This is a genomic window from Paenibacillus sp. AN1007 (genome assembly GCF_040702995.1).
In the GTDB taxonomy this organism is placed as follows: Bacteria; Bacillota; Bacilli; order Paenibacillales; family Paenibacillaceae; genus Paenibacillus.
In genome coordinates, this window is the sequence record NZ_CP159992.1 from 5,852,672 (window position 1) to 5,910,342 (window position 57,671).

The 57,671-nt window shown below is 44.2% G+C and carries 46 protein-coding genes and 3 pseudogenes (1 of these 49 cut by a window edge); 40 read left to right on the forward strand and 9 right to left on the reverse strand.

All coding sequences use genetic code 11. The features are described 5' to 3' along the window. The 6 genes from ABXS70_RS26365 to ABXS70_RS26390 all read left to right on the forward strand — a co-directional run. Positions 1 to 1,075, forward strand: partial view of a peptidoglycan DD-metalloendopeptidase family protein gene (locus ABXS70_RS26365; protein WP_366292071.1) — the 3' portion only. 458 nt of this gene lie to the left of the window's left edge; only the last 1,075 of its 1,533 coding nucleotides appear in the window; the start codon falls outside the window, past its left edge; its stop codon occupies positions 1,073 to 1,075. A 259-nt stretch (positions 1,076 to 1,334) separates the two neighbouring features. Next, positions 1,335 to 2,057, forward strand: coding sequence for a response regulator YycF (gene yycF / locus ABXS70_RS26370; RefSeq protein ID WP_342553537.1), 723 nt, complete (start codon positions 1,335 to 1,337; stop codon positions 2,055 to 2,057). Further along, entirely contained in the window at positions 2,057 to 3,907 is a 1,851-nt protein-coding gene (gene walK / locus ABXS70_RS26375) for a cell wall metabolism sensor histidine kinase WalK (protein WP_342553536.1), read from the forward strand. The genes yycF and walK overlap by 1 nt, the downstream gene beginning before the upstream one ends. Next, entirely contained in the window at positions 3,882 to 5,171 is a 1,290-nt protein-coding gene (gene yycH, locus ABXS70_RS26380; RefSeq protein ID WP_366292075.1) for a two-component system activity regulator YycH, read from the forward strand. Before walK ends, yycH begins: the two co-directional genes overlap by 26 nt. A gap of 319 nt (positions 5,172 to 5,490) precedes the next feature. Then, positions 5,491 to 6,234 (forward strand): two-component system regulatory protein YycI, encoded by a 744-nt coding sequence (yycI, locus tag ABXS70_RS26385; RefSeq protein ID WP_342556487.1) that lies wholly within the window; start codon positions 5,491 to 5,493, stop codon positions 6,232 to 6,234. Positions 6,235 to 6,240: 6 nt separating this feature from the next. Continuing rightward, positions 6,241 to 7,047, forward strand: a complete 807-nt coding sequence (locus tag ABXS70_RS26390; protein WP_090923565.1) for an MBL fold metallo-hydrolase — start codon at positions 6,241 to 6,243, stop codon at positions 7,045 to 7,047. On the opposite strand, the gene ABXS70_RS26395 is transcribed toward ABXS70_RS26390, so the two are convergent. Next, positions 7,016 to 7,228: a hypothetical protein gene (locus tag ABXS70_RS26395; RefSeq protein ID WP_090923564.1), complete on the reverse strand. Its 213-nt coding sequence runs from the start codon at positions 7,226 to 7,228 to the stop codon at positions 7,016 to 7,018. The two genes, ABXS70_RS26390 and ABXS70_RS26395, sit on opposite strands and share 32 nt — an antisense overlap. 599 nt (positions 7,229 to 7,827) lie before the next feature. Between ABXS70_RS26395 and ABXS70_RS26400 the strand changes: the two genes are divergently transcribed. The 7 genes and pseudogenes from ABXS70_RS26400 to ABXS70_RS26430 form a co-directional block, all read left to right on the forward strand. After that, a complete protein-coding gene (locus ABXS70_RS26400; RefSeq protein WP_342556486.1) occupies positions 7,828 to 9,105 on the forward strand; it encodes a trypsin-like peptidase domain-containing protein in 1,278 nt (425 codons plus the stop codon). Positions 9,106 to 9,663: 558 nt separating this feature from the next. Next, positions 9,664 to 10,185 (forward strand): hypothetical protein, encoded by a 522-nt coding sequence (locus tag ABXS70_RS26405; RefSeq protein WP_342553534.1) that lies wholly within the window; start codon positions 9,664 to 9,666, stop codon positions 10,183 to 10,185. A 334-nt stretch (positions 10,186 to 10,519) separates the two neighbouring features. Further along, complete coding sequence (locus tag ABXS70_RS26410; protein WP_090923561.1) at positions 10,520 to 10,687, forward strand: CxxH/CxxC protein; 168 nt, start codon at positions 10,520 to 10,522, stop codon at positions 10,685 to 10,687. Between the two features lie 35 nt (positions 10,688 to 10,722). Continuing rightward, positions 10,723 to 10,923, forward strand: coding sequence for a hypothetical protein (locus ABXS70_RS26415; RefSeq protein ID WP_342553533.1), 201 nt, complete (start codon positions 10,723 to 10,725; stop codon positions 10,921 to 10,923). A 318-nt stretch (positions 10,924 to 11,241) separates the two neighbouring features. Further along, on the forward strand, positions 11,242 to 11,721 hold the full coding sequence (rlmH, locus tag ABXS70_RS26420; protein ID WP_123067026.1) for a 23S rRNA (pseudouridine(1915)-N(3))-methyltransferase RlmH: 480 nt from the start codon (positions 11,242 to 11,244) through the stop codon (positions 11,719 to 11,721). A gap of 518 nt (positions 11,722 to 12,239) precedes the next feature. Continuing rightward, entirely contained in the window at positions 12,240 to 13,373 is a 1,134-nt protein-coding gene (locus ABXS70_RS26425; RefSeq protein ID WP_366292080.1) for a hypothetical protein, read from the forward strand. A gap of 84 nt (positions 13,374 to 13,457) precedes the next feature. Next, positions 13,458 to 13,664: pseudogene (locus ABXS70_RS26430) on the forward strand (23S rRNA (pseudouridine(1915)-N(3))-methyltransferase RlmH); the annotation flags it as partial. A gap of 356 nt (positions 13,665 to 14,020) precedes the next feature. Here ABXS70_RS26430 and ABXS70_RS26435 read toward each other — a convergent pair. The 3 genes from ABXS70_RS26435 to ABXS70_RS26445 form a co-directional block, all read right to left on the reverse strand. Continuing rightward, on the reverse strand, positions 14,021 to 14,986 hold the full coding sequence (locus tag ABXS70_RS26435; RefSeq protein ID WP_342553532.1) for an ADP-ribosylglycohydrolase family protein: 966 nt from the start codon (positions 14,984 to 14,986) through the stop codon (positions 14,021 to 14,023). A 425-nt stretch (positions 14,987 to 15,411) separates the two neighbouring features. Further along, positions 15,412 to 16,578, reverse strand: coding sequence for a macrolide family glycosyltransferase (locus ABXS70_RS26440; protein ID WP_366292082.1), 1,167 nt, complete (start codon positions 16,576 to 16,578; stop codon positions 15,412 to 15,414). A 25-nt stretch (positions 16,579 to 16,603) separates the two neighbouring features. After that, the gene (locus ABXS70_RS26445) at positions 16,604 to 17,065 is read right to left on the reverse strand and encodes a MarR family transcriptional regulator (protein WP_366292085.1); all 462 of its coding nucleotides are present in this window, start codon (positions 17,063 to 17,065) and stop codon (positions 16,604 to 16,606) included. 394 nt (positions 17,066 to 17,459) lie between these two features. Between ABXS70_RS26445 and ABXS70_RS26450 the strand changes: the two genes are divergently transcribed. Both ABXS70_RS26450 and ABXS70_RS26455 read left to right on the forward strand, forming a co-directional pair. Further along, positions 17,460 to 18,254 carry a helix-turn-helix transcriptional regulator gene (locus ABXS70_RS26450; protein ID WP_366296782.1) on the forward strand — a complete coding sequence of 265 codons (795 nt, stop codon included), beginning with the start codon at positions 17,460 to 17,462 and terminating at the stop codon, positions 18,252 to 18,254. 118 nt (positions 18,255 to 18,372) lie between these two features. Further along, complete coding sequence (locus ABXS70_RS26455) at positions 18,373 to 19,452, forward strand: phosphotransferase (RefSeq protein ID WP_342553529.1); 1,080 nt, start codon at positions 18,373 to 18,375, stop codon at positions 19,450 to 19,452. Positions 19,453 to 19,476: 24 nt separating this feature from the next. On the opposite strand, the gene ABXS70_RS26460 is transcribed toward ABXS70_RS26455, so the two are convergent. Beyond that, positions 19,477 to 21,507 (reverse strand): right-handed parallel beta-helix repeat-containing protein, encoded by a 2,031-nt coding sequence (locus tag ABXS70_RS26460; RefSeq protein ID WP_366292089.1) that lies wholly within the window; start codon positions 21,505 to 21,507, stop codon positions 19,477 to 19,479. Positions 21,508 to 21,795: 288 nt separating this feature from the next. Here ABXS70_RS26460 and ABXS70_RS26465 point away from each other — a divergent pair, with 288 nt between their 5' ends. Next, positions 21,796 to 22,770: a phosphotransferase gene (locus ABXS70_RS26465; RefSeq protein ID WP_342553527.1), complete on the forward strand. Its 975-nt coding sequence runs from the start codon at positions 21,796 to 21,798 to the stop codon at positions 22,768 to 22,770. A 223-nt stretch (positions 22,771 to 22,993) separates the two neighbouring features. Next, positions 22,994 to 24,733: an ATP-binding cassette domain-containing protein gene (locus ABXS70_RS26470; protein WP_342553526.1), complete on the forward strand. Its 1,740-nt coding sequence runs from the start codon at positions 22,994 to 22,996 to the stop codon at positions 24,731 to 24,733. Between the two features lie 141 nt (positions 24,734 to 24,874). Here the strand turns inward: ABXS70_RS26470 and ABXS70_RS26475 are convergent, their stop codons facing one another. Then, complete coding sequence (locus tag ABXS70_RS26475) at positions 24,875 to 25,834, reverse strand: YndJ family transporter (protein ID WP_342553525.1); 960 nt, start codon at positions 25,832 to 25,834, stop codon at positions 24,875 to 24,877. A gap of 286 nt (positions 25,835 to 26,120) precedes the next feature. Here ABXS70_RS26475 and ABXS70_RS26480 point away from each other — a divergent pair, with 286 nt between their 5' ends. The 17 genes and pseudogenes from ABXS70_RS26480 to ABXS70_RS26560 all read left to right on the forward strand — a co-directional run bounded on the left by ABXS70_RS26480 (position 26,121) and on the right by ABXS70_RS26560 (position 47,678). Further along, positions 26,121 to 26,630, forward strand: coding sequence for an endonuclease V (locus ABXS70_RS26480; protein ID WP_366292094.1), 510 nt, complete (start codon positions 26,121 to 26,123; stop codon positions 26,628 to 26,630). Between the two features lie 19 nt (positions 26,631 to 26,649). Continuing rightward, positions 26,650 to 26,946 carry a hypothetical protein gene (locus ABXS70_RS26485; RefSeq protein WP_366292097.1) on the forward strand — a complete coding sequence of 99 codons (297 nt, stop codon included), beginning with the start codon at positions 26,650 to 26,652 and terminating at the stop codon, positions 26,944 to 26,946. A gap of 18 nt (positions 26,947 to 26,964) precedes the next feature. Continuing rightward, the gene (locus ABXS70_RS26490; protein ID WP_366292100.1) at positions 26,965 to 27,981 is read left to right on the forward strand and encodes an SMI1/KNR4 family protein; all 1,017 of its coding nucleotides are present in this window, start codon (positions 26,965 to 26,967) and stop codon (positions 27,979 to 27,981) included. Between the two features lie 215 nt (positions 27,982 to 28,196). After that, the gene (locus ABXS70_RS26495; protein WP_366292103.1) at positions 28,197 to 29,282 is read left to right on the forward strand and encodes a 5-methyltetrahydropteroyltriglutamate--homocysteine S-methyltransferase; all 1,086 of its coding nucleotides are present in this window, start codon (positions 28,197 to 28,199) and stop codon (positions 29,280 to 29,282) included. Positions 29,283 to 29,297: 15 nt separating this feature from the next. Continuing rightward, positions 29,298 to 30,788 (forward strand): aldehyde dehydrogenase family protein, encoded by a 1,491-nt coding sequence (locus tag ABXS70_RS26500; RefSeq protein WP_366292106.1) that lies wholly within the window; start codon positions 29,298 to 29,300, stop codon positions 30,786 to 30,788. Between the two features lie 330 nt (positions 30,789 to 31,118). Then, complete coding sequence (locus tag ABXS70_RS26505) at positions 31,119 to 37,235, forward strand: SpaA isopeptide-forming pilin-related protein (protein WP_366292108.1); 6,117 nt, start codon at positions 31,119 to 31,121, stop codon at positions 37,233 to 37,235. A 22-nt stretch (positions 37,236 to 37,257) separates the two neighbouring features. After that, positions 37,258 to 38,034 (forward strand): class B sortase, encoded by a 777-nt coding sequence (gene srtB, locus ABXS70_RS26510; RefSeq protein WP_366292111.1) that lies wholly within the window; start codon positions 37,258 to 37,260, stop codon positions 38,032 to 38,034. A gap of 208 nt (positions 38,035 to 38,242) precedes the next feature. After that, positions 38,243 to 38,881, forward strand: coding sequence for a hypothetical protein (locus tag ABXS70_RS26515; RefSeq protein ID WP_366292114.1), 639 nt, complete (start codon positions 38,243 to 38,245; stop codon positions 38,879 to 38,881). 244 nt (positions 38,882 to 39,125) lie between these two features. After that, on the forward strand, positions 39,126 to 39,851 hold the full coding sequence (locus tag ABXS70_RS26520; protein WP_366292117.1) for a hypothetical protein: 726 nt from the start codon (positions 39,126 to 39,128) through the stop codon (positions 39,849 to 39,851). A gap of 11 nt (positions 39,852 to 39,862) precedes the next feature. Then, positions 39,863 to 40,120: pseudogene (locus tag ABXS70_RS26525) on the forward strand (CD3324 family protein); the annotation flags it as partial. Positions 40,121 to 40,938: 818 nt separating this feature from the next. After that, positions 40,939 to 42,435 carry a serine hydrolase domain-containing protein gene (locus tag ABXS70_RS26530; protein WP_366292120.1) on the forward strand — a complete coding sequence of 499 codons (1,497 nt, stop codon included), beginning with the start codon at positions 40,939 to 40,941 and terminating at the stop codon, positions 42,433 to 42,435. Positions 42,436 to 42,626: 191 nt separating this feature from the next. Continuing rightward, positions 42,627 to 44,240: a sigma-70 family RNA polymerase sigma factor gene (locus tag ABXS70_RS26535; protein ID WP_366292123.1), complete on the forward strand. Its 1,614-nt coding sequence runs from the start codon at positions 42,627 to 42,629 to the stop codon at positions 44,238 to 44,240. Between the two features lie 172 nt (positions 44,241 to 44,412). Then, positions 44,413 to 44,820 (forward strand): VOC family protein, encoded by a 408-nt coding sequence (locus ABXS70_RS26540; protein ID WP_366296784.1) that lies wholly within the window; start codon positions 44,413 to 44,415, stop codon positions 44,818 to 44,820. 136 nt (positions 44,821 to 44,956) lie between these two features. Continuing rightward, positions 44,957 to 45,271 (forward strand): hypothetical protein, encoded by a 315-nt coding sequence (locus ABXS70_RS26545; RefSeq protein WP_366292126.1) that lies wholly within the window; start codon positions 44,957 to 44,959, stop codon positions 45,269 to 45,271. Next, a pseudogene (locus ABXS70_RS26550) lies at positions 45,268 to 45,567 on the forward strand (hypothetical protein); the annotation flags it as partial. The gene ABXS70_RS26545 and the pseudogene ABXS70_RS26550, both read left to right, overlap by 4 nt. A gap of 386 nt (positions 45,568 to 45,953) precedes the next feature. After that, entirely contained in the window at positions 45,954 to 46,289 is a 336-nt protein-coding gene (locus ABXS70_RS26555; RefSeq protein WP_366292129.1) for an S-layer homology domain-containing protein, read from the forward strand. Positions 46,290 to 46,622: 333 nt separating this feature from the next. Then, positions 46,623 to 47,678, forward strand: a complete 1,056-nt coding sequence (locus ABXS70_RS26560; RefSeq protein ID WP_366292132.1) for a hypothetical protein — start codon at positions 46,623 to 46,625, stop codon at positions 47,676 to 47,678. A gap of 160 nt (positions 47,679 to 47,838) precedes the next feature. On the opposite strand, the gene ABXS70_RS26565 is transcribed toward ABXS70_RS26560, so the two are convergent. Beyond that, positions 47,839 to 48,465 (reverse strand): hypothetical protein, encoded by a 627-nt coding sequence (locus tag ABXS70_RS26565; protein ID WP_342553516.1) that lies wholly within the window; start codon positions 48,463 to 48,465, stop codon positions 47,839 to 47,841. A gap of 545 nt (positions 48,466 to 49,010) precedes the next feature. On the opposite strand from ABXS70_RS26565, the gene ABXS70_RS26570 reads away from it, so the two are divergent. From ABXS70_RS26570 to ABXS70_RS26595, 6 genes are all read left to right on the forward strand, one after another. Next, complete coding sequence (locus ABXS70_RS26570) at positions 49,011 to 51,140, forward strand: 5'-nucleotidase C-terminal domain-containing protein (RefSeq protein ID WP_366292136.1); 2,130 nt, start codon at positions 49,011 to 49,013, stop codon at positions 51,138 to 51,140. Between the two features lie 255 nt (positions 51,141 to 51,395). Next, positions 51,396 to 51,983, forward strand: a complete 588-nt coding sequence (locus ABXS70_RS26575; protein WP_342553514.1) for a sigma-70 family RNA polymerase sigma factor — start codon at positions 51,396 to 51,398, stop codon at positions 51,981 to 51,983. Further along, positions 51,958 to 53,019: a hypothetical protein gene (locus ABXS70_RS26580; RefSeq protein ID WP_366292139.1), complete on the forward strand. Its 1,062-nt coding sequence runs from the start codon at positions 51,958 to 51,960 to the stop codon at positions 53,017 to 53,019. Before ABXS70_RS26575 ends, ABXS70_RS26580 begins: the two co-directional genes overlap by 26 nt. Before the next feature lie 115 nt (positions 53,020 to 53,134). Then, complete coding sequence (locus ABXS70_RS26585; protein WP_366292142.1) at positions 53,135 to 54,208, forward strand: hypothetical protein; 1,074 nt, start codon at positions 53,135 to 53,137, stop codon at positions 54,206 to 54,208. A 79-nt stretch (positions 54,209 to 54,287) separates the two neighbouring features. Next, positions 54,288 to 55,358: a hypothetical protein gene (locus ABXS70_RS26590; RefSeq protein WP_366292145.1), complete on the forward strand. Its 1,071-nt coding sequence runs from the start codon at positions 54,288 to 54,290 to the stop codon at positions 55,356 to 55,358. A gap of 445 nt (positions 55,359 to 55,803) precedes the next feature. Beyond that, positions 55,804 to 56,139: a hypothetical protein gene (locus ABXS70_RS26595; protein ID WP_342553510.1), complete on the forward strand. Its 336-nt coding sequence runs from the start codon at positions 55,804 to 55,806 to the stop codon at positions 56,137 to 56,139. 124 nt (positions 56,140 to 56,263) lie between these two features. On the opposite strand, the gene ABXS70_RS26600 is transcribed toward ABXS70_RS26595, so the two are convergent. Both ABXS70_RS26600 and ABXS70_RS26605 read right to left on the reverse strand, forming a co-directional pair. After that, positions 56,264 to 56,752, reverse strand: coding sequence for a GNAT family N-acetyltransferase (locus ABXS70_RS26600; RefSeq protein ID WP_366292148.1), 489 nt, complete (start codon positions 56,750 to 56,752; stop codon positions 56,264 to 56,266). A 191-nt stretch (positions 56,753 to 56,943) separates the two neighbouring features. Next, a complete protein-coding gene (locus tag ABXS70_RS26605) occupies positions 56,944 to 57,666 on the reverse strand; it encodes a YheC/YheD family protein (RefSeq protein WP_342553508.1) in 723 nt (240 codons plus the stop codon). Positions 57,667 to 57,671 lie beyond the last annotated feature (5 nt).

Consider the following 57,671-nt stretch of genomic DNA (forward strand, 5'->3'; position numbering starts at 1 on the left):
TAAAGGCGTGGAGCTCAAAGTGAATGGTGAGGTTGTCGGCATTGTGAAGGATCAGGAAACAGCAGATAAGATCCTGCAGCAGGTGCAGAGCAAATACATACCGGCATCGGCTTTACGCAGCACACTGAAGACCAAGTCGGTATCGGCTAATTCCTCCAAAAAGGATAAAGGGCCAAGTACAACACTGAAATCCGTAGACATCAAAGAAGATGTGACAACCGATACGGTGAAGGCAGACCCGAATAAAATATGGGACATGACCGAGGCGGTTAAAGCTTTAACCGTTGGTAAAGACGCGCCTGTAACCTATGTGGTGCGAGAAGGAGATACGATTTCTTCCATCGCAGCCAAATATGAAATTACACAAAGTGAGATCCGTAAACATAATCCGGGCATCAAAGAGACATCTCTCCAAATTGGACAGGAGTTGACTTTGACTGTACCCAAACCGGCAATCACTGTTAAATCAGTGGAACAGGTAGTGGAACAGATTGAAGTTAAACCGCAGGTGGAGGTGCGTAAAAGTGCTGAGCTGAAGGCGGGTACGACCAAGGTTGTTCGTCCAGGACAGAGCGGGCTTAAAAATATGCAGTATCGCATTACCAAAGAAAACGGTGAAGTTGTCCGGGAAGAATGGCTGGGCCAGGAGGTCATTAAAACAGCTGTAACTGAAGTTGTACTGAGCGGAACTAAGGTGGTTGGCGAAGGCACAGGCCAATTCGCGTGGCCAGTATCCAATGCCACCATGAGCAGCAGCTTTGGTCAGCGCTGGGGCCGACAGCATAAAGGCGTCGATTTAGTAGGTAATCGTGATGTCAAATCTGCAGATGAAGGCGTGGTTACATTCGCAGGACAGAAGAGTGGATATGGGAATGTTATCATTATTAACCATCGCAACGGATACGAAACACTTTACGGTCATTTGAACAGCATCGGTGTAGATGTTGGTCAAGTGGTGGAAAAGGGAGACAGTATTGGTGTGATGGGTAATACAGGACGTTCTACGGGAACCCATCTGCATTTTGAGATCATAAAAAATGGTTCGGCAGAGAATCCCATGACCTATCTGAATTAATTATAGAGCACAAGGCATCAGGTGATGATGCTGCCGGGAGAACAAGGTTGGCTGTAAAGCTGGCCTTGTTTTTTGATATGAAATAATTTTGATGGAAACCGTTTCCAACGATCGGATCAGGATGTGACGGTGCCTCAGGTATGTTAAACTAAAGAGAGTATAGATCGATGACAGCAGGAACTGCATTTGAGGCAGTTCAAATAGATTAGAGAGACAGCGCCAATGGCGGATTAAGCAGGATATAGGGGTGAATCAGCCGATGCAGGGGAAGATTTTGGTGGTGGACGACGAGCAGCCCATCGCAGACATTCTGAAGTTTAATTTGGAAAAAGAGGGATATGAGGTCATCTGTGCGTTTGATGGTATTCGTGCGGTGGAACTGGCGTTATCCGAAAAGCCGGATCTAATGCTTCTGGATCTGATGCTTCCGGGTAAGGATGGAATGGATGTGTGCCGCGAAGTGCGTGCTCATCTGGAGATGCCGATTATTATGCTGACAGCCAAAGACGGTGAGATCGACAAAGTGCTTGGTCTGGAGCTGGGGGCGGATGATTATGTCACCAAACCTTTTAGCACACGGGAGCTGCTCGCACGGGTTAAAGCACAGATGCGCAGACAGCAGAAACCTGCAGCGATTGTAGAGGCACCCGAGGAAGAAGGGAAGCAGGTTTTGCGGCTGTTTGATCTGGCTTTTGATATGGACATGTATACCGCGTATAAGGGCGGAGAACCACTTGATCTGACACATCGGGAATATGAGCTGCTCTATTATATGGCCAAGCATTCCGGCAAGGTAATGACACGAGAGCATCTGCTGCAGGCTGTATGGGGATACGAGTATTTCGGTGACGTACGTACGGTAGATGTGACCATTCGCAGACTGCGGGAGAAAATTGAAGAAAATCCGAGCAAGCCGGAAACCATTCTGACTCGCCGGGGGCTTGGTTATCTCGTGCGCAGTGCCAAAAGCGTGGGGATATAATGGGCCGATTCTCGCAATTTTCGTTCTTTCGAACGATTCAGGCGAAATTAATTATTATTTATGTACTGCTGATTCTGATTGCAATGCAGTTGATCGGCGTTTATTTTGTGAGTGCAATGAAGAACTCGCTTACGAGCAATTTTACGGAGGATTTACAGGCACGTGCAGAGATGCTTTCCGTGCTGGTGGGCGAGACGCTGGCTGGCGGAGAGGCGGAAGCCGGTGAGGACAAAACGGAGAACCTGCGTGTGCTCGTCAACAACCTGTTTAACATCAACGGTGCCGAGATTCAGGTGCTGGATGCCAGCGGCAAGGTGCTGACCACTTCGCTAAGTTCACATTCCGATTATATCGGGCGAAAAAACACCCAAACCGTTGTCAGCCGTGCGCTGCAGGGCATTCGGGATAATGAGGAATATATCGTCGATGAGGATAATGTTCGCAAAAAGGTCGTAGCCAAACCGGTGTTATCCGGCGGCAAGATTATCGGTGCGGTTTACATCGCCGCTTCAATGAACGAACTGTACGCAACGATGGAGGGCATCAACAAGATTTTCATCTCCGGCATTCTGATTGCCCTCGTGTTAACCGCCGTGCTGGGTGTTATCTTGTCGCATACAATTACCCAGCCTATTAAGGAAGTCACCAGGAGGGCGACAGCGGTCGCGGAAGGGAATTTCGATCAGCAGACACCGGTATTCGGTACGGATGAGATCGGACAGCTCAGCCGGGCATTTAACTATATGACCAGCAGATTGCGGGATGCTCTCTCTCAGAACGAAGAGGAGAAGGAAAAGCTGACCTCCATTTTGACCAATATGAGTGATGGCGTTGTCGCTACAGATGAGTATGGCAAAGTGATTCTGGTCAACCGCCGTGCCAGCAGCATTCTCGGTATGCGTCCTTCCGATATTGAAGGCAGGCATTTTGCTGTCCTACTCGGTATCGATCCGGAGGATGCGGAAGCGCTGGCCAGTGGGTTTACCGGATCAACACTGCTGCAGATTGCCCCCGCAGGCCAGGAGGAGCCGGTGGTGATTCGTATGACTTTCACGCCCGTACATCGGCGCGAGCTGGGAATTACCGGCACCATTGCAGTGCTGCAGGATGTAACAGAGCAGGAGGAGCTTGAAGCCTCCCGGCGTGAATTCGTGGCGAATGTATCGCATGAGCTGCGTACGCCGCTGACGACGATTAAGAGCTACGCTGAAGCGCTGGATGATGGGGCATTGGAAGATCCGCAGCTTGCGGGACGTTTTGTCGGTGTCATTCAGAACGAGACCGAGCGTATGATTCGCCTGGTTACAGATTTACTGCATTTATCGAGGCTGGATTCCAAGGAGGCACTGCTGCGCAAGCAGCCTATTGATGTTTTGGAGATGCTGGAGGAAGTGACAGATCGGTTCTCCTTCCAGATGCATCAGAAAGATATTCAGTCTGTGCTTTCTGTGGAAAACGATATTCCACCTGTGCCGCTGGACCGGGATCAGATTGATCAGGTTCTGGACAATGTGGTGTCCAATGCACTGAAATATACGCTGGAGGGCGGCACTATTACGATTGCTGCCCGGCGCAGCGATGAACATACGTTAGCGATCTCGGTGTCGGATACGGGTATGGGTATTCCACAACGAGATCTGGATCGGATATTTGAACGCTTCTATCGCGTTGACAAAGCACGCTCCCGCAGCATGGGCGGCACAGGGCTGGGATTATCCATTGCCCGGGAAATTGTTAAGGCTCATGATGGAAGCATCTCACTGGAATCTGAGGTAGACGTGGGAACAACGGTAACTTTTACACTTCCAATGCGTGATAAAGGGGGTGAGCACCTTGAAGGAACGGATTAAATCTCTGGTGCTCGCTTCATTGGTTGCTGCCAGCCTGATCCAGAGCTACTTCTTGATCTATCGTTTGCCTGGGGGCGGCGACTCGGTTGTGACTTCCGAAACCAACTATGTAAAGACCGAGAACATGGGTCAGGAGCGTAATATTGAGGAGTTAATTTTTCCGGATCAGATGATTATTCATCTGGGACAGGACAAACATACGGTGTTCTACCCTGGCAATACATTTTATCAGTTGATCTATTCCAGACTAAAAGGCCGAACGTTCGAGGATTTCCAGCGTCGCAATGTACAGTCCGTGAAATGGGATCAGATCCGCAAGGAGAGCCCTGGCTTTGAGTTGTCGTTTAAGGAAGGCATGCCGGTGGCTTTGTTACAGCGGGTGATGCGTTTGGGGACAGATTCTCTTTTTCAGGGAGAAACGATTAACCGCATTGCGATATACACTGCCCCGGATGAGACGAAGGCTCACGCACTCTTCTTCAGTGCGAAGGGAGATGTGGTCTACGAGGCTGCACAGGCAGACCTAACAGTACAGGACGTGAAGCAGCATGTCGATTTTGGTACGAGCTGGACACCCTACACGCTGATGGAAGGCGGATATTATATTCCGGCACAGGCACTGGATACGATTGAGGCGGATGTCCCGACAGGGCAGTTTACGGTGGAGCAGATGCAGCGCAGTCTGTTCTTTGATCCAAGCATGACCCGGAATATTCGGGAAAAGGATGGGTCTGAGATTTACACCGACAGCAAACGCAGTCTGCAGGTGAAACAGGAGCAGCGCTGGATTAGCTACACTGACCCGGCAGCACCGCCAGCAGGACAGAGTGATGCGTCCAAGGACGCGCTGTCTGCAGTTGATTTTGTAAATCAGCATGGGGGCTGGAAAGGGCGTTCGCGCATGATGCTGAGATCAGCTGACAACAAAACGCAGCTCCAGTTCCAGCAGTACTACGGCAGTTTTCCGATTATGGATTCAATGCAGTTCCGCTTCGGCACGATCAATATGGAGATGCAGCAGAAGACGGTGTCGAGCTATGAGCGATCCTTGGAATATCTGAACGAAGGTACAGAGACGAAGAAGTCGATCAAGCTGCCTGGCGGGGACAAGCTTAAAAATCTGATCCGCAAGGTAGCCGGCGAAAACCGAAAAGTTGTTGACGTGTACCCGGCTTATCGTCCATCTGCCATGGAGGATGGGCTTCGGTTGATTCCGGTATGGGTTATCCGATTTGGGAATGGTGAGGAAACGACAGTTTCTTAGCTGTTATGCAGGAAGAGTGGATGAGGCCGCTTCAGACGGTGCAGGCTGTTGAAGTAATCTAGGGTACTCAACGACACTGGGCTAAATTCTAACGAATCACAGAGGACGCTAAATGCTGGATTTGGGGGAGTTGGGCAATCTAACGATTCCTGGTGATGCTATTTCTGTAGAAATGAGCTAAAAATGGTGAAAACGTGTGAGGAATTACGAAATAGGGCTTCTCTGAATCGTTAGAATTAAAACGAGCGGGAAATGGGGTATATAAGGCTCCTACGAATCGTTAGCCTGAAGTGATTAAACGGAAGAGGAGGTGAAAGATCTGGATTGGGGACGGGCAAAAAATGTATTAATCTATGCTTTTCTGCTGCTGAATCTGGTGCTGGGTTATCAGATCTGGATGGATGCACGGGAAACGGCTGGTGCCAATCTGGACTTCACCTCACTTGCGGATAATACGCAGCAGGCCATGGAAGAGAAGAGTATTCAGGTACTTGCACCGATTCCAAATGAGACACCCAAGCTGCCGAAGCTGTCCTATGAGTTCATTGAAGAGGACAAGTCGGGTATTGAAGTTGAGCTGGAGGAGCCTGTGGACAGCAAGCTGATCTTCTCGCCAAGCGAGCTGACAGACGCGCTGCAGGGAGAGATTCCTCAAATCAGCACGTACCGGCTGGATCAGCTGATGGCGGAAGATGGGGCTTTTGTGCTCCACCCGCTGGTGGACGGCAAATGGCCGCTTTTTAACGTGAGTCTGGAGCTGTTCTACAGCGATCAGAAAATCACGGGTTATCATCAGACTCCCGTGCGGATTACAACCGCCGAGGAGAGCGAGCAGCAGGTACTTCCGGCGTCAAAGGCGCTGGGAACGCTGATCGAAAACTTTTTGCCAAATGATGCAATTGTGAAAGATATTCAGCTGGGCTACTACGGCCAGTTGTTTAACTCAGATATACAGGTAGCGATGCCGGCATGGCGGTTTGTGCTGGAAAGTGGCGAAGTGCTGTACGTGCAGGGCATCAGTGGGGATGTATTCAGTCCCAAGTCAGATAAACCAGGGGAGTAATGCGTTATGGGGATATATTTTACGGTGTTATCCAGTGGTTCGACAGGTAATGCCACAGTCATTCAGCATGGGGGTACTTCACTCATGATTGACGCGGGTCTCAGCGCGAAGCGGCTGGAGGCATTGTTTCTGGAACGGGAGATTTCAGGGACGGAACTGGACGGTATTCTGGTCACACATGAACATTCGGATCATATTAAAGGACTAGGCGCGATGTCTCGGAAATATAATTTACCGATCTATGCAAATACGAATACATGGGCGGCTTTGGAGAAATCGGTCGGAGCGATCCCGGAAGAGAACCGGCGGATATTCGAAACGGGTGAAAAGCATGATTTTGGCTCGCTGCGTGTAGAGTCGTTCGGTATTTCACATGATGCGGCTGAACCGGTAGGTTACACGTTCGACGATGGCAGCGAGAAGCTGTCCGTTGCGACAGACCTTGGTTATATGAGCGACAAGGTTCGCGATGCGATCTCGGACTCGGATGTGCTCGTACTGGAGGCGAATCATGATGTCGAATTATTGCGCATGGGGCGTTATCCGTGGAACACCAAGCGCCGGATTTTGAGTGACATCGGGCATTTGTCGAACGAAGCCGCAGGTGCGGCGCTTAGTGAACTGATGAACGGACGCATCAAGCGTACGTATCTGGCACATCTCAGCCGGGATCATAATATGATGGATTTGGCTAAAATGTCGGTGCGTGACGCGATGGAGAGCCGTGGTTGTTTTTATCGGGATCATGAGTTCAAGCTCTGTGATACGTATTATGATCGCCCTACACCATGGGATAGGGTGGGTGAGCCATAAAGCTGTCCAGTTCGGCGGCTTTGCGCTCCACTTCCTCGCGTGTGAGGATGCCTTTATCGATAAGCAGTTCAATGATGGTGCTGAGTGCTAGTGTGTTGCGGTAATGCTCTTCTTTGAGATCGGCCAGCTTGGCCGCCATGTGAACTTCGTCCATAGCTGTGAGTGTTCGTGTGCGTTCCATTGTGGAATCCTCCTTCTTTTCTATGAAGCTTTGAATTGTTCTTTTACTATTATTGTAGTCAGGCTGGGTAGAAAACATTCCTCTTTTTGCCGCTAACATTTAACGGGCAGGATGTGTATGCTGAAATGGCAGCTGTACTGCTTTGAACTTGGCATGAAACAGGATGGAAAAAGTTTAATGAATTCAAAAGAATAGCGCTTAGCACATCCCATTTTGTGGTGATAAATAGTATGAACCTTTATTGTTGAGCGAGTTATCGTGAAAATTTACGTTTATTTACGTAATTATGCAACTTTTTGGGATATAAAGTGTTTAGTATATAAGGAGTATTATGATTTTGGCTGTTTTTGCGTATGAAATGGAATCTCGAATCTCGCAGCATGCGAGAGCATGATTGATAGAGCATACAGGATGGAGAGCCATTCTGTTGTATATAAAGGTTTGCTCCCGGCTTTGTTCCGGGACGCGGCGATGTGCAGGACCATTTTGTGAAAATGCAAAAAAGTCATGGGCGACAGGGAGTTCCACTGGTCATCCATGGAATAAATTGGGCGGCAGTCAGGGTCTTGATGCGTGACAACGAAGGGGAGAGGATCACGATGGGATTGTTTGGAGACGATTTTTATTCAACCAAGGTATCAAGACGCGCCGAACCTGAACAGAAAGGCAAACTTCAGATCATCCGCCCGGGAGGCGGAAGACGCGCACGTGATCGCTGGAGCAATCCACGCAGGTCACGCTCGGAACTCAGTTCTACCGTCAAGGTAGCTGTGATCAGCTCGGTAATTAGCTCGATCGTAACGGTAACGCTGTTCAGCTTCATCAGCCAGCCTGCAGCTCAGCTTCCTCTGGCCAATGCAGCGGGTCAAGGTGGTGGAACTGCGCAGACAGCACAGGTGGTTGATCCATACGATCGCATCATCAATGCAGCAGCAGAGGTACGTCCTTCGGTTGTCAGCATCGTGAATCATAAAACAGGCAGCAGCCTGTCGATGGAAGATTCCGCGCTGGGGTCCGGGGTTATTTTTAAAAAGGAAGACGGCAAAGCCTACATTATGACCAATCACCACGTCGTGGAAGGCGCCAGTGACCTGGAGATTGTGACTGTAGACGGGGAAACACATAAAGCTAAATTGGTGGGCAAGGACCGGGTGAGTGACATCGCGGTACTCTCAACGGATGATAAAGGCCTGGGAGCTGCAGCGGAAATTGGTGATTCCAGCAAGCTGCAGCGCGGCCAAACGGTGCTGGCCATTGGTAACCCGCTGGGTCTCGGTGGTACGCTGACATCAGGCATCGTTAGTTACACGGATCGGATTCTGCCCGTATCGATTAACCAGGACGGTGTGTACGACTGGGAACAGAACGTGATTCAGACGGATGCGGCCATTAACGAAGGCAACAGCGGCGGAGCACTGGTTGATCTGAACGGGAAAGTCGTAGGCATCAATACGATGAAAATATCGGATACAGGCGTTGAAGGTCTCGGCTTCGCCATTCCAATGAACGAAGTGATGAAAACGGTGGATTCCCTGCTGCTGGACGGCAAAGTCTCACGTCCTTATCTCGGCGTGTACACGGTTGATCTGAGTAATCCGTACGCTCCACTGGATGATGATCAGCGCAAAGACCTCAAGCTGCCATCTCATGTCGATAGTGGTGTGGTTGTGCTGGAGGCTTCCGGACCGGCATCCGAGGCAGGCATGAAGCTGAATGATGTCATTACGGAATTCGATGGGCAAAAAATTACCTCCACGCTGGACCTGCGAAAATTCCTATACGATAAGAAAAAGATCGGTGATACACTGGAGGTCTCGTTCTATCGGGATGGCAAAGCGGAGAAAGTATCTGTGAAGCTGACAGATAAGCCGGAGTAAGGCTTGTGGGGCTGTAAGTGGTGAAGGCGGTAACGCTGCCGCTGCTCCTTGATGAAATGATGATTCGTGCTGTGGAATCTGCTCGTGACCGAAGCGGTGACGCATGTTATGGAAGCTGGTTGTTCGTGCAGAGATGACATATTGCAGAGTGAAAAGCGATGATATTTTATGTTTAATGGTCATAATGATAAAGATGATCATTGGAGTAGGCTGCAGTAGAGAGAGTGGTCAGAACTTCTGACCACTCTTTTTATGTTCATTTTTATCGGGGGAGAGGTATGGAATGTAGTAAAAAGAAGGTCACTGCTCGACGTTGGAGTACATAACGTTTAATGCTGAGGTGTAGGGCATCGCAAACAGGAATAGATGACGATAGGGTAATTATGGATCAGCGCATACTGCATCTACTCGGGAAAGACATTGGAGCTAAAGGCGCAGATACATTTGTTTGCCTGTATGGTAAACTAATGTCAATGTGTTTACATAGGTCGTTGATGCAAATAACAGCTGTTTAACGTGTGAGCAGGCCGGCTAATCTGAAAATGGAGGGATTCGGAGATGAATCTATTGAAGAAAAAGGTACTTGGAGGAACAAGCTTGGCATTATCAATGATGCTGCTGTCTGCTTGTGGATCGGAGAGCACACCAGCTGCTTCCGTAGATACGAGTGCACTGCAGGAAAAGATCGCTGGGCTGGAGAAAAAGCTGACCGAACAGGGAATTAAAAGTGATGAGCAGGCACAGAAAATTGCTGCACTTGAGAAAAAGCTGAATGAATTCGAGACAGCTGGCGCTGCTGGACAAGGGACTGGTGGTCAGATGCCTGTCGCTGGAGGAAACAACGGATCCGCTGGAAAAGGAGACGGGGTGCTGATTACATTTGCCCAGTATGAGAAGCTGGAGGTTGGCATGACCGTGGAAGAGGTTATCAACATTCTAGGCGGTGAAGGTGAAGCGCTAAGTGAAGCGGAGAACATGGTCGTGTACAACTATAAGGGCACGGCGGGCAACGGCGGCAACGCAGTGATTGCATTTCAAAGCGGGAAACTGCTCACGAAGGCGCAGTCGGGATTGGAGTAGGACGGAAGCGAAGGGTAAGGATAAATATACGGACAAGATTAGGGATAGAGCAAAAAGTGTGAACGTACGCTTGAGGTTAAAATAGGGCATTCCCGCAATTGGTACCTGATGGGGTATCGTTGAGGGGTGCCTTTTTTATCTTATGAGAAAGATATATGTGTACATCTCGAGGAAGAGGCCTTTTTGGTATAAGAGCGTCAAGTTTTTGCACAGAACTGTGATGTGGGGGTTTCTTTTCCGCGGCAGGTGTGATAGAACTGAGAAGTGGCTATCCTGTAGGATAAGCGGCCTGTGAATCGGGAACATAGCTGGTGACAGAAAGGATGCTTGACGGATGTACGTTGTATGCAAAGAACACGTGGACATTGCCATCGACATGTTTGTGGATGAATATGAGGACGCTCCAGATATCGTGGATTTGAAGGAGACGGAATTTGCCGACTGGGACCCGCCTGCCAAATGCGCTGAATGCGATCAGCACGCGGAATTCCTTGTCGTTTAGCGTACTGTAGAGCAGGCTGCCAGGGGTGCTGACCAATGCTGTGGGATGTTGTTGTCATGGCGCAGCAGAGCGGTACTGCCTCTGGCTATAGACTTGGTTCGATCCGGTATGAACATCACAGCAAGAAGCAGAGAGAGCGTGTTGAGCGCTCTTTTTGCATTTGTAGGGAGCGAGCGGCTGAGGGAGTCTGTGCTGACGAGCGGTCAAGGCAGAACGGGCAGGACATCGGGCGGTAATTAAGGACGTGGTTGGCAGGTGAAATTGTAACGATCATGAGAAGCCTTATTTGGGGGAAATGAGCTTGGTTGAAATTCTAACGATCCGTAGAGAGCTTATTTTGATAAAATTGCTTCAAACAGGGCGAAAAATGCATGGTTTGGGGGAAATAGCGTCTGCTGTAATCGTTAGATCCTAAAATTGGGCAATTCGGACTGAATAAGGTTTGTGGTGATCGCTAGAGTTTTGAATGAATTATGTCTGGAAACGATGCGCTGGACGCATCTGGTTTTTAGATAGGTTTTAAGCAGTGACGACGATTCAGGAGGAATGATCAGATGTTGATTCAAATTATAGGCGTAGGCAAATTGAAGGAAAAATATTTAACACTGGGCATTCAGGAATATGCCAAGCGGCTCGCCCCGTACATCAAGTTTCAGATGATCGAGGTCGCAGACGAGAAAGCGCCCGATACCCTGAGCGAAGCTGAGGTTCGGGCGGTAAAAGAGCGCGAGGGCGAACGCATTCTCGCGCATGTGAAGAGCGAGGCGCATGTCGTTGCGCTCGCACTGGATGGTCAGCTCTGGAGTTCCGAGGAGCTGGCTGTGGAGATCGACAAGCTCGGCACGTATGGGACGAGCCATGTCGTGTTTGTCATCGGAGGAAGCCATGGGCTCTCCGATGAGGTGCTGCGCCGTGCTAAGCAGCGCTTGAGCTTCGGGCGCATGACCCTGCCGCATCAGCTAATGCGGCTGGTGTTGGTAGAGCAGATTTATCGCGCGGTGAAGATCAATCGAGGAGAACCGTATCACAAGTAACGGCGAAAATTTTTAGTGTGGATGTTATTAGAGACTTTGATCAGTAACTACTTTTGGTTGGAGAGCGCTATTGAATTTGTTGTCGATAGGTGACCTAAACCTGTATCAACTGATACGGGTTTTTTCTATTGAGCAGAACTAGTAAGGAGAGACTACTGGCCTCCAGGTCAGGAAATAATAAATCGCCATACATTCACCCTGTTCCTAATTAGAGAGTTCCGCGATAATGTATATATTAGTTTTTTCACTTGGCTCCAGACATCAGCAGAAATCATGATTTTTTGATTGTTTCTTTGTAGGTTAGTCGAAAAGACACCGGCAGTATCCGAAGAAGTGAAAATAACATCTGTGTAAAGGAGGATTTGTTTCGGTTTAACAGATTATAAAAGACGATGTGCTTAACCGATAAAAATTACAAATTCGACCTTTTTCCTATTGATTTCTTTAAGGATTAGGGGCATTGAACACTCTGTCATCATCTTAAAGAAAAATTAAATTAACTGAAAGAAGTGATTGTTATGTTTAAATTCAGTGAAAAAAAATCAAAGAAAATAGAAAATACACATAAATATTATTCAGTTGAAAACTTTCAATTGAACAAGGAAGTCCTTAACAAAGTTAGTGAAAAAGTTTCACAGTACCGAAGCGAATTTGAAGTTGATGCTAAACAAGATAAAATTGCTTCTGATTTAGGAATAGAACTTTATTTAGTGCCACTTATAGATGAGTTAAAGTATTATTATAATAATGATTTATGTGTATCAGTAGCTCAATCAGTAGTACATTTGGAAACTAGTTCTATTGATCGTCGAGTTAATTCTTTTTTTCTTGAGAGTGCTATATTAAGAATGAGCTCTATATGGGAGTACTTGTTTATAATTGTGAATGAGTTACTCCAAACTGAGTTAATTGTCGGGAATGATGTTCGAGAACAATTAATAGAAAATGGTTGTCATCAAATTCAATTTGTTCCAAGTGGGAAAGGGTATAAGGTTGTCGCAAAGCCAATAGATATGGAATTAAAAAAAGATGTCGAGGTTGAGTTGAAGAGGAGATATAAACTTTTCAATATTTCTACAAAAAACAAAAGCAATAGTTTGTTAAAGTCAGTAAAAAAGAAATATTCAAAGAAGGAAAACATTCAAAAATTATTTGATATCTATAATTCTGAAGAGATTAAAACTGTCGTACAAATAAGAAATGAAATTGTACATAGACGCCCACTGACTGCCAAGTTCTCACTTGCTCCAAATGAGTTGTTCCCTGGTAATGCAGTAAGTGTCAATCCCAATGGTTGGTTTGATTTTGATGGAATTAACATAATAATGGAAAAAAATATTTATGCAATAAAAGATGCGATTAATACATTAATTGAAATTGTTTTTTATAATGACATTCCTAATCTTAAGGAAAATGAAAACAAAATATTCATTGCTTATGAAATAAAATGTAATAAATGTTTGAGAGAGTTGTTAATTAATGAGGTGAGTGCAGACTTCTTTATTAATAACAACATAAATATAGTTTGTCCTCAATGTAAATCTGAAGATACTTCAGTAATAGGTAAAAGAGAAGTAAATGATAGTTATTACTATTCGAATTTCAAAAATTATAGTGATTTCTTACTCGAATATTGGAAAGAGAATTCGTGACTGCATTGATTGCATTATCGAATCATGGAGGTTGGACGGGGCGAATGTTGTTGCGTTTTTTGCATTGGATGTTCAGTTCTGTAGATCAACAAGCTCGGTACGTATGGGACGAGCCATGTCGTGTTTGTCATCGGAGGAAGCCATGGGCTCTCCGATGAGGTGCTGCGCCGTGCTAAGCAGCGCTTGAGCTTCGGGCGCATGACCCTGCCGCATCAGCTAATGCGGCTGGTGTTGGTAGAGCAGATTTATCGCGCGGTGAAGATCAATCGAGGAGAGCCGTACCACAAGTAACAGCGAAAGTTTTTACCGAATTTCCTTGCAGGACATGGATTTGTATATATGAGTTGTCTCCCGCTTTGAGAACGAAGATTCAGTCGTGGCTGCCCAAGCAAAACTCCGCTCCTATCTTTATCCTCTAGTTCGTTACTAAGTTGTTGAAAGCAGCCCTCGATATGATCGAGGAACACGGCTGGAAGTGCTCGGAACCGGCGTAAAACTTTAAAGTCCAGTCCTGATGTTTCTTAACGATTCTCATTCTTACACTCCTGAAAATCAAAATGGACCCCTGTTTTTACAGGGGTCCGTCGTATAAGCTGATAAATAATATAAAATTGAAGAAACTGTAAATGCGGTTCTTAGAAAAAAAATTATAAACGAAGTTGAGCAATCTTTGGTGCTAATTGAAGAAGTTCATTACCATTGACTTGAACTACTGCTTGATACCATCTTTCATTTACAGTTTGTGGCGAAAGAGCTCCTGCAATTGCAGCTCCCATTGAAGCTACTGAATCTGTATCACCACCAAGATTCGCAGCTAGTAAAGTTGTTTTCTCGGCTGACTGAGTGAGAACTGCGAAAGTTATTGCTAAAGCAACGATGTTTGGAGTTTTCCAAGGCATGTATTTTTCTTTTATATACTCTAATGATAAGGTCTCTAGGCTTGATAGATCTTCATATACACGTAAAATCAGGTCAGCGATGTTTTCTTCTGTAGTTTCAGGACGATATTTTTCGGCTATTCTAGCTGCTTGAACAGCGTGTTGTACTATCTCAGACGGAAGCTTTTCGTCAATTGCAGCCGAAACCGCTGCAGCTACTGCACTAGCACCACAAATTGCAATTCTTCCTCCGTGAGTAGGAATACTTGCTTCAAAAACACTTGAAACGAGATCATTCAACCTCTGGGTAGAGAATAAGGCACCAATTGGTGCTGAACGCATTGCTGCTCCACATCCATCACCTTCAAATGCCACTCTTGATGGATTTCCGATTTTTTGAAATTTACCCAGGAGCAGAGTGGGACGATTTGATTTTTTGCAGAGCATAAGTTCTTTTCCTACAGAGGAGTGCGTGATTTTGCCATCTAGAGCTATTACTCTTGCAATGGAGAGAGTCTGTTCGGTGTCATCTGTCGTCTCACCAAATTTCCAGAAGTAATGTTTTCCCTCATATCTGGGCATAATGCTGCCTATTTCACCATGAAAATCGCTAATTCCTTCTGGGAACCATTGCTTGATATCCTCGAAGTTCAATGATTCAGTTTGTTTACCTATCGCATCTCCTGTTGATACACCCTTTAAACAAGCAATAACTCGATTCAAAGTACCTTTCAAGTTATGAATCACTCCTTCTATTAGCATTTCTGTCAGTTAGATCCTTCTATAGAAATACATAATATTCCTGCTATTGAAGAAAACTTGCTGTTACCGACAGCGCGAAGAACCGTACCATAAATGAAGGCGAAGTAATTAGATATGAGGTTTGAATTGGGTGACACCGACTTGTCAGCCTGTTGTGCAGATATGAACCTGTTAATTTATAAATCCTATAAAGAGTGCTTTGGCGTGTTACATACGGTTGTTTATTTGCCAAAGAAGTTAAGTCTTGTCATCGGTGTGTGAGGAAATGGGAGGACCTATCATGCTTTCCAGACAAAAAACACTTCCCGCAGCATTGTGGGCAACCTTTGTTATTGGGGAACATGTTCGAACGTCTCGGAGATGAAGCTTCAAACCTGCTCATGCAGACGGCTCGGTAGTTAGCGCTTCTTTGTCATTGCCATAATAAGATCTGCAGCTCTCTTATATCCGCCCGCATTTCGGAGTGTCTCCCCAACAATAGAACAATTTCTTTTATACGCGTTGTTCGAGATAACGCGATTAACGGTACTTCGCAAGGCTTCTGGGGTTGCTTGCTGGCGACTCATCTTAATGCCGCAGCCCAATTCTTCCAACCTGGAGGCGACGATTGGCTGGTCGGCTGATTGCGGAATCACTATGAGCGGAACATCATGGTACAATGCCTCGCTTACACTATTCATTCCTCCATGAGTGATAAAGAGATCGGCCCTTTTTAAAATCTCCAGTTGGGAAGTGTAAGGTTGGAGGATAAAATTTGACGGTATACCGGTTAGAGTGGATTCGCTGATTTTATTTCCTATTGACATAACAAATCGATACGGCATCTCTGCAAATGCCTTGAAACAATCCTCGTAGAAGCTCCTGTCGTCATTAGAGATCGTGCCTAAAGAAATATAAATGCTCTTAGCTCCTTCCAGCTGTGACCATGTAAAATCGGGGGCATCCTCACGATCGGCGATGGAAGGACCTACGAAATGATACGTTTCATCAAATAAGTGTCTGTGGGGCTGAAAATATTCGCTAGTATATACAAGATTCATGATGCCTTTGTTGAACATGATGTCTTGAATCCTGGATACAGAAAAACCATAACGACTTGAAAGCTTAAGCATCTCCTGCTTGATCTCCTCAAGCTGTGCTGTAGAACTTTTGTCTTTTCCCGTCATGCTGCTGTTGATTACGGGAGCGAAGGTAGAAATGGAGCTGATGGATGTCGCTTTGAGCAGGTGAGCGATGAGCGCCCCCCAACCGAAAAATGCATCATGCACAACATAATCATAACGTTCTGTAGTGGTTAGCTCCATTGCCTGATGAATCACTTTGTCAGCCGATCGAAGCAAAAAACGCATCATTCCGAGAAATCCGGGAAGATCCCCCGGGTCCGGTTTCCCGTAGAAGCTATTAAACTCCCTGAACTCAGCTCCCGTAAGCTCGATTTTGCGACGAAATGGCGTAGGCGCGAGATAAACTACTTCCTCTCCTCGATGGATTAACTCGTGAACCAATCCCAATGTTGGATTGATATGACCTTCAGCGGGACCGTTGATAAACAGAACTTTGGACATCAATCATGTTCCTTTCTCTATGGAACTATCTTTCCTTATCTTCCGGGTATAGACTCACTCGCCATCTCTTCAAAGCTTCGGAATACCGCGATAGCATAGCCGCAAATACCTTCAATTCTTCATCGCTCCAGTTCTCCAGGAGCCTATCGTTCGCGTCGACGCTTCTAACAAAGTAGCTCTCTAATGCTTTTTCTCCAGTCAGAGTGAGGGTAATTAAGCTCGAACGCTGATCGGACGGATCGTTTTCAGCCGAAACAAGTCCCTCCTGGAGGAGCAACTGCATCCTTCTAGTAATGGAAGAAGGGTTTAATTGCAAAGCGGCAGCGATATCGGACGGGCGCATTCGCTTTTGGCTCGCTATAAGGATAAGGATGTCAAAGCTTGTTCGGTCGTAATCCTTTCGTAATTCCTGAACTTTGCGAAATTCTTGAGCCAGACTAAATGTGCTGTAAGTTACTTTTCGAAGCTCTTCTTTTCTTGAGGTCAATGAGTTGTCTCCTTTTTTTTCCATATTACAAATATAACTTATTTGTTTGCTTAAAGCAAATAAATATATACTGTGGAAAATCAGTGTTATCCGTTGTAACAGTGCCTGAATTTCTAGAAAAAGTGTGGGGGAAACCATACTGCTTGGGATACAAGGAACTAATATTAGAAGTTAGTTCTATGCAAAGAATCATTCCATGTAGTTTTTAATATTTACTCCCTGTGGTATAGTTTTACTAGTAGAAAATATGTCAAATTTAGAATTTTAGGAACAAAGGTATATTAGGAGAGTGACATAAGCTATAGAACCATACATACTCCTTTCTGAGCTTCTATCTCGAATAGAAAAAAACGTTTCTAGTGCAAGCGAGACAGATTATCTAAACGATCTCCCGATTTCCAATGTACATTTGCGTCGACTTTTCAAGTTCGCTTTTGGCGTACCACTGAAAAGTTATATCCGCTCCAGGAAGCTGGCTGTCAGCTTGGAGAATTTGATGCAAACTAAGAAGCGGGTCCTCGACATTGCCATTGAGTGTGGTTATGAACATGAGCAAACTTACATACGTGCGTTTAAACGTGAGTATGGGCTTACACCTGGTGAATGTAGAGATTCTGGTCAATATATTCACGTAACAACTCCTCTTCATTTGTTTCCTAAGAACAATGTTAGTGGGAATTTGGTATACGGGCCGGATATGGTCATGATTCCATCCTTTCATTTAATGGGGCAAATATATCAGATTGAGATTGCTGAAGCTCCAACTAAAGCACCTGAAGCTGCCAAACAGTTTTGGTGGAACCGGAGGCATATTATTCCTAATCCGGCAGAACCCAATATTTATTATGGTCTAACGAGAACTCCTGATCCATCGCTTAGTTGGACGTACTATCTACCGTCTATGCGTGTCATGGATCTGAACGGGATACCTGAGGGCTTTACAGGGGATACAGTTCGGGCGTCTATGTGTGTCGGCTTTCGTTATATTGGGAACCATCATTACGAGGAGATTAGTGAACTGCGCGCAGAGGAGCTGTATACTGCTATTGATAGGCTTGTCAAGGAGCACAGCGGAAGATACGAACTTCTGGATAGCGAATTCTTCTTCGAAAAAATTGATATGGATGCATATGATGGGGAGTACTGCCAAATGGAATGGTTTGCACCCATCAAAGTATATAACACTTAAAATGATCAAAAAAGTTCATTGAGCTTGCCGCTATTGAGGTATGCTCTTTTTGTATTCATAAATAAATGTTTATACGCGAAAAGGAGAGATAGTTATAAATTATAACGAAGTTGTATCAATGGGAGATACCTGCATACTTACAGCGGTATCAGAGTTGTTCGAATTAGAAGGATATGAAATCCAGCTGATTCCACCACATGATGGAGGGCGGAATGTCGTATATACCTGCGAGAAAGCGGGGAGTGATGCTAAAATACTTCGAATCGCTTTCCTACCTGACAGGAATCGAGAGGATTTCCAAGGCGAATTGGAATTTGTCCGGTATCTACATGAGCATGGAGGAAGCGTCTCAAATGTAATCAGCTCCCGGAATGGGAATCTGCTGGAGGAGATCACCTACAATAACCACAGCTTTTTTGTCTGCCTGTTTGAAAAAGCTAAGGGGAAAATGCTTGTAGAAAATAATTATCAGTATCGTGATGGAGTTCCAATTACCGAATATTATTTTAACTGTGGCAAGACCTTGGGGAAACTGCACCAAATATCAAAAGGATACCATCCTATCCATTGTCGATACAGTTTTTTTGATAAATTCAATGGTGAATATATCGATAAAATGATACCCAGCTCCCTATCTCTGCTTAAGGAGAAGATGGTAGAGCTTCTTGATACCTTAAACAAATTTGACAGGAACCAAGAGACTTACGGTATGATTCATTTTGATTTCAACGATGGCAATTATTCGATAGATTTTGATACAGGACAAATAACTGTATATGACTTCGATAATTCATGCTTCGGTTGGTATATGTATGACTTGGCGGGTCTTTGGACACATGGCGTAGGCTGGATACAATTTGAACCAGATGTCATTAAACGCAAAGAGTTCATGGATAATTATTTTGAGACAATCCTTTCAGGTTATAAATCAGAGACCAAGATCGATGATTCAGTTCTGGATCAGCTGCCCTTATTCATAAAAGTAACGCTGATGGAAAATATTATTGATTCATTCGAAGTGATGCATAATGCTGGTGAAGAACTGGTATGTGATGAGGAACTATCGTATCTTATAAAATGTTTTGAAGACGATATCCCGTTTAAAGGTTTTTTTCATGAAATGTATTCATGTGAAGAGCCGTTTGAGTATAAACAGCAGAATATAGGCTTTACACAGAATAAAGGTCCAGTCACCTAAAGTGACTGGACCCTCAATCACAAATTAAATCTCAAACTCAACCTTACCATCTTCGGTTAACTCAAAGGGACCTGGTGTGATATCTGCATCGAGTCTCTTTGTTCCGAAAAAGTCGGAGTCAAACTGATATGGAGTGCTGTCTGGTTCCTCGTACTTCGTATCGGCGTGATACGTTTTTCCAAGCAGGTCAGTGGTAATCACCATCGCAGAATTGCCCTGAAGCAGCTCGGGATTATTAATCTGAATCTGCACCTTACCCAGCACAGGATCAATCTCAACGTTTATGCCCTTCTGTGTATGGATTACCGCATTCGATTCGTGACGACTTGGAACCGCATGGTTGAGATATATATTGCCACCCATAGCTACCGGTAGAACGGCATTGCCTATAAAGAAATCTTTGGCAGCATCGCCAAGCTCCTTAAGCTCCTCTTTGGTGTATTCCCACCACCTCTTATCTTTCACATTCGGATGTTTGTCATAGCCGCCAAGTCCTACAGCATGCAGATAACAAATGGAATTGTCCGGCACACCATCCATGACCGTCTTCCCGTCCTCCCCAACTTCATCCCTTGGTTTAAGGGGAAGATGCTCAAAGAAGGTAATAGGAACAGGCTCCTTATCGGCGTCGGCTTCGTTATCACCCACAAAGATATTGTTGTAGTACCTGTCATCACCTCCGGTAATGTTGGAGTATCCGGCCATAGCCGTCTCGTGAGGGAAGTGATACGGCGTAATCCGCGTAATCTCGGAACGAACGACAAATCGGCCTGCAAATAAATTATGAGCAAATGCCCCGCCTTGGGCCATATTTCTGAAATTCATAGGAGAGAGAAATAGATTGTGATCAACCATATACGGACCATGGCACACCTCAACGAAGAGGTCTTCAGACATGTTGTCAAAGAATACATTGCGGCTGATCCGAGTGCCCTGTGCCTGCCAGTCAAGCCAAAGCGCACGGTAACAGCTGTAGACGATATTCTCGTTAATTTGAGTATCTAGTGCAGCATGCAGTTTAATTCCCGCGACTTCGGCACCGTGTCTGAGCCGTTTATGGTGAATATTATAAATCCGGTTCTGATAAATGCGGCTGAATGCAGCTCCCATATGACCGACAATACCTGCCTGTTCACAATCATGAATCACATTACCACGAACGATGTGACTGCCGACGTTATCCTTATGCCAGCCGGAGCGTAATGCTCGTAAAATAACTTCCTGCTCCCGTTGAGTCCCGCCTTTACTCCGCTTTTCCAAAGCGTTGGTGTGACCTGTGCCAATCTCGGTACCTAGACTAATACCAACGCATTTGGATTCACTGATTATATTGTTTTCAATAATCCAGCCCTTGCTCCAGTGAGGCCCAATCAAACCTTCCTGGTAGTCCGTAGGCGGTGCCCATTGAGGAGAAGCTTGGCGAAGTGTGAATCCGCTTACAGTTATATAGTTAAGTCCTGGTCTCTCAGGCCAGAAGCAGTATGGACGCACATTAATTTCTACATTCTCCTTACGAGGATCTTTCCCGCCAAAATTCGCCCAGATTTTGGTTGTGGTAGAGCCCACTTCGGCATACCACTTTAACAGTGAGTCCTTGGGATATTTGGCTTCAGGCCAGACTTCAGGCTTGTTAACGCTCTCAATACTATCGCATTCATACAAGGACTTACCATCCAAATAGACATCACCCAGATGAATCGGAAAAGGCCCGTCGAACAACCAGTCTCCACTGAGCTCTACCTCAAAGGGGTTACGAACGGAAAAGATGGAATTGAGCACCTCTGTGCTCCAAACATCGTCTCCTTCGGATGCCCAACTGGTAATCCGTTCAGCTCCTGTAATGACGACTTCGCCGTCTCCAGCAGATCGATAGATGATTCTATGCTCTGCCGTTCCTCCGTTCGCCGGGTTAACCCATTCCCTGTATACTCCCGCATGAACGATAACTGTATCACCAGCCATGGCATGAGCCGCAGCGCGTGATATGGTACGAAGGGGTTGATCCGCTGTTCCTTTTTGTTGATCATTTCCATGTACGGATACATGATATTCCATAATAACTCTCCTTCTTCCCACCTTAGATAGCTCGTAAGCGTTCCTTACAAGCTGAAGGCAGGATCATTATAAGATTATTGTTGGTTTAAGCTATTATACTAGAAAATAAATACAATGGGAGAGACAGGAAGAAGGATGTTTTATGAACAAGTACTCAGCAACATGGTTTCAGCAGCCTGTTAAGCGGCTTTCGATCCGACATTTTGCGTAAAACTTGATTATGAATCAAACTCGGTATATTTTCTATCGACATCTGTTGTTACCATAACAGCAAAGAGGAGAGATTGTATGGATAAAAAGATTAAACAACTGTTCACACAAGATATAATGAGACAGTCCGCACAATGTTTTGGGATACGCGAAGATTCCATTATCGAGTTAAACGGGTTTCAGAACTTCGTTTATTCCGGGGTAATCGGAGATCGAGAGGTTATTTTAAGAATCACGCATATCACACATCGGAATGAATCATTAACAAGAGCAGAACTGGATTTTGTCATGTTTCTGGCGGATCATGGGATGAAAGCAGCGAGGCCCATTCAGTCTTTATCAGGGGATTTCATTCATATCATTGACGAGTCCTTTACTGCAGCTGCTTTTGAGAAAGCGCCCGGCAGAAGTGCAGTTATAGCGGAAGAGAGCAGTACATTTTATGAGAATATTGGACAAATGGTTGGAAAGATACATAAGCTTTCACGTAATTATTCGCCTCAGATTCCACGTTTTGAATGGAATGATAATACCCTACTAGCTTCATTTAAGAAGTATTGCCCGCTGGAATTACATCCCAACTTTGATCTTATAATTACTGAAGTCAGCGCTCTACCGAAGGAAAAGGATACGTACGGTCTTATTCATGGGGATATCAGTCCTGGCAATTATCTTAACGATGAAGATGAAGCCTTTATTATTGACTACGACGAAGTCGAGTACAGTTGGTTTGTTTCTGATATTGCTGCACCATTATTTTATGAAATCCCTATTCCGTGGGTTGTGTCAGAAGATGTCAGGAAGGAGATCGCCAAACGCTACTACGGCAGCTTCTTAAACGGCTACACTAAAGAAAATACGATCAGTCAAGATCAGTTGAGCCAAATACCACTTTTTATCAATCTAAGGCAGGCTAGAGTTCTAGCTGCGCTGTATAGAAGCAGAGACTTTAACGCTCCTGATTGGAGCGAATGGTTTGAGCAGGCCCGACGCTTCTACTATGGAAATTTGTTAAATAACGCTCCCTATATTGAAATGGATTTTTTGCGATAATGTATACAAAACTTTAATAAAGACATTGAGTCAGGGTCATCCAACATAGGATGGCCCTGACTTGTTCTGCTCTAAGGAGCCAAACTTCAACGTAAGCTTAGAAATACAAACCAATTGTACTCACCCTCAATCAGTGTTACGCTGAGAATCGACAACCTCAAACTTACAATCTGCAGTACCTCCAACCATAATTACTAATTCAGATACCAAGAAAGGTAACACCATGATCAAAGTTGAACAACTATCCTTCTCGTTTCCGCAAAAAGAACTCTACAAAAATATTTCATTTACGCTTGAAGAAGGCCAACACTGCGCCTTTATCGGAACAAGCGGTAGTGGTAAAAGTACGCTGATCGAAATCCTGATGGACCCGGAAAGACATCTGTTCGAGGGGAAACTGGAGATTGACCCTGAGTATAGAATCGGATATGTGAGTCAGTTCTCGCAGGTAGACCCCACGGCAGAGATGACTGTTTTTGAATATATCGCGGAGGATTTTATCAAGATCCAGGATGAAATCACAGCCATGTATGCGGAGATGGGAACTGCGCCGGATATGGATTCGCTGCTGGAAAAGGTTCAATTAGCGCTGGACACATTAGATGCAATGGGTGGCGATGATTATGAAAGTACGATCCATAAGCAGCTGAATCTGGCCAACCTTCTGAAGCTAAAAGACGTTGGCGTATCTTCCTTGAGCGGCGGGGAATTCAAGCTTATTCAAGTAATGAAGGAAATGCTCCGTAGTCCGGATCTGATGATTATGGACGAACCGGATGTATTTTTAGACTTCGAAAATCTCAATGCGCTTAAACAATTGATTAACTCCCACAAAGGAATGCTGCTGGTCGTTACGCATAATCGCTATCTTTTGAATCATTGTTTCAACAAAATCATTCACCTCGAAAACTTGGAACTTCAGGAGTTTGACGGACGATATATCGAGTACAATTTCTCCTTGCTGCAGACTAAAATAGAGCTGCAGGAGATCGCGGTTGCTGAAGCGGAGGAGATCGAGAGGTACGATGGTGTCATCGAAAATCTCAGAGCGATTGCAACGATTAACTCAGAAGCTTCCAGAGGTAGAGCGTTAAAAGCGAGGGTGAAATTTCAAGAACGATTGGAAGCGCGCAGAATCAAAGCACCGTTTGTCGATATTAAGCAGCCGAATATCCGATTTGATCTGGATCATAAAGTCGAAGACAGCATGGCTGTCAAGGTCAGTGACTATAGTGTTTCCTTTGACGAGCTGCTTTTGAAAGATGTAAGCTTCGAGATCCAATCGACAGATAAAGTGGCCATCATCGGCCCAAATGGTACCGGAAAAACGACACTGCTCCGGGATATCTTTAAAAACAATCAGGATTCCATCGAAATCAATGATAATCTCAAGGCGGCTTATTTATCGCAGCTGCAGGGCGAGACACTCAAAGATACGAATACGATCCTCCATGAATTCATTGATGCCGGGTTTGAAACGTATGATGAGATCAGAGCCTATCTTGTAAACTACGGTTTTGAAGGTGAAATTCTGGATCAGAAGATCGCATCGCTGTCCGGTGGCGAAAAAAATATGCTCCAATTGGCTAAAGCTGCTGCGAGTCATGCCGATCTGCTCCTCCTTGACGAACCGACAAGCCATTTGGACATCTATACGCAGATCGCACTGGAGAAAGCGATTGAGGAATATCCAGGCGCAATCCTCATGATTTCCCATGATTTCTATTCCGTCGTAAACGGTATGGATTATGTACTTATCATTAACGACAAGACGATTAGAAAAATGAGTATGCGCAAATTCAGACAAATGATATATGCCAGACATTTCAGCAAGGATTATTTGGAAAATGAACAAAAGAAAAAAGCGGTTGAAATGCAAATCGAGTTGGCGTTGAAAGATACGGACTTTGAACGCGCAAAAGGCTTGGTCGATGAGTTGGAAGAGATTATCAAGCAGCTTTAATCACAGTAATAGAAAAGTATCCATACCAAAGACACTGAAGAGAAGCATTTCAGTGTCTTTTTGTTTCAATTTGAATTGGATGGGACGGAGCCTTTTGGATTACAGGTAATATTCACAAAGGTCATGCATCTATGCTCGCAACTAAGCTTTTTTCTTAATAGAGTCTACCATGTATACCCAACCAATCAGTCCACATAAGACAAAACCAAATGCATGCAGCGATCCGTATATGGGGATGAAATCGAGTATCGTCATAGAAAACATATTTTTGAGTAACGGATAGAGAATAGAAAGCACGATGACTGTGTAAAAGGCAGTGCAGGAAAGACCCAAAAAGAAGGCTGCCTTACGGTGCAGGGGGTTCCTTCTCAAATAAGCAAAGAGATATGTGGTGTAAATGACAATATTACAGGCGAACAGAGTGACACCAATGTACTCGATCGGCTTCGAGAAAATCATACCGAAAGCAATCAATAGGGGTCCGATAATATCGATGGCCACAACCCAGGGATACCAGCTTTTCTTCGTCATGATTCGTCCCAGTGCACCTATAAAAATCGGAACGATCGCAGATGAAAAATGAAAATGGACTGAGCTCAACGCGTGTGCTGCGGGATTGGCTTGGAACAGATTGACTTGATATTGATATAAGGTAAACCAGATGCCTCCGATAAAAAAATAGACCAGTCCTGCGCCAATGGCTATTTCTGCCGCATTTCTTTCGGAAATTAAAATAATGGTCGTACCATAGGTGCCAAGCAGCAGTGTAAACAGCAGCCATCCAAGAGAGAGAATACCCGGTATCTCCGTGTTTTCTAATCCCCACATCGTACTGCTCATGACGGAAAATAGGGTGAGAAGCGCTGCTGGATACTGAAGCCACTTCATAGCGGCATACAGGATGTGCTGCTGTTTATTTTTTTTATCGTAGTTCAAAAGCAAGATGACAAAAGGTACAATGACGAAAGCTGCAAACAGTAGAAATTTCTCAACAAGTTCAAATGGAAAGTAATCCAAATAAAATATAAGAATAGTCATGATTCCACCGGGAATCACGGGTACTAAAATTGATCTCATCGGCTGCTTCAGAGAACGATTCATGATGGTCCTTTCTCCATATGTATGAGTATATTTTGCCTTCATTCGGTTGTACGGCATCCATTAAGATAGATAGGCCATTCTCGTTTAAGTTTAACACTACGTAGGCAGAACTGGAAGTCGAGTAAATGTAATCTCTATGTTTGGCTGGGTTCATTGTGCTTGAGGTAATTCAACGGAATAAGAGATAGTTACTCTTCAGAAGGTGAGTCTACAGCTGAAAATATACGATATGGTACAATGGAATTAACCGGCAGTTTAAAATATTACAGGGAAGTGACCGACATTTATGATCATTGCTGTCGATGTGTATTATGAGGAAAATCGAGCAAAATCAGTGGGGGTTATTTTTCAAAATTGGGAAGATGCTGAACCACTCGATATCATCACCTCTTACACGGGGAACCCTCACGAATACGAACCCGGCTCTTTCTACAAACGAGAACTTCCGTGCATACGTGAACTCATGAAAAATACCGACATTAATGAAATACATACTATTGTGGTAGATGGCTATGTATATTTAAACAACGAAAAAAGGCCTGGACTTGGACATTTTGTATATAGAGAATTTTCTGAGAGAATTCCAGTGATCGGTGTCGCAAAAAATGCCTTTCACAATAATGAGGCTGTTGTCAAAGAGGTTTACCGGGGGAAAAGCACTAAACCTTTGTATATCACTTCTATCGGCATGGAGCTGGAAACTGCTGCACAGCACATACAGCGTATGTATGGGGAATACCAATTTCCGCATCTGCTGAAATTACTGGATAAGCAGACGAAGGAAGGCCAGCGATAACCAATTGGGGGAATTCATTATGTTGTTTCGGAAGAAAGAAACGCAGCTGGATCGAATCAAATACAAGCTCGAAAAAGCTATGCAGAAGGATACGGCTTTTTTGGTGTTTGGAGCATCTTCACACCAGTATAAGGTCGATCGGAAGCTGACACAAAAAGAGCTAACACAGTGGCAGGTAGAGAATCAGGTTACACTCCCGGAGTCTTATGCGCAGTTTTTAACGAAAGTGGGTAATGGAGGGGCCGGACCCTATTACGGATTATATTCAATAGGGAAGGCAGCTTCCTATACCGCTAGTCATGCACTCCATTCATAATGTGTTCTGTACCCCGAGATGACAAAGGAGGAGTGGAATCATCTTATAGAACCTTTGATTCGGGATGAGGACATCTCCGACCTGGAATATGAAGCAGCCCGTGAACGGGTGCTGGGTGGCATGCTGTGCATTGGCACACAAGGCTGCGAGTACGATATGTATCTCATACTTGAAGGGGCATATAGAGGTAAGGTCGTTTACACTTCAGATTTTCATCCGGATCATCCCTTTTTCTTTGTCTACGAAGAACACTTTCTGGACTGGTATGAGCGCTGGTTGGATGAAATCATTTTGGATTATGATATCAGTTGGTTTGGCAGTCGAATGCCGGGTGATGAACAGGCGCTGATACAGGTTTATCAAAACGCTGCGAATAGAGAAATGGAGATCAAAGCTCTTGAGGGAATGTTTAAGTTTAAGAAAGTGACGCAGCCCACCATTGAATTCTTAATCAGCGCTGCAGAGCAAAGTCAACATGATCGCACGACAGCCATTCAGTTAATCTGCAAAACCTCTATTGACGCAGGAAGAGAACTCCTGCTTGAGCTGATGCATTCAGAAAGAAATGAAGATTTCTTACAAGCTTTAAACATTCTGAACTGGTACGGTAAATCTGCTGAATTAACGGAGTTTATACAAGTGATACTGCAAAGCCTGGACAGAGTTCAAGATCCGGAAACGTTACGTCATGTGGGGTATGTCTTGGAATCTTCGGGCGCAATTACCCTTCAAAACTTTGCACCTTTCTTGTGCCACACTGATCCGAACATACAAACTGCTGCAATCTATGCTGCACGAAATTGTTCTAACAAGTCGGAAGAGTGGGAAATAATGGAACAGATGTTGATGGGCAGCGACCAAAAAGAAGTTTTGAAACATTCAATTTCATATTGGGGCCTTATTCCTCATGAAAAGTTATTGCCTTATTACAAGGCCGTGTGGCCTGAATATAAAAACCAACCTCATTTCAGAGAAAAATTCATAGATTGTTTGAAAGAATTAGATTTGCGAGATGATTATTTTGATGAACAATAATCTGCTTAGAGATGCATTCTGTCGCTGCGAAACGACCACAGCATTTCGCTCCACCTTATATATCCACTACCCTATGAGGTTGTGGATTTTTTGCTTGTTGAGCTCTTTTTGTTATTGCTAAAAGCTATGACCAGTCATGCTTTTTTCATATTACGGGTGATCATTTTGATCATGCTATACTCAGGAAACTAAAAGAGTTAGAAGGAGATTTTACTATGATACCATTTCGTAACGATCACGTTGGAAGCTTCCTACGTCCTGCGAACTTGAGTCAGGCACGTGAACAATATAAAACTGGCACGATTACATATGAGGAACTAAGATCTGTGGAAGATCAAGAGATTATTCGATTAATTGATAAACAAAAAGAAAATGGCGTACTCGCTATTACGGATGGTGAGTTCCGCAGAAGCTGGTGGCACTTTGATTTTCTGGGCGGCTTGGATGGCGTAGAGCTGTATGAGGAAATTGATGGACCTCAGTTCCATAACATGCAGACTCGCAAGGGTGGAATTCGGGTTGTAGGTAAGGTCGATTTTTCTACGCATCCCTTTGTGGAGCACTTTAAATTCGTGAAAAAACATGCAGGTGACGCTGTCGCAAAACAAACCATTCCAAGTCCGAATATGCTTCTTTATCGATTGGAAAACGGCGCCAACAGCTATACGGACCGGGAGCAATTTCTTCAGGATACGATTGCAGCCTATCAAAAAGCCATTCAAGCCTTCTATGATGCGGGCTGTCGTTATCTGCAATTAGATGATACAGCTTGGGCAGATCTCTTCTCAGAGGCTGGCCATGATAAACTGCGCGCTAAAGGTTTGGAGCCGGCGGAAGAGTTGAAAACGATGCAGCACATGATTAATGAAACTTTGGCTCATAAACCGGCAGATTTAGTTGTGACGATGCATATTTGTCGGGGTAACTATAAATCCAACTATTTCTCAACGGGTGGTTACGATTATGCTTCTGAGGTTATATTTGGAGGCTTAAACGTAGATGGCTTATTTTTAGAATTTGACGATGAGCGCTCAGGTAGTTTCGAGCCATTAAAATATGTGAATCGACCGGATTTGAAAATCGTGCTTGGTTTAATCACATCGAAAACCGGCGAGTTAGAAAATAAAGAGCAGATCAAAGCCCGGATTGCAGAAGCGGCAGCCTATGTTCCTCTTGATCAGCTTTGTCTGAGCCCACAATGCGGCTTTTCTTCCACCGAAGAAGGCAATATTTTAACAGAAGAACAACAATGGCGGAAACTGCGTTATGTGAAGGAAATTGCAGAGGAAGTATGGACCTAACGGAGGGAATTTCATATGACGATTCAAGCAGATCAAGAGACAGTTACAGTTGAAGCCTTTATTAACGGTCAGCATGTAAAATCCCTTTCGCAGTTAGCAAAAGAGAATCCGGCCAACCCTGCTGAAATCGTAGGTTATTTTCCTGTCACTACGAAAGAACAAGCGGTCACCGCCATCGAAGCAGCGTCAGCTGCTTTTAAAACATGGAAAAAGACCTCCATTGATGAACGCATTATTCGGATGCGCAAGGCGATAGAGAAAATTAAAGCAGCAGAGAATGAAATTGTGAATTTGCTGTCCAGAGAGCATGGTAAACCGCTGTATGATGCACATGGTGAAATATTTGTTTCGCTGATGTGGATGGAGTTTGCTTGTAATGAAGCTGCTTCCGTTCTGGCGGAAGAGATCCATGAGCATGACCATGGTAAAACCATTGTATCCTATGATCCAATTGGTGTGGTGGCAGCGATTAGTCCATGGAACTATCCTATTGCTCTATCTACGATCAAGATCGCGCCAGCTTTACTTGCGGGCAATACGATTGTGCTTAAACCGAGTCCATATGCACCACTAGCGGCGGCGAAGGTGGCAGAGATCATTGCGAGTGAGTTCCCGGCTGGTGTAATCAATGTTGTATACGGCGATGCCGATGTGGGCGTTGAACTGACGAGTCATCCTCTAGTGACAAAAATCGCCTTTACAGGTGGAACCGCAACAGCGAAGCATATAATCAAAGCCGCTTCCGAAACGATTAAGGATATGACGCTGGAGCTTGGCGGGAATGACGCGGCAATCTTCTTGGAAAGCTTTGAGGTTCATGATGAGCGAGCTATGCGCCGGATTGTCATCTCTAACTTCTTGACGACAGGCCAAATCTGTATGATTGCCAAACGCGTATATGTACACCGTTCGATTTATAATGAATTTCTGGAAAAATATATTGAAGCCGCCAATCGTTGGATTCGAATTGGTGATCCATTTGATCCAAATACGACGGTAGGTCCCGTCAATAACCTGAAGCAGAGAGATTATGTGCAAAGTTTGGTTGAAGATGCGCAAAAGCGCGGGGCCAAGGTCATCCCTCTCGGCCAAATTCTTGATCAGCAGCGGTTTGAACAAGGATACTACCTGCAGCCAACACTTGTTTTGGATTGCGATGTTCATGATCCGATTGTCATGGAGGAACAGTTTGGTCCTACCGTTCCGATTCTGCCCTTTGACGATGAAGAGCAGGTCATTAAACTGCACAATGAAAGTATTTATGGGCTTACGAGTTCTGTATGGGGAAAAGAAGAGGATGCCATCTCTCTGGCCCGTGAGCTCGAAGCTGGAACAACGATGATCAATACAGCTGCTGTGCAGGGGCTTGATGTTCGGTTCCCTTTTGGCGGCTTCAAGCAATCGGGTATTGGCCGTGAATATGGTGCGGAAGGGATCCGCACGTATACGGAAAAGCATGTAATCAACGTTCCGAAGACACTGGATCTTCCGTATATACCTGAATAAATAGTATCTCCATGAATTGCGTTTTGTTTACTGATTGTTAAATCAGTAGGCAGGGCGCTTTTTTCTTTGATATAAGATTCGTAACCAATATTTTAACACTATAATTACGGCACATAGCTGATGGACGCAGCTTAGTACGAATCATGTCTAAAGGGCATATATACCCGTGGTCAGAATTTGGTTAGACCTCTAATTTATAATGGACAGGTATGCCCTACAAATGGGATGTCATTTTTTATCAATTTCCTGTTGTAAGGAGAAGAGCGGGTAGAGGGAGAGCAAAAGTCTCTGGGTTCCGCCAAATATTTTAAAAAGGAGGAGGTTCTCGTATTGAAGCAAAGACGCAATGTAGGTAAACCGTTATTGTCCTTATTTCTGGCAATAATGCTTGTTTTGCAGACAGTGATGTTCTCCACTGCTGCATATGCAGAGAGTGCGCCTAATGATACTGAAGTAGAAGCGGTTAGCGAGCCTGACTCGCCGATTGTGGACGAACCATCCGAGGAAGCGGTTAGCGAGCCTGACTCGCCGATTGTGGACAAACCGTCCTCAGTATCTGAGGAAGCACAGGATGCACCCAATAGATCCCAAATGGTGGCGGCTGTCCCAATGGATAAAACAGCAGTATTTATGGGATCTAATTCATCCTTTCCGCTGGTAGTGATGCAGGGGAATGCTGTTGTTGATCCGAACGGTATTATTAAGGGGCGACAGCCATTTACGCTCAAATCGGAAGGACTCAAGCTGCCTGTCAATGGGGATGATGCCTATCCAACAGATGCAGATCCTGAGAAATACATTCAAAAGGGTGACTGGATTGAGCTGAAAAGAGAAGATTATTTCAAGGAAGTAGTGCTTCCAACAGCTACCAAAACGTTGAATGCACAGACCGACTCAGGCACCAAACAGTTAGGTACTGCCTATTTTAATCCTAATAGCATTCGAGTTGTCTTTGACGGTGAGGATAATTTTTTCAATGGTGTAGGACGAGGTATTACATTCAGTTTCGAAACGACAGCTGATGCAGATGTAACGGGATTGGATTATGGCGAGAAAAAGCCTGTCAACATCTTCGGTAGTACATATCAGCTGGAGAATCCAGATGTTACAGCAGAGTACGGTATCACGTTAACCTCGCCTGGAATGATCAGATGGGATCAGTATAGTTATCGCGGCATTGAACCGGCTCAATTCGTTGAAGGCGCGATTACTTGGCAGTCAACCGTATCCGCGTCTGACCGGTTTGATAAAACGATCAAATTGCCGTTAGACGGAAAGACGTTTTATACGAATCCCTCAGCATATAATTCCAAACCAGGAAATGTTAAAGGAATTTACATGGAGGGTTCATTCAAAGTTAATAATCAAAGTGTAACCCCGGTCATTGGAGCAGATGGCTCGCTGACTTACATTTTTCCATCTGGAACAGGTCCGGAACCAAAAGTGGAATATAAAACCTGGATTCCAAAAGAATCGTATTATTACGAGTATCGGAATCCGCCAAGCAATCTGGGGCGCAGCCACCGGGATATGAATGGTAAGGTAGAACTGAGACAAGAGGATAGCATGTTGGTGCAGGCCGGGCTGGAGATGTCCTTTGCTCCCGACTGGATTCAATCCAGTGCCTCTTACGATCATGCGAGTGATATCATTACCTGGAAGGTCACAGTTAACCAATATAACAAAAATGGCTTGAAGGACTTTACGATTACCAATGTATTACCTGACGGGCTGAATTATGTATCGGCTGAATGGCAAGAGGATGGCGCTGAATCTGGATTATCATCCATTACACCAGATGCAAACGGCGTGTATTCTTTTGGAGATATTAACGGTAAAGTGGATTTATTTATTAAAAGCAAAGTAATAAGTGGTTCCAACTTCAAAATTGTCCCTCGTGCCAACTGGAATTTGGATACACCGGCTGGTATACAGAACAACGATGTGAAGGCGGGGAAATGGCCTGAAGCAGTAACGGACGAGGCCATCGTCAGCATCGGTGCACATGATTTCACCAAATCAGGTGCTGTTTCCATAGAGGATTACAACCAAGGCAGCATTACGTGGACGGTTAACCTTGCTCCACAATATGCTCTGCCGAATGCGGCGGTATACGATGTCCTGGTACATGGCGGTAATATGGAAGTCTTGGACAACGCCGTAGATGTAACTGGTGAAGTGAGTGCAGAAACCATCGCGAAAATCAAAGCAAATGTAACTTCCGCGCAGCTTTGGAAGCAGTATAAGGCAGGAACGCTGAAGACGAGTGCAGACAATCTGACGATGAAGTCAATTCCTTTAACGGTGGACGGTAAAGTGGTGGCCGATTTGATTAAGGTGACTGGGTATACGGAAAATTCTGCATCCTTCAGTTTCCGTGCACTGGAGACCAACCCGGACATCCTTTTTAGACAGGATATCAACGATGGAAAAACAAGTTCGAATCGCGCTTTGCTCATTGATGGCGATACCGTAAGACAAGCGGAAAAGAGCGCTAACCTTCATCTGCGTATGCTGAACAAGGATATGCTCTTTGCATCAAAGCCAATGAAAGCAGATGGTACATTCGAAAATGTGAACCCGAACAATGTTCATAGTTACATTAGAAACGATAACAATGAAGCATGGACGATTTCTGCTTATGATCGGGCAACCAAGACGGTCACCTTCCGTTTAGGGGTAAATATGCCTGGATATAACACAGAAGAAATGGCTAAGGACGGCGGTAATCGAGTCATTAGCAGCATCAAACTGGTGGACACACTGCCTGAAGGGTGGGAGTTCGTCCCATTTTCTGAAGGTAAAGATTATGAGCTTTGGAAAGGACTTTCCGACAATGGTGCGGGTTTAGATTACGGTACGAGAAACGATGCCAAAACCATTATTGAACCAGGCACTGATGCTCATGTCGTAAGCTCTTTCACCCATAATGGCAGCGTAGGAACGTTCACTTTCTCTAAATTGGAAGGTCCTTATGTTATCTTGGTGAAGGCAAGACCTTCTAACGCAGCTCTAGAGGTATATTTGGACGAATACACGACCAATGGCACGGACAAGCAGGTGGTATATAACAAAGCTGACCTCCATATGTCTTGGGGTGGAGTAGAAAAGATTGTCTCTGAAAAGCGTAAGATAATCGTACCGATCCAGACTTTGGGCAAGTCGGTAACTAAACCTGTTCCAGGTGTGTTGGAATGGACAGTAAACTATACTCCGCCATTTAACATGAAGCAGGGCGTTTATCTGGAGGATACCCTGGGTGCAGGCATGAACCTGCGTTATGAAGTTAACGGAAAGCTTGTGTTGACATCACCTAGTATGGCAGTCTATCCTGCTAAGCTAACAGCTAGTGGTACTCTGGAACGAGAGGACACTGCAATTGACCTGAGCGACCCGAATGCTGAAGTTCAAGTAGAAGCTGCACCAGGCGCAGGAAGAACTACGGTTCTGAAATTCTTAATGAAAGACCCTAATAAATTTTATCAGTTTGTGTACCAGACAGAAGTTGATCCTTCTACAGCAAAAGCTGGAGACAAAATGGGCAACGAGGTAAAACTGGTGGGCGATGACAGTCTGAGTGCTGTCAGTGCCAGAAGCGAAAGTACATTGGACAGTTCGGACGTAGCAGGTAGTTCAAGTTCGAATGCTATACTGCCTCTGAGAAAAGTAGATCCGAATGGAAATCCGCTTAAAGATGTAGAATTTACACTTTATAAAAAAGACGACGGAACTACAGTTGCCCAAAGGAAAACCGATAGTGAAGGGAAACTTAATCTGCTATTCCCTGACCCAGGCTACTATGAGCTGAAGGAAACGTACATTGACTTAAGTACTTGGCTGCCTACGACAAAGATTTATCAAGTCTATGTAGGAAATACACCGGGGAAACCTCTCTGGGTAGACGGTGTAAAAGTAACCTCGGATCAACCGCTGATTGTGCCTACTCCTGCCCAAGGCAAGCTGACCATTACCAATAAGGTAGAAGGCAGCGGCAGTGATCCAAACAAAGAGTTTGTATACACCGTGACCTTCGCTAGTGAAGGTAAGGACGGAGAGTATGTTTATAAAAAATCGGATAATACGTCTGGAACGCTCAAAAATGGAGACGAGATCACCCTCAAGCACGGGGAATCTGTAGTGCTTCCTGCTCTGCCTGCGAATCTGGGCTATACCGTAACCGAGAACGATTATACAACCGTTGAAGGCTATACAACTGCACCGGATACGAGAGTGCTGTCCGGCTCCATAGTGAACAAAGGTGATCATAAAGCAGACTTTATCAACGAGCGAATCGTTAATAAATTGACCATCAGTAATACGGTCATGGGCAGCGGTGGCGATAAGACGAAGGAATTTGAGTACACCATTCGCTTTGAGGATACAGGCAAAGATGAAAGTTACTCCTACACGAAGTCGGATGATAGTACAGGTAAGATCAAGTCTGGCGACACCTTCCGCCTCAAGGACGGAGAGACACTGGATATTTCAGATCTGCCTAAGAACCTGAAATACACAGTTAGCCAAAAAGATTACACAACCGATGAATACATGACTACTCCTGAGGGACGGTATTATACCGAAGTGATGAAGGGCATAGATGAAGAAGCTCCATTCACGAACGTGCGCGTCTTGAAGGGCGGACTACTCATCAGCAACACAGTGAAAGGCAAAGACGAAGATAAGAGCAAGCTGTTTAAGTACACAGTCACCTTCACAGGTGAGGGATCAGATGAGTCCTACGTCTATGAGAAGTCAGATGGCAGCAAGGGCATGATCAAGAACGGCGATAGCTTCGAGCTTACAGATAGCCAGACACTTGTTGTGCAGGGACTGCCGACATCTCTGGAGTATAAGGTAATCCAAGACGATTATACGAAAGATGGCTACGTGACGGACCCGGAAAGTTTTATTCGCACGGGTGTGATTCCAGAGAAAAAAGCGGCTGAAGCTAAATTTAAGAATACTCGCCCTTATCTGGAAGGTGTACTGCGTGATAACAATACAGGGGAAGTCATTCCGAATGCATCCATCACAGTGACCGATCTGAAGACAAGAGAAGAGCTTCAGATTAAGACGAATGAGAAGGGTGAATATGCTGTCCCAGCCGCAGCCGATACGGACTACACAATCACTTATACGAAGTTGTATCGGGTAGGCGGGAAAGATGTACCTGTCAAGTTTACACAAAAAGCGAATGTGAACAGCAGTGTTATAGAGGAGATCGTTCCAGCGGATATTACGGCTGTAGGTATCATTCTGCTCAAACAAATGGATGGAACAACAGAGTTATTTAACAACTCGTATACCAGCCATATGTATATCTACCTGAAGGACAGAGACGGTAAATATATTACGGAGAATGGTCGCCCTAAGGCTTTTCCAATGGCTCCGAACGGAACTTTCTCAGTGGAAGGATTAAGCGAACAGAAGTACACCATGGAAGTTCGTTATCAAGTGGAGACTGGTGAGGAGCTGCTCCTCAAAGTGACGAAACTTGACGTGAAGGCTGACGGAGAGCTGAATATCTCTGAAGAATTAGTTGATCCTTACGGTACGGTCTATGATGAAACCACAGGAGACGCGAGCACGGGCAGGAAAATTGAAGGAGCCAAAGTTACACTGTATTATGCGGATACACAGCGGAATAGAGATAACGGCCGCATTCCGGGTACAAAAGTAACACTTCCAGCGGTTCCGAATTTCCCGCCGCACGACAACAAGAGTCCAGAGCAGGATAGCGATGCCAATGGATTCTATGCGTACATGGTGTTTCCAGAAGCAGATTACTATCTGGTCGTAACGAAGGATGGATACCAAACGCACACAAGCGGTACGATTTCTGTAGATTTTGACATTGTCAAATACGACGTACCAATGAAACCGATCCGTTCAGGAGGTGGCTCCGGAGGCAACAGCGGAGGCAGCAACGGAGGCAGCAGTGGAACCGATAATGGTACTCCAGGAACCGACAGCGGTACTCCAGGAACCAACAATGGTACTCCAGGAACCAACAATGGTACTCCAGGAACCAACAATGGTACCCCAGGAACCAATAATGGTACCCCAGGAACCAATAATGGTACCCCAGGAACCAACAATGGTACCCCAGGAACCGACAACGGTATCCCAGGAACCGACAACGGTATCCCAGGAACCGACAGTGGAACTCCAGGAACGAACACCGGTACTTCAGAAACCAACAATGGTACTCCAGAAACGAACACCGGTACTCCAGGAACCAACAACAGCAACAATGGAACTAACACTGGCGACAGTGGAACCGACAACGGTGACCATGTTACTGATAACGTCAGCAGCGAGTTGGACGATGCTCCGAAAACAGGAGACAACAGTGTATCACCAATGTTCTATATGATTTTGGCGCTGATGTCCTTGATCACGATTACTTTCTGTCTGCTCGGTAACAAGAATAAGAAGCACATCTAATGACCGGAAAGGCGGTAAGAACGTGAGCAAAACGAAAAAAATTCTTATCGCCATTTCCTTCCTTGTGTTGGTGTTTTCTCTCATCGGTATTTCGGCAACGCTGCTGCGCGATTATGCTGAGCAGCAGAAAATGAATGAGTTAACGAGCATGTGGGAGGAAGGGTCAAATAAAAATGGAGGGGATGCAGTCCCCTCTTTTTTGTTTAATAAGACGCATAAGCCAGTTATGCTTCCTGAGTTTCGAGCCCTTTACGAGCGGAACTCGGACATTGTGGGCTGGCTGAAGATTGACGGCACTCGAATTGAGTACCCGGTCATGCAAAATCCACAGGATGTGGAGTATTATCTCGATCATGATTTCGATAAAAAGGAAACCCAAAGCGGCCTTCCTTTTTTGGACAGGCACAGCCAGATCAATGGTTCAGATATTTTACTGATTCATGGACATCACATGAAAAGTGGCTGGATGTTTAAAGATCTAATGAAATACAAGAGTGAAAGCTTTTATAAAGAGCATGCTGCATTCGAGTTCAGCACGCTTTACGAAAAGGAAGAGTATGAGATTGTTGCTGTTATTCTATCCAAAGTGTATCGTAAATCAGATGACGTGTTTAAATACTATCAGATTGAGAATGTAAAGACGTCCACCGAGTTCGATTCATATGTTCAGAATATCAAAAAACTCGCTCTTTATGACACAGGTGTAACAGCTCAGTATGGTGATAAGCTTGTTGTACTGTCCACATGTGAATATTCGACTGAAAATGGCCGGCTAGCGGTGGTGGCGGTAAAACGTTAAGTTCGATGCAAAACAAGAAATGAATCTGTTTCGTCTCGCGTGCTCTCTTTAGAGTACGCGATTTTTTGTTTTGTCCCTAACTTCTAATAAAATTCCAGGAATGAGGTTAAACGTAGCTGGATCAGAAACAAGTCTTCTTTATAATGAAGATGAGTGCTGTATACGAATAAAATAAGTGAATATCAGATTCTGGAGAGGGAGTTGTAAAGTGACTATAGAGAATCAAGCGAATATTTTGACTGCTAGAGTAGAATCTATTCTTTATTATGCCAAACCTTTCTTAACCAATGAACATAGAGCAGGCTGGATCGGCGGAAATGCACCCGAGTTTTTTGACGACCAAGCAGAACACATCCACGAAGGTAACCAGAAGTATGCTTTTTATCTGAGCCTTAACCACCCCTTCAAACCAGAGTGCATGATTTCGATCTTTATCCCTGAGGATCGTGATATCTATTTGGAGAATAACATCTATCCTCACTGCTCAATCAAGGTAATCGAACATCCTGTTTCAGCGGAAAGCACACAGGGGTCCTTTACTCACAAGGATCTGATAAAACACTCCATCTCACACGGAGAACGAAGCAAGGACGAAATATCAATGGAGCAGCCCTTTTTGATTAAGGTGGGCGGTAATCCGAGACTGATTCAGAATGAAGACTATTATTTCGCAAAACTCAAGAAGGATTCACTATCATTCTTTTTCCAAGTCGATGAAGATGGTTATCCCGATACATTGATACGAGAGGATGGTAGTTATCCATTTGGTTTTGGTTCGCTATATATTTTCGCCAAAATAGAAAAGGAGATACGGCACCCTGCAGCCGGTTTCTGTCAATTTTCTTAAGTGTAATGGATGAAAATCCTAATTCATGAAAGGAAGAGTGATATGTAAGTGTAGATGGCCTTGTGGCATTCTATGAATTTGGGCTGAAGCTGGCCGTTTCAGAATAGGCGAATACAGCGCCTGATATATTGGAAACTCTGTGTAGTGGCTATGCAAAGTTTAGTTAAGGTATTCACTGCCTATATCCAACGCAATTACAATGTTATCCTTTTCCTAGGTCAGATGCGCACCTGATGAATTCTAATTGGGAAAGGAAGAAGATAAGATGAGTAGGGACAGTATCATTAGATCAATACTTTCAGAGAATGTGTGTATCACGCCGAATGGGTTTAGCGCCGATCTATTGAACGTGGAACAGTTTAAAGCCTGCCACGAGTTATTCTTTGACAAGATCATGGAAATTCATAGATCCGATATCAAGGGAATAGAGGGCTGTGGTGAGTTTGATGATGAATGTAAAACAGAATACGGGAGCTGTGAGGAGTTTCTGGTCGGAACATTTGCAGAGCATAAAGAGGGCTATTGGTACAATTGGAAAGAGATGTTCCAGACAACGATACTTGATCGTGATTTTTTTGAAACATACTTGCAGGAAATGAAGGACAGAATTCAGTACTGTGAAGGAAAACGTTACTTGGTATATAATAATGCATTCTTCGATAATTTGATTTCGGATGGCAGGACGATGATCGGATTTCCTGACTGGAGCAGGTCCGGCATCTGCGATTTCCTTCTCGATTTTGCGATCATGGACTTGAATAAGCCGTACTTGCAAATTCCGGAATTGCTGTTCGACTACTGCAGGAAAAGAAACATCGTCATACCCGATTTTCAGGAAAGATTCTTATGTATGGCGTATTATAAAGGGATTGATGTGCTGCGCTGGCATGCTTCAATTGATGATACGGAGTCCTGCAGATCCATTATGAAGTCCATCAGTGAATTAAAAGATCGATTATATGCCTTATAGATGGTGATCGGATGAAATATGAAAATGCTAGCGACATACTCCCACAGGCATTGTTGAAAGAAATTCAGAAATATGCAGCGGGGAAACTGCTGTATATTCCTTCGGGGGAAGGAAAAAGGGCTTGGGGTGAAGCGTCAGGTTACCGGGCTCAACTGAAGAAGCGCAATCGGATGATTCGCAATAAGTACGCCCATGGAATTACGATATCCGAACTTGCAGATGAATACTTCTTATCCTTGGATTCGATTAAAAAAATCATATATTCTAAAAATAACGATAATGATTTAAGGTATACTCCGACAGTGGCATCAGCTGTAGACTATGCGAATGCCGGGCTGATTGAAGAATGGATTCAATTCTACCTGCTGCTTACCCTGAAGGCTGCTCCCGCTGTGCAGAACCTAATAGAGAGAGAGCCTATCTATTTCGGAGTCGTTAAGCTTCCATTACGTCTTGTTCAACCTGAAGCATTTCATAACAGGGATAATGATGCAGGCGAAGAGGAAGATGATGATGCTTCCAAACTTCCACCCCTTCTGGTCCAGTATACCGAAGGAAAGTTTTATTGTACTTTGCAAAGGGAGCTGTTCGCTTCGCTAAAGGAGCGCAAAACGAATGCTTATCCTTCCATCATCATTTTGAAAGAAAATACAGAGTATAAAAGATTCATGAAGCACTTCGGAAACGTATTTATCTTTGTTGGTAGAGCTGATTTGGCCAAAGGACCATATAGAAATTAGAAGCCCCTAAAGGCAGCATCAATCGCGATTGACCGGCCTGCTAACAGAATAAATCAGTGAAGCAAAGCTGGATGGAAATGCACTGTTTTCCGTTCAGCTTTTCTGATATTTCATGGCATAACGCAAGTTTAGCCGTGCTTTCGGAGAGCGAAATCATTTTAGCCCGGACTCAGGTCTAAGACCAAATCAGTCTCAAGCCTGTATGAGCAGGCAGAACCTTCAACTACAATGAAAAAGTGTGAACGATTAAGTGTGAAATTAAGTACAGTGCCTTCAAGATTTCCATGGTTACATCGAATTACACGATTGGTTACATAGAAGATTAAATTCGGGTGAAGGAGACTGGCATGAAAAAATATATTAAGTCAGGAATAGCACTGGTTATCGTAATAGGAATACTGGTTTACGGTTTATCAGCCTTTCCAGTCCATGCCGAGCCAAACAGTAAAGTACATAACATTGAGACATATATTGAGGAGCAGCAAAAACTCAGTCAAATTCCTGGAATTTCACTCGTCGTTGTGGAGAAGGGGCAGACGGTTTATCAGCAGGGGTTTGGGTATGCCAATCTGGAGACGAAGCAGCCGGTAACTGCAGAGACTCAATTTGAAATTGGATCAACAACAAAGGCATTTACAGGTTTAGCTGTACTGCAGTTGGAAAAGGAAGGGATGTTAAACCGAACAGATGATGTCCAGACATATATCCCCTGGTTCAAACTGAACTATAAAGGGAAGCCGCAGACGATTACGATTAATCAGCTTCTATATCACACCAGTGGTATTGCCTTTCAATCCATAGTACATATTCCTGAAAGTAATGAAGAGAACGCGCTTGAATTGACCGTCAGGACGCTCGTAGGTCAGGAACTGAATCGTGAACCAGGGAGTTCTATGGAATATGCAACAATCAATTATGATGTGCTTGGTCTCATTATAGAGAAAGTAACCAAGAAACCATATGACCAATATATAAAACAGGAGATTCTGGAACCGATCGGCATGAACGATTCTTTGGTTGGAAGACACCAAGCACAGTCTGCTGAAGCCGCAGCGGGATACAGACTTGGATTTATGCAGGCACAGGCTTACGAGGCGCCGATCTATAGAGGAAACATACCTGCCGGATATCTGATCAGCAGTACGAATGATATTGCGAAGTGGATGAATTTCCAGTTAGGAAGGGGCTCTGGCCGCGGGATCAATCGACAAATCGTACAATTGTCTCATATCCCTGATTCATCTGTAGAACCTTTTGATAAAGACAGCTATTATGCTAGTGGCTGGGTTATTCATAAGAAAAGAGATAAGATTTATATATTACATGAAGGGGCAAATCCCAATTACACCTCCTACATTATCCTGCAGCCTGAGGAACAGGTGGGCGTGGCCGTTTTATCCAATATGAATACATCCTATACAACAGCAATAGGTCTGGGGGTACTGGATCTTTGGGAAGGGAATGACGTCAATATACAGCATACCGACATGGTTCAAGTGCTGGATAAAATATTGACTCTCGTATGTATAGTTCTTGGCTGCTGCAGTGCCTTGTTTATTGTTTTCATTGTGAGCATTATCCGGAACCTTGCCAAGAAGGAGCGGTTGTGGAATCCGTTGAATGTTAGGAGGAGGATTTCTCTTCTTCTGCATACGATAACGGCGGCTGCTGTAACAGGATGTATAATTATATTGCCCCCTATATTTATGGGCGGCCTTTCGTGGTCATTTGTGAAAGTTTGGGCTCCAACAACCGTAAGTGTGTCACTATATTGTGCCTTCATTGCAATAAGTCTTTATTATCTGTACGCAATATTACTCAGTTTCACTCATAAGACAGCTTGAGATAGAACGTATAATAAAAAAAATATGAAATCCTAGGCCGTCCTGTGCTCTGTAGTGGTTATTTGGGAAGAGCAGATTGGGATACTTCTCAGCTTCGTGAGATGTAACTAAATTATTTTTCTACAGTTCCCAACCTTTTTCGTTTTCGCTGCAGTATTTAATGGAGTACGCTGAAAAAGGAGCTTTGTGCAATGGAGAAGAAAGAAGCCGACTGCATCATCAAGGATTACGTTAAGCCGCTGTATGGATTTGCTTTGAATAAAACGGGCAGTATCGCTGAAGTCGAAGAACTGGCGGGAAGAATCACGCTGGAGGTCTATCAGGCACTTCTCAAGAAAACGGAGTTTCTGGATCTGAACAGCTATATTTTTAAGATTGCACATTATGTGTGGGCGAAATACGTGGGAGAGAAAGTGAAAGGAAGCAGCCAGCTGCAGATCAATGATCACGCGGTGATATCCCAAGATGAGGGACTGGATGCGATGATCCGCCAGGAAACAGCTGGCACACTGCGGCGGGAGATCGCTTTTCTATCTCACCAGCAGCGCGAGATTGTAATTAAGTACTATTACGGCGGCATGAAAATTCGTGAAATCGCATCAGCCATGAGGTTATCCAGCGGCACGGTCAAATGGCATTTATTCGAAGCGAAAAAGGAGCTGAAGCACAAGATGGGCACCATTCGATCGATAGGCAGTCTGGGTATTCATCCGGTCCGCATGTCAAGTTTAGGCCATGTCGGTTCCCCGGGCAGTAAAGGCGATACCTCCAACTTTTTAGCAACAGCTATCAGACAAAATATCGCTTTTGCCGCTTATCACAAGCCGCTTACTGTTAAAGAAATGGCTGAAGAACTGGGGATCTCGCCTGTATTCATAGAGGACGAAGTCCAATCATTAGAAGAGTACGGATTTTTGGATCTCCTCGCAGGCGGCAAATATCGTACGAATATGTACATAGAGGAACCATCTCAGACGAAAAGTGAATCTCTGCATCGTTTGTACCAGGAGTACGCAGCGATTGCTGTCGAGCATTACTTCTTAAAGTTTTTTGCAATGACTGATGTTTTCAAAGAAACGGGTGTCTATATCCCGAACGGGGACATGAACCTGCTGATGTGGAGCCTTGTTCCGTATGCAGGTCAACAGCTGGGATTTAAAGAGCTCGAGAAGATAGGTCATGATGAGGTTGCAGTTCATCGTAAAGATGGTGGATATTATGCTGCTTACGCAGTCATCGCTAGAGAGTTCAATGTAAGCTATGATCGCGGTTTATATTATGTCTGTGGTGATATGAACCGGATTTCTGAAGAATTCTCATTAAATGCCTGGCAGATCGATACGTGGTGGTGCGGCAGGCAGGGCGGCTGGAGAGATAACCTCAGTTCAGACTTCATCGGCTTAATGCATGTAATTAAAGGAGATTTACCGCAAAATCATACGAATATTGATGCTTACCGACGCCTTTTTGAAAAGCAATATATACTGCGCACAGAATCTGATTCTGAAATCAATGTTGTTTACTGCAAGGACAAGCAAACAGGAGAACGTCTGCAGGCTGCAATACCCCAACCCTCTGAACAGATGAAAGATGCTGCAGTACAATTGGATCAGGAAGTCTACCGACTCCATCTTGAAGGCCAGCCTAGACATGCCCATAAATATGTGCGTTACTGGTCACAGAACAGCTTGGCCTCAAGGACAATGCGCACCTACATACTCCACCATTTGATTGACATCGGTATGCTGCATATACCTGATCCACACAGGCAAAAAGGCATTTCCACGATTATGTTTATGAATTAGAGCTAGAGCGTGGCATTCTTTCCAACCTAAGAAATGGGATAAACGCTGCTGACATAACGCTGTCAGTGGCGTTTATTTATAATCAGATATGTGTAGTTGAGCTGCATGAGATGGACCAGTAAGAAGCCTGCACTGCAGCACAATCCATTAGGAATAGGGAAGGATGATCATTGTGAATTTTGCTTCTGTACGTATTATTACTGACAATGTAGAAGGTCTCGTTGATTTTTACGAGAACGTTTTGGGGGTTGCGGCGAAGAGACCTTCACCGGTGTTTGCAGAGTTCATATTGCCAACATGCACCCTTGCCATCGGTCACACCCAGACGACAGCGTTATTTGGAATGGATACAACCCGGGGAGCCAATCATCATCAAGTCATACTGGAGTTCCATACAGCCGATGTCGATACCGAGTATATTCGTTTGAAACCTCATGTTAATCATTGGGTTCAGGAACCAACGACGATGCCGTGGGGAAACCGCTCGCTGCTGTTTCGTGATCCCGATGGGAACTTGGTGAACCTGTTCGAACCAGTAACAGAGGAAGCCATTAAACGTTTCAGTATGAGACATAAATAATGATGCAGCCAAACTCACGCCCTGCTTACGGTTTATAACAAACCAGTAGACAGGGCGTTTTTTGTTCGTTAAGTTGAACGAAGCAGCATACAAAATCGGGTTCTCGGAATAACACAATGATCTAAAGGAGAACATCATGTTTGATTCTAACCTTAACCGGATTGCGCATTGTACAGAGATTAAAGAACTAACAAAGGTATTATCGGAACAATCCAGCTTGCAGCTGGATCACACTTCTCTCCTGTTGGTGACGGATGGTCAAGCTTCGCTGTCGATTAACGGGCATGAGGAGCATATTACTTTTGGTCACGTTATGGTCATTGAGATGGGGTCTGTCATCCAGCTTTCTCATTCATATCACCTTGATTTTTCAGGTTATTTCGTAAACTTCCATATGTATGATACGGCGATGAACTCACGCAGACTGTTCCTACACAATCTCAATCCATAGATCTCGCTGCAGCGATTCTTGTCGACAAAATGAAGGGCAGCGAAGGTGATACACTCACTTTTACAGTGATGTATGCCAATAAGACATGGATCGACGCTGATGAAGTGTATGTGAAAGCCAACATCCCTTCGGGATTAAGTTTAGCTGATGCAAATGGCGGTATCGTGACAAATCAAGAAATCAAGTGGAATGTTGGTAAGCTGGCAAAAGGAACGCAGGGTAAACTAACATTCAAACTCAAGGTTAATGATATGAACATGGGTGAGGATTTTGCGACCATAACTGCCAGAATAGGTACAGATCATAAGCTTACGCTCGTGAACACACAGGATGACACATCCTTGATTAAAGTGATGTTGTATTCTAACCGTTACGAACATAAGCATGACCGGTACATTATGGGTTATCTGGATGGTAACGTTAAACCAGGACGACTCATTACCCGTGCGGAGATTGCTGCGATCTTTACCCGGACGCTTCGGCTGCAAAATGAGGTTCGTCACGTCCAGTCGTCAGCGATACTGCTGCAGACTACTGGGGTGCTGAATATATTGAAGCAGTTGCAAAGAAAGAGATATTTAAAGGTTATGCGGATAACACATTCAAGCCGGATCAACCAATTACAAGAGCAGAGCTCGCGACAGCAATTGCCCGTTATCTCGGAGTTGCAAGGGAGCTAAAGATGGATCCTATTTTGCGAGTCAGCTCGTTTACCGATATTGGGGGAAGCTGGGCAGAGCAGTCCATTGATGAAACGTACCGTTTTGGTATCGCAGGAGGATACAAAGACGGCTCCTTCCAACCGAACAGTCAGATCACCCGAGAAGAAGCTGTCAAGATGATTAACGGGATGCTGTACAGAGGCCCATTGACTGGTGTTGAAGCTTCATATCCAGATAACCGATCGGGCAGATGGTCATTCGGACATGTTGAGGAAGCGACAAGAACGCATACGTACAAAATCAATGAAGATGGTTCCGAAACGATGATCAAATACATTCCGGAAGATTTATGGTAACGTGTCGATGCTCTAAAAAACTGGAATAAAAGCGAATTTAAAAAAGGGGCTGTCCCATAAGTCATAAAAAGACTCGGGATAGCCCCGTTTTCAAATTTACACAACAAATCGGTGTACATCACTTCACCGATGTGTGTTTTTAGAGGCTTTTGAGACAGCCCCTCGTGTTTTTAGCTAAAAAATTCAAGATATCAAATCGATGTGTCACAAAAAGGGCCTTATTATGCGTTATTGAGTAAAGGGATAAAAAGGGGGGCTTTTGGATAGGCCGTGTACATAATTTTATTACTTTGAGATTTATTAAAAAAATATATAAAAAATGGAAAATGAAAAATGAAGCTGAAAACGCCGCTGCTCGTCCTGAGTTCTATGTTCATCTTTGGAGCGGCAATCACCACAACTCTGAATAGTGATGTATTGGCTGAGCCCTCCAAGTCTGATAGCAGCCACTCTTCCTCTGCCTCCGATGCTGCGAATCAGAAGATGATTGATGCTGCTAAAAGCAAAATTGAAGAGTTTACCGGAAATTCACCTTCGCTTTTCGTCTCCAAGAAAGAGGGAAGCACTTACATTCTTAAGACAAACAAGAATAAGTCTGACGATATTTTTGTATCATCCAAGGGAATTGTTACTATGGCTAATTTAACAGTGAAGTACGAGGAACTGGGAGAGGTTAAATTGAAAGAGCAGCTGGACAAAGCATGGCAGCTGACCTTCCCTGAAGTGCATGAACCGCTTGAGTACGTCAGAATACGATTATTTGAAGGCTCCCCTGTAGAGGTAAAGGCATCTAATTCCAAGGGTATGATTTCCTTGAAAGACGGAAAACTTGAATACGGAGTGCAGTATGCTAATGAAAAGGAAATTCCGTCCGCTGCGCTGAAAGCGGCGGATATAGTCTTAAATAATATCGGCAAGGGAGTGCGCAAGACTGATCGGAAATTAAAGGTTATTATAATAAGACCAGGTGAGCCTGCAGTGTATAGCTTTGAATACAACACGAATAAAGGAAAGGTATGGGTGGAGATTGAGGAGAAGTCCTTTAAACCCGTATCTGTTTCATTATGGGATATTGTGTCACCTTATAAGAATAAGAATCTAAGCGAAAAAGAATATAAGGCCCAACAGAAAAAGCTCAATAGCTTGAATGCAAAAACACTGGCTAAAACAGCGCAAAAAGAAGCCAAAGCCTTGATGAACCTTGATCTGAGCGGTTACAGCGCTGAGAAATATAAATATTCGAATGAAACATTGGTCTTCACTAAAAAGGGAGCACCGGAAGTGCATGCAGGATTTACCAGCGCTGGCACCTTTGGCTCTTTTACAATCAAGAAACACAAAGTCATTGTCTTATTGGACAAAGAGTTCATAGAATCTATAAAGCCATGACAATAGAATAACGGAGCAGCCTAGACCCTAGACCGACCTGAACCCGACATCACTAAGCACGAACAATCCTAATTCAGATTGTTCGTGCTTTAGTGTTTATAGGATGAGTCATTTCTCAATCTCTTTCATTTTGGACTCTATCCAGTCACTGTCTTCTGGATTATCGTCCGCCCGTATTGGATGCCCAGACTGGAATCCAGCTGTTCGGGTAATAGGGAGTGGTCAAGGTTGTGTTATAGAGTACAAGGTTTCCGTCATTCTGCATGATCAGCGTATCCCCTGTTGTACTGGTTGGGAGCCCGCTGCCGTGGTGCCCTGAAATCCAGGTTTCGGTATTCGGAGTCCAGGCAGATACTAATTTGGACGTGTCAGGCACCAAAATTTTATCCCAGCCCCAGCCATAGAAATATTCAAATTTACCAGTGGCGGGATTGAAGCCGTAGCGATAAGCATACTGGTAAACATCCTGATATTTCATTGCATATTTATACATCACGGGTTTCCCGTATTGAGGTTCGAATTTAAAAGAAAGGGCTCCATTTTTACTCGTACCACTGCTCCAAAGGGAAGAACCATTCTGATAGATCACAAAGTTCCCGTCATCCTGCCAAATGGCTGTAAATCTGCCATCCTGGGAGGTGAGATAGTCTCCCTTTTGCATGCTTTGACCGATCAGGAGTTTATCTCCAAGATAACCTGCGGAAGCTGTTGCAGGTACGGCAAAGGTCAGTATTAATAAGCAGGCAATAAAAATGCGAAAAGATCTGGGGATAAATAGTGCTCTCATTGAACACACTCCTATACTCCTTAGAATGGTTAAGATCGATGCCTAGTACAATACAAATACCTTCTTACAGCTGCTGCGTAAGGCTGCACGGCGTTCGGCCAGGAGTGGTGAAAGAGCAGTCATCACATCCCCCAGAGGTGGTTAACGGGAAATCAAGAGATTTTATGCTCTCAGAGTCACCTCCTTTAATAGAAATGTCCTGCTTTTACAATGTATATAAGGATCCATTTATATCTAAATCAAAATTGAGATAGGAATTTCCTGAAGTTTCTCAAAAGGCAGGCTGTATTAAAGAGGGTGATGTTCATTTAACAGGGATATAAGATGATTACAAATAAAATATATAACATTTTATTCCACTATAGCAACTAAAAAGTTAAAATACATAATTTTCAATTTTATGAGTCCTAATCTATTGAGCTTAATTACCCTCTCCGATAAACTCGCAGATTTTTACATAGATTTAATATAATCTTCCACTTTTGCGAATTAAACTATGGTAAAATATCTCAGGATCTGAAATAGGAGAGGGGTTTGGTTCACGCATGACTTGGAAAAATGTTTTGGGGAAAAGCACCATTCGGGCAGCAGCTGCTGCACTACTACTTACACAGCTGCTCGGTGCAGCAGGTTCGGTTTCTGCCGCAGGCAAAGATGTAGAAGTACATTTGATTGGAATCAATGACTTTCACGGCCAGCTGGATACAACGTCTATGGTTGGTGACAAGAAGGCAGGATCGGCTCCAATTCTAGCAACCTATCTCAAAGAAGCTCAAGCCAAATATGAGCATTCCCTGCTGTTCCACAACGGGGACTCTGTCGGTGCATCTGCTCCAGTCTCATCCCTTGATCGTGATGAGCCTACAATGGAATGGATGAATATGATGGGCTTTGATGTCGGCTCTCTGGGCAACCATGAATTTGACCAAGGAATCGCCGCATTGAAAGCACAAATCTTCGGTGGTCTTGATCCAAAAGAAGGCAAGGTTACTCATGCGGGTGCTAAATTTGATTATGTCAATGCAAACGTAATCGAAACATCCACAGGCAAAACTTTGATCAAACCGTATGTTATCAAAGAAGTAGGCGGCGTTAAAATCGGATTCATTGGACTCGTAACGAAATCAACTCCGAACAAAGTATCTCCAGCAGGTACGGCAGGTGTGCGTTTCTTGAGTGCTGAAGAAGAAGTTGAAGCCGTTAATAAATATGCAAAAGAATTGCAAAGCCAAGGCGTAGAAACCATTATCGTGCTGGCACATGATCCAGCCTCCACCAAAGAAGGTGTAACGACCGGGGAAGCTGCCGATCTAGCTAAGGCGCTGCCAGCTGACTCTCCCGTTGATGTCATCGTTGCCGGTGATAACCATGCTCTGGCGAACGGTGAAGTGAATGGAAAATTAATTGTTCAAGCATACTCTTATGGTACGGCGTTTGAAGATATCAAGCTGATGATTGACCCTGTCACCGGGGATGTAACCGAGAAATCAGCCACTGTGACTACAACCTTCCAAGAGGGTGTAAAAGAAGATCCTGAAACACTCGCTATTATTAAAAAGTCCTTGGACAAACACCCTGAGCTGACCAAGCCAGTAGGTACAACAGATGGTTCTGTTCTGCGCACAGATGCTTATAATAACGAAGCCCCACTGGGCAACCTGATTGCAGATGCGATGCGTCAAGCGGACTTCGGAGATAAAGCAGGCAAGGCGGATTTTGCATTTATGAATCCAGGCGGTATCCGTGCGGATCTGCCAAAAGGGGATGTGACCTTTGCCGACCTGGCTAAAATCCAGCCTTTCGGTAACACGCTTGTCAAGCTGGAGCTGACTGGCGAGCAGGTAAAAACACTGCTGCTGCAGCAGTGGGGTACCAATGCGGATGGCACACCAAATACGAAAACATTGCAAATTGCTGGTCTGAAATACACAGCTGACTTCAGCAAGCCGGCTGCTGAACGTGTTACAAGCCTTAGTCTGGAAGATGGTACACCGGTTAATCCTAAACAAACGTATACCGCTGTTGTGAACAACTTCATGGCCGCAGGTGGAGATAACTACAAAGTACTTGTCGAAGCAAAATCATCCTTGGCTGGTCCAATTGATCTGGATGTATTCTATAAGTACATCGTGGATACGTTCAAAGGCGGCGATATTCAAGCCAAAAAAGAAGGACGTATTACGAATCTGGCTGCATCTGCAGAGCCAGCAGAAACACCAGCACCAGTTAACAATGATCCCATTACTCGTGCTGCATTTGTAACTGCACTGGTAGATATGCTGCAGCTTAACGAAGTATCTAAAGCACCTTCATATCAGGATGTTTCACCTAATGCTGCCTATGCGGATGCAGTTGCTGAAGCGACTAAAGCCGGCTTAATTCAAGGCTACAGCGGTAACTTCTACCCAGATCGTGAGATCACTCGTGAAGAAGCGGCTGTAATCCTCGCGAAGCTTCTGAAGGATCAAGCTTCAGGTCAAGATGCGGCTGTAGTTATTGCAGGTTTTGAAGATGGTCAGACCGTTTCAAAATATGCTGTGGATTCTCTGGCTAAATTGATTAACAAAGGGATTTTTGGTACAGCTGATAGCAAGCTGCTTCAACCGAAACAAGGCATTTCAATGAATGATGCCAAAGCTTTGATCGAAAAAGCGGCTGCGGCCAAAGCTTCATAATCTAGAACATATGCCTAATCTATCGTAAGACCGAAAACACATCTGTAGGAAAATAAGCACCCTTCTATACATAAACCTCTCATTAGTTGAGTTACGTGAAGGTTTATCTCGAAGGGTGCTATTTCCATTATAGGCTGCGTTTTTCTTTTTACCATTTCAAGGTCAGTGAGGTCACCCAATAATTATTTTGATGCTGCTGTCACAAAAAGAGCTGCTTCGGTGTTTTAAGAGTGTAGGCGGGAGGGGGTAAAATTTTTGGATAGAGACTATAGAGAGCATAAATCAAACTCAGAAGAAATTGAGATGCTGGTTGAAAGAACCAAACTTGGCGATAAGGAAGCATTCGCGTCCATTATAAGAAAATTTGAAAAACCAATGTATATCTATTGTTATCATATTCTCAAAAACAAGGAAGAAGCCGAGGATGCGCTGCAAGAAATATTTATCAGAGTGTATGAACAGATACATAAGTATCGTCCCCATATGACGTTCTCGGCATGGCTGTACAAAATTGCCTACAATCACAGTCTGAATCAAATCAGGAGCAAAAAAAGGTGGTTTCGTTTTATAGATCGTTATAAATATAATCAGCCTGAACCTTCACCTCAGCCAATAGACGGTCAAACGACACTGAAGGATTATCTAAACTTACTGACGACCGAAGAGAGACATATAATCGTTCTACGTGCGATACATCAATATAACTTTAACGAGATTAGTGAAATTATGAATATGAAACCCGCTACTGTGCGAAAAAAGTATGAACGTCTTCGCAAGAAACTGCAGACAAAGGAAGTTAACGAAGGAGGAACAGTGAATGCGTCGATCACCAAATCCGTCTAAAAAGTTAAGTGTTCACCAAGTGGAGCAGATGATTCGCGATACGGATACGCCAGAGCACAGCATGAGTCAACAGATTGTACAAAAACTTGAATCCAAAAACGAGTCAAGACAAAAGCCATTCTTTACAAGAGTGGGAGTCATCGCAGCGGCATCGGTTGCGTTTTGTGTTTCTCTAACTCCTGTTATGGCTCAAGCCATAGAACGTCTATCACTGCTGGAGTATATTAATCCGTTTGCCCAAGAAATGAAAGTGAATCCAAATGAGAAGGCCGATACTCTTTATGTAAAAGGTTTAGATGGGAATAAAAAATTCCACTCGGGTATGATTCGCTTTGATGACATTGAGGATCAAGAGTTTAAAGGTCAGCTGCAGAGGGTTTGGAATGAGATTTTCCCCCAAGGAGAAGCAATTCATGATGTGATTATGTACGAGTATGATAAGGGCAAATTTCACATAGAGGCGCGAAACGAAAACAGATCCATCCAATTTGACGAAGGTAACTGGTATTATGCGGCACAGCCGATTGGAGAGAACCAGGTACCAGATGCGGCAGTAGATGCAGCAGATCGAGTTTTCAATAAAGTTGGGAATTTTAAACAAAGTAAAAGGTCAGTGAATCGAATGGTTCTAAGACCCAATCAAAACCCGGTATATAAGTTCGTATACAACACAGAAAAAGGTTCTATCCTCATTGATGTACAAAAAAATACGAATCAGATCACAAGCATTGTAGCTTTTCCGTTGTCGGATCAACTCCATAAATTGGAGGATGATAAAAATAGATATCGTGACTTGGTTGAGAAAACAAAAGCCATTGAGCTGGGCAGCATTCGTGAAGAAGCCGTGAAACAAGCTAAAGTGTGGATGAACTTGGACTTGACTGATTATAACGTATCCAAACTTGAATACCGATTCGATACCTTAACGTTCACCAAAGCGGGTTCTCCAGACGTGACGGTGGTGTACACCTCTAAAGGAACGATCTATTCTATTGAAATTGATTTAAGGCAGTTATCTGAGAAAGGCACGGACTAATTCATGCAATGAAAGGGGGTGATGACTGCTGAGTTCACAGATTTATTTCAACGTAACTGAAACATTCCATTTAAAACTGCGGGTAAGTAAATAAAAAATAAAGGAGTTTATTCTTATGAACAAAAAAAAAATTTTTCCTATCGTCGGAGCAGCTTTATTATCAGGGAGTTTGCTTGGATTCGATACAACGAATCAAACCAATGCGTATAACAACGTAAATACAAACATTAAACAAAGTGCTGCATTAGAGCAAACCCCTATGCAAAAGGCTCAGGATAAGCTTAGAGAATTGACAGGAAATACGTATACGTTAATTCAAGGAGTAATAGGGAAGGATGCGATCCATTTTAAAAGAGATAGCGTCAAGGACGACATTATCGCTTATAAAGCGAATGGAAAGCTCGAAACGATCGGTATTAAAATCAATTATGAAGATCTGAATGGTGGCAAATATCAAGCTAAATTGAAGGAAACGTGGGAGACGTTATTTCCAGGAGAAGAACCGAAATATGTGAATATCTCAGAGTCCATCTACTATGAGGGCACAATCTCCTCGAATGCTCTGCAAAATAAACAAATATATATGCAGGAGAATGGCAAGGTTTATGGTATAGATTATGCTCCTGGCGAAGCCCCGGCAAGCTTGCAGGAGGAGGCTGCTGAAGTATTATCCAGGCTTACGGATGGAAAGATTAAGCAGGGTGCCAAGTTAGATCGGATGTATGTCCGTGATGGTAAACCGAATGTGTATCAATATAAGTATAAAACCAAAACAATGAATGTGAGCTTTGCCATCGAAGAACAGACGCTTGAACTGCTCCAAGCCGATGTATATCTTAAGGACGGTAAGGGTGTAGATAATTATGGAGAATTCCAGAAACGAGAAAATGAAAAAAGTGCAGAGCTGAAGAAGTTGACGTTGGACACTTTATTGGAGAACGCCGTGAAAGATGCGAAAAAGATGATGGACTTGGATTTGAAAGGATACAAGGGGACGATCGGAGCAAACGCATGGGATGAAGATTATATGACGTTCACCAAAGAAGGAGCACCTTCGGTTACTGGCAGATTTAATAAAGACGGTTCGTTCAGCAGCTTTACCGTTGATAAGTATGATCAGACAATCGATTTTTACGGAATGACCATCGCAGGTCCTCCGAATGAAGAGCTCAAATTAATATTGGACTGATCTGCATTAAAAAGCAGCTTGGAGATGCAATTATAGTTCATCTTAACCATGAGGTTTCAAAAGAAAGGAATTCATTCATATGAACAGAAAGAAAATTTTCCCTATGATCGGGGCAGCTTTATTATCAGGAAGTTTGCTGGGATGTCAGGCGCCTGTCCAAGCAGATTCGGCTAACAAGGCGAATATTAATGCTTCACAGCATGTTAAAGCAGATCAGAAGCTTATGCAGCAGGCTCAGGATAAACTGAAAGAGCTCACAGGCAATACCTATAAGTTAATTCAAGGAAAGGCCATGAAAGATTTTGTGAGCTTTAAAAGAGAAAATTTCAAATATGATACAATTTCCTACAAAACGAATGGAACGCTGGATGATATCGGTATCACAATTAATTATGAAGATTTAAACGGTGGGAAGTATCAAAGCAAACTGAAGGAAGCATGGGAAACGTTGTTCCCAGGGGAAGAACCCAAATACGTGAGTATCTCAGAGTCGATCTACCGTGTGGGTACAATCTCATCGAATGCCAAACAAAATAAACAAGTTTATATGGAAGAAAACGGGGATGTGCATGGCGTAAATTATGCACCTGACAATGCCCCGGCAAGCGTACAGAAACAGGCTGCTCAGGTATTATCCAAGCTTACCAATGGTAAGGTCAAGAAAGGGGAAAAGCTGGATCGTGTATTTGTTCTTGATGGTAAACCAAATGTATATCAATATAAGTTTAAATCAAAAACGATGGATGTGAGCTTTGCCATTGAGGATCAAACGTTGGAAGTGCTTCAAGCAGGCGTTCAAAGTAATGGTAAGGGCATAGATGATTACAACGAATTCCAGAAGAAAGAAAAAGCAAAAGATGCAAAGCTTAAAAAGCTGACGTTGGATACATTAATGAAGAACGCAGTGAAAGATGCAAAAGCAATGATCAATTTTGATTTGAAGGGATATAAAGGAGCAAGAGGAACAAATGCATGGGATAAGGATCAAATGACGTTTACCAAACAGGGGGCTCCTACAGTCTTGGCCACCATGAATGCTGATGGATCGTTTAACAGCTTCATCGTAGAGAAGAATGGTCAGCATCTCAGTTTCGGTGGAAACACGATCGTAGGACCTGCCAATGAACAACCCAAAATATTAATCAACTAGGGCGTGTCTTGAAACCCACTGAAGTGCATCTTTTACCCCCTTTTCGCCCCCTGCTGCGTCAGTTTTCCTTGACGTGCCCCGGCACGCCTGCAGAAAACTTCCTGGCTGGTAACGAAAATTTGGAAAAATCTGCTTCCTTCATTGTTTTCAGACACACCCTAATTCCAAATGTAAAAATCTGCAGCTGTGATGATTCATCTTCCAGATGAACGTTCCAGATTCAAGAAGATCATTCGTGTTTCGTCCAGGAAGCCTCTCCGTATTTCGGAGGGGCTTTTGCTTTTAGTACGGCTATAGCCATGAAACAAGGTACATCCCCATCATGACCACTCGTTGGGCAGTACGGATTGGACGAACACACTTTTTCTGCCTTGTCCACTTCTATCTCTCACCAAAATCAATCTGCTGCATCTAATAAACTATCAAAATGAAGGAGGTTATGAGAATGGGAACGAGAAGACCCACAGGTGGATATGATCCAGTCCAGATTTATAACTCTACTCCGTTTAATGCGTATGGAGCCGTTGAGTATGCATCCATCTTTTGCAGCAATGATCAATACAGTGTACAGCGTGAAGAAACATGGCAGGCTTCTGGACGTGGGGTATGTCTGGTCACTCGAATCACAGCAACAGTAAGAACACCAAGTGGCAATATCGCAGCCGAACCGTACACGTCATCTGGAACATCTTACAGCCAGTTTGCCATCATACAGGTAGGTCCGAACCAGTTCCGGGTAACGCGTGTGGTAAGTTCGGCTAGACGCCGCCGGAAATGTTAACCGTATCGGCATAGAATCAATTAAATTACCACAGTTTATAAGATAAGAAGCGGCCCTCCAGATTCATTCATGGAGAGCTGCTTTTTTCGCATCATGATCACATGCATTAATGTTAATGTATGGATCAAGTATGGGATATCAGTATCTTCTGCAAAAGCAGTTCATCCCTTATGGGGATACCTTGATCCGACACGAGAGGGATGCTTGGTTTCAAAGCTCTTGCTTTCTCTACGGCATCCGGATAAATACGAATGATCTGGTAACCCCTTTTTTGATAAAAAAGAAGGGCGCGGAGGTTATCGTTTGTCGTGATCAGTTGAATACTATTCCGATAAGCCTGCCTTGCAGTGTCCTCTACTCTTCTCAAGAGGGCTGAACCGATCCCCTGATTCTCGTCCAGACTGTCGAGCGAGGTTACTTCGCATCGATCATCATGCATAACGTATGTAATATATCCTCTTATTTCTCCATGATCGTTCAGTACTGCGTAACCATCCAGCGCCTCACTGGAATAGATACCTGTTGAGATAAGCATCTTCGGACTTCCCCAGTGTTCGGCAAAAAAATCATTCCGCTGCGCAGCAGGAATGCGGCAGCTCTCCACTATTTTCATATGTATTCTCCTATGTTTGTTCCATTTTCAATGTCCATACCGCATAGTTTGGACTCATTATCCATTATATCGTGTCTTACTCTCTCTCGAAAATATCATAATGCTGCTGGGTTATCTAATCAAATCTGTAATGAAAGGAACAGCTCACCAGATCCATGGTGAGCCGTTCCTTGGTGTTGTGAAGCCTTGGATTAATGCTTCTGATACCACAATATTCGGCGATACATCGAGGAATCTTTCAAGCGGCGAAAAGGGCGCAGGTTAGGGCGGTAATTACCCTCAATGATCCAGATTCGGCCTTTCTTATCCACACCCATGTCAAAGCCTACTTGTCTTAGATCAGGATAGTGTGCTGCTAAACTCTTGGCCGCCAGCAGTGCAGTCCGGTTGACTTGCAGGAGCAGCTTTCGCCCCCCTATACGGGCAGACTGCAGTGCCTTGAGCGCAGGAATGATTCGGCTGGTCACATTGGTCACTAAGTAACCGCGTGATGCAACCTTGGCGTAGGAGCCGGTTACGATCCATGGAGAGGAATTGTTTTTTTTACGCTGCACCATAATTCGAAGATCGAACGGTCTATGCTGCATGCAGGCTAAATGAAGACGCTGCTGCACAACATAATCGCGATTCCTGTAAGTCTGATCAAGCCAATCCTGTAATTCATCTGTATTTTGCATCGTTATGGTGTTGTTCTCGTTTTGGACACGGTAGGTGTCCAGTTCCAGACGCTGTATGAATATAATGTCTCTGCCGTAACGTCCGTCACAGGGTTTAAGCACAACGCCTGAATATTGAAGAAGCATTCGAGATAACGTTTCTTTCTCAAGCAGCTGTGTTTCAGGCAGTCGTCCGGCGAGTAAAGGTACACTGCTGAGGACGCGATACTGCAGCCATTTGTCCCGTTGTAATCCCATTACAT

Coding starts and splice junctions, on each gene's coding strand:
- ABXS70_RS26530 (WP_366292120.1), top strand. CDS start 40,939: ATGAAAAAATATATTAAGTCAGGAATAGCACTGGTTATCGTAATAGGA.
- ABXS70_RS26480 (WP_366292094.1), top strand. CDS start 26,121: ATGATCATTGCTGTCGATGTGTATTATGAGGAAAATCGAGCAAAATCA.
- ABXS70_RS26455 (WP_342553529.1), top strand. CDS start 18,373: ATGGGAGATACCTGCATACTTACAGCGGTATCAGAGTTGTTCGAATTA.
- ABXS70_RS26400 (WP_342556486.1), top strand. CDS start 7,828: ATGGGATTGTTTGGAGACGATTTTTATTCAACCAAGGTATCAAGACGC.
- walK (WP_342553536.1), top strand. CDS start 2,057: ATGGGCCGATTCTCGCAATTTTCGTTCTTTCGAACGATTCAGGCGAAA.
- ABXS70_RS26410 (WP_090923561.1), top strand. CDS start 10,520: ATGTACGTTGTATGCAAAGAACACGTGGACATTGCCATCGACATGTTT.
- ABXS70_RS26470 (WP_342553526.1), top strand. CDS start 22,994: ATGATCAAAGTTGAACAACTATCCTTCTCGTTTCCGCAAAAAGAACTC.
- ABXS70_RS26405 (WP_342553534.1), top strand. CDS start 9,664: ATGAATCTATTGAAGAAAAAGGTACTTGGAGGAACAAGCTTGGCATTA.
- ABXS70_RS26580 (WP_366292139.1), top strand. CDS start 51,958: ATGCGTCGATCACCAAATCCGTCTAAAAAGTTAAGTGTTCACCAAGTG.
- ABXS70_RS26590 (WP_366292145.1), top strand. CDS start 54,288: ATGAACAGAAAGAAAATTTTCCCTATGATCGGGGCAGCTTTATTATCA.
- rlmH (WP_123067026.1), top strand. CDS start 11,242: ATGTTGATTCAAATTATAGGCGTAGGCAAATTGAAGGAAAAATATTTA.
- ABXS70_RS26465 (WP_342553527.1), top strand. CDS start 21,796: ATGGATAAAAAGATTAAACAACTGTTCACACAAGATATAATGAGACAG.
- ABXS70_RS26425 (WP_366292080.1), top strand. CDS start 12,240: ATGTTTAAATTCAGTGAAAAAAAATCAAAGAAAATAGAAAATACACAT.
- ABXS70_RS26490 (WP_366292100.1), top strand. CDS start 26,965: ATGACAAAGGAGGAGTGGAATCATCTTATAGAACCTTTGATTCGGGAT.
- ABXS70_RS26415 (WP_342553533.1), top strand. CDS start 10,723: ATGCTGTGGGATGTTGTTGTCATGGCGCAGCAGAGCGGTACTGCCTCT.
- ABXS70_RS26440 (WP_366292082.1), bottom strand. CDS start 16,578: ATGTCCAAAGTTCTGTTTATCAACGGTCCCGCTGAAGGTCATATCAAT.
- ABXS70_RS26595 (WP_342553510.1), top strand. CDS start 55,804: ATGGGAACGAGAAGACCCACAGGTGGATATGATCCAGTCCAGATTTAT.
- ABXS70_RS26475 (WP_342553525.1), bottom strand. CDS start 25,834: ATGAATCGTTCTCTGAAGCAGCCGATGAGATCAATTTTAGTACCCGTG.
- ABXS70_RS26395 (WP_090923564.1), bottom strand. CDS start 7,228: ATGGAACGCACACGAACACTCACAGCTATGGACGAAGTTCACATGGCG.
- ABXS70_RS26390 (WP_090923565.1), top strand. CDS start 6,241: ATGGGGATATATTTTACGGTGTTATCCAGTGGTTCGACAGGTAATGCC.
- ABXS70_RS26545 (WP_366292126.1), top strand. CDS start 44,957: ATGTTTGATTCTAACCTTAACCGGATTGCGCATTGTACAGAGATTAAA.
- ABXS70_RS26560 (WP_366292132.1), top strand. CDS start 46,623: ATGAAGCTGAAAACGCCGCTGCTCGTCCTGAGTTCTATGTTCATCTTT.
- ABXS70_RS26555 (WP_366292129.1), top strand. CDS start 45,954: ATGGATCCTATTTTGCGAGTCAGCTCGTTTACCGATATTGGGGGAAGC.
- ABXS70_RS26500 (WP_366292106.1), top strand. CDS start 29,298: ATGACGATTCAAGCAGATCAAGAGACAGTTACAGTTGAAGCCTTTATT.
- ABXS70_RS26605 (WP_342553508.1), bottom strand. CDS start 57,666: ATGGGATTACAACGGGACAAATGGCTGCAGTATCGCGTCCTCAGCAGT.
- ABXS70_RS26535 (WP_366292123.1), top strand. CDS start 42,627: ATGGAGAAGAAAGAAGCCGACTGCATCATCAAGGATTACGTTAAGCCG.
- ABXS70_RS26600 (WP_366292148.1), bottom strand. CDS start 56,752: ATGAAAATAGTGGAGAGCTGCCGCATTCCTGCTGCGCAGCGGAATGAT.
- ABXS70_RS26495 (WP_366292103.1), top strand. CDS start 28,197: ATGATACCATTTCGTAACGATCACGTTGGAAGCTTCCTACGTCCTGCG.
- ABXS70_RS26485 (WP_366292097.1), top strand. CDS start 26,650: ATGTTGTTTCGGAAGAAAGAAACGCAGCTGGATCGAATCAAATACAAG.
- ABXS70_RS26585 (WP_366292142.1), top strand. CDS start 53,135: ATGAACAAAAAAAAAATTTTTCCTATCGTCGGAGCAGCTTTATTATCA.
- ABXS70_RS26460 (WP_366292089.1), bottom strand. CDS start 21,507: ATGGAATATCATGTATCCGTACATGGAAATGATCAACAAAAAGGAACA.
- ABXS70_RS26565 (WP_342553516.1), bottom strand. CDS start 48,465: ATGAGAGCACTATTTATCCCCAGATCTTTTCGCATTTTTATTGCCTGC.
- ABXS70_RS26570 (WP_366292136.1), top strand. CDS start 49,011: ATGACTTGGAAAAATGTTTTGGGGAAAAGCACCATTCGGGCAGCAGCT.
- yycF (WP_342553537.1), top strand. CDS start 1,335: ATGCAGGGGAAGATTTTGGTGGTGGACGACGAGCAGCCCATCGCAGAC.